This is a genomic window from Cloacibacillus evryensis DSM 19522, assembly GCF_000585335.1.
GTDB lineage: Bacteria > Synergistota > Synergistia > Synergistales > Synergistaceae > Cloacibacillus > Cloacibacillus evryensis.
Window position 1 is genome coordinate 1,012,501 of record NZ_KK073872.1, and the last position, 57,671, is coordinate 1,070,171.

Annotated in this window: 50 protein-coding genes and 2 rRNA genes (1 of these 52 running past the window's edge); 38 read left to right on the top strand and 14 right to left on the bottom strand. The window is 52.1% G+C overall.

Features of this window, described 5'->3' with window-relative positions:
• Positions 1–158 precede the first annotated feature (158 nt).
• The 5 genes from CLOEV_RS04365 (at position 159) to CLOEV_RS04385 (ending at position 7,299) form a co-directional block, all read left to right on the top strand.
• Positions 159–3,131: ribosomal RNA gene (locus CLOEV_RS04365) — 23S ribosomal RNA — on the top strand.
• 245 nt (positions 3,132–3,376) lie between these two features.
• A 5S ribosomal RNA gene (gene rrf, locus CLOEV_RS04370) occupies positions 3,377–3,492 on the top strand.
• A gap of 361 nt (positions 3,493–3,853) precedes the next feature.
• Positions 3,854–5,923, top strand: coding sequence for a TolC family protein (locus tag CLOEV_RS04375; protein ID WP_156938361.1), 2,070 nt, complete (start codon positions 3,854–3,856; stop codon positions 5,921–5,923).
• Positions 5,923–6,954 carry an HlyD family secretion protein gene (locus CLOEV_RS04380; protein WP_034442118.1) on the top strand — a complete coding sequence of 344 codons (1,032 nt, stop codon included), beginning with the start codon at positions 5,923–5,925 and terminating at the stop codon, positions 6,952–6,954. The genes CLOEV_RS04375 and CLOEV_RS04380 overlap by 1 nt, the downstream gene beginning before the upstream one ends.
• Before the next feature lie 15 nt (positions 6,955–6,969).
• A complete protein-coding gene (locus CLOEV_RS04385) occupies positions 6,970–7,299 on the top strand; it encodes a hypothetical protein (RefSeq protein WP_034442121.1) in 330 nt (109 codons plus the stop codon).
• A gap of 151 nt (positions 7,300–7,450) precedes the next feature.
• On the opposite strand, the gene CLOEV_RS04390 is transcribed toward CLOEV_RS04385, so the two are convergent.
• Positions 7,451–8,578: an ISAs1 family transposase gene (locus CLOEV_RS04390; RefSeq protein WP_034442124.1), complete on the bottom strand. Its 1,128-nt coding sequence runs from the start codon at positions 8,576–8,578 to the stop codon at positions 7,451–7,453.
• A 129-nt stretch (positions 8,579–8,707) separates the two neighbouring features.
• Between CLOEV_RS04390 and CLOEV_RS04395 the strand changes: the two genes are divergently transcribed.
• Positions 8,708–9,745 (top strand): TackOD1 domain-containing metal-binding protein, encoded by a 1,038-nt coding sequence (locus CLOEV_RS04395; protein WP_156938362.1) that lies wholly within the window; start codon positions 8,708–8,710, stop codon positions 9,743–9,745.
• 16 nt (positions 9,746–9,761) lie between these two features.
• Positions 9,762–11,093, top strand: coding sequence for a glycosyltransferase family 2 protein (locus CLOEV_RS04400; RefSeq protein ID WP_051484884.1), 1,332 nt, complete (start codon positions 9,762–9,764; stop codon positions 11,091–11,093).
• 67 nt (positions 11,094–11,160) lie between these two features.
• On the opposite strand, the gene CLOEV_RS15790 is transcribed toward CLOEV_RS04400, so the two are convergent.
• Positions 11,161–11,553 (bottom strand): helix-turn-helix domain-containing protein, encoded by a 393-nt coding sequence (locus CLOEV_RS15790; protein ID WP_008710873.1) that lies wholly within the window; start codon positions 11,551–11,553, stop codon positions 11,161–11,163.
• A gap of 576 nt (positions 11,554–12,129) precedes the next feature.
• Between CLOEV_RS15790 and CLOEV_RS04410 the strand changes: the two genes are divergently transcribed.
• From CLOEV_RS04410 to CLOEV_RS04435, 6 genes are all read left to right on the top strand, one after another.
• Complete coding sequence (locus tag CLOEV_RS04410; RefSeq protein ID WP_169732192.1) at positions 12,130–14,412, top strand: Ig-like domain-containing protein; 2,283 nt, start codon at positions 12,130–12,132, stop codon at positions 14,410–14,412.
• 211 nt (positions 14,413–14,623) lie between these two features.
• Positions 14,624–15,676, top strand: a complete 1,053-nt coding sequence (locus CLOEV_RS04415; RefSeq protein ID WP_034442130.1) for a putative 2-aminoethylphosphonate ABC transporter substrate-binding protein — start codon at positions 14,624–14,626, stop codon at positions 15,674–15,676.
• A gap of 10 nt (positions 15,677–15,686) precedes the next feature.
• The gene (locus tag CLOEV_RS04420) at positions 15,687–16,655 is read left to right on the top strand and encodes an ABC transporter ATP-binding protein (protein WP_008710878.1); all 969 of its coding nucleotides are present in this window, start codon (positions 15,687–15,689) and stop codon (positions 16,653–16,655) included.
• Positions 16,656–16,657: 2 nt separating this feature from the next.
• Positions 16,658–18,304, top strand: a complete 1,647-nt coding sequence (locus CLOEV_RS04425; RefSeq protein WP_034442133.1) for a putative 2-aminoethylphosphonate ABC transporter permease subunit — start codon at positions 16,658–16,660, stop codon at positions 18,302–18,304.
• Positions 18,304–19,098: a phosphonoacetaldehyde hydrolase gene (gene phnX / locus CLOEV_RS04430; protein WP_008710882.1), complete on the top strand. Its 795-nt coding sequence runs from the start codon at positions 18,304–18,306 to the stop codon at positions 19,096–19,098. The genes CLOEV_RS04425 and phnX overlap by 1 nt, the downstream gene beginning before the upstream one ends.
• Positions 19,091–20,221, top strand: coding sequence for a 2-aminoethylphosphonate--pyruvate transaminase (locus tag CLOEV_RS04435; protein ID WP_034442136.1), 1,131 nt, complete (start codon positions 19,091–19,093; stop codon positions 20,219–20,221). The genes phnX and CLOEV_RS04435 overlap by 8 nt, the downstream gene beginning before the upstream one ends.
• 157 nt (positions 20,222–20,378) lie before the next feature.
• On the opposite strand, the gene CLOEV_RS04440 is transcribed toward CLOEV_RS04435, so the two are convergent.
• The 6 genes from CLOEV_RS04440 to speD form a co-directional block, all read right to left on the bottom strand.
• Positions 20,379–21,395 carry a PDDEXK nuclease domain-containing protein gene (locus tag CLOEV_RS04440; protein ID WP_051484885.1) on the bottom strand — a complete coding sequence of 339 codons (1,017 nt, stop codon included), beginning with the start codon at positions 21,393–21,395 and terminating at the stop codon, positions 20,379–20,381.
• A gap of 460 nt (positions 21,396–21,855) precedes the next feature.
• Positions 21,856–22,200 carry a TIGR04076 family protein gene (locus tag CLOEV_RS04445; RefSeq protein WP_034442139.1) on the bottom strand — a complete coding sequence of 115 codons (345 nt, stop codon included), beginning with the start codon at positions 22,198–22,200 and terminating at the stop codon, positions 21,856–21,858.
• A gap of 13 nt (positions 22,201–22,213) precedes the next feature.
• The gene (speB, locus tag CLOEV_RS04450; RefSeq protein ID WP_034442142.1) at positions 22,214–23,062 is read right to left on the bottom strand and encodes an agmatinase; all 849 of its coding nucleotides are present in this window, start codon (positions 23,060–23,062) and stop codon (positions 22,214–22,216) included.
• On the bottom strand, positions 23,063–23,914 hold the full coding sequence (speE, locus tag CLOEV_RS04455; protein ID WP_008710892.1) for a polyamine aminopropyltransferase: 852 nt from the start codon (positions 23,912–23,914) through the stop codon (positions 23,063–23,065).
• A 13-nt stretch (positions 23,915–23,927) separates the two neighbouring features.
• On the bottom strand, positions 23,928–25,391 hold the full coding sequence (locus CLOEV_RS04460; protein WP_034445330.1) for an aminotransferase class I/II-fold pyridoxal phosphate-dependent enzyme: 1,464 nt from the start codon (positions 25,389–25,391) through the stop codon (positions 23,928–23,930).
• A gap of 9 nt (positions 25,392–25,400) precedes the next feature.
• Positions 25,401–26,213: an adenosylmethionine decarboxylase gene (speD, locus tag CLOEV_RS04465; RefSeq protein ID WP_008710896.1), complete on the bottom strand. Its 813-nt coding sequence runs from the start codon at positions 26,211–26,213 to the stop codon at positions 25,401–25,403.
• 336 nt (positions 26,214–26,549) lie between these two features.
• On the opposite strand from speD, the gene CLOEV_RS04470 reads away from it, so the two are divergent.
• On the top strand, positions 26,550–27,221 hold the full coding sequence (locus tag CLOEV_RS04470) for a heterodisulfide reductase-related iron-sulfur binding cluster (protein WP_034445332.1): 672 nt from the start codon (positions 26,550–26,552) through the stop codon (positions 27,219–27,221).
• A 25-nt stretch (positions 27,222–27,246) separates the two neighbouring features.
• Entirely contained in the window at positions 27,247–27,801 is a 555-nt protein-coding gene (locus CLOEV_RS04475) for a bifunctional transcriptional activator/DNA repair enzyme AdaA (protein ID WP_034442146.1), read from the top strand.
• Between the two features lie 115 nt (positions 27,802–27,916).
• On the opposite strand, the gene CLOEV_RS04480 is transcribed toward CLOEV_RS04475, so the two are convergent.
• Entirely contained in the window at positions 27,917–29,122 is a 1,206-nt protein-coding gene (locus CLOEV_RS04480; protein ID WP_008710901.1) for a DUF3798 domain-containing protein, read from the bottom strand.
• A 420-nt stretch (positions 29,123–29,542) separates the two neighbouring features.
• Between CLOEV_RS04480 and CLOEV_RS04485 the strand changes: the two genes are divergently transcribed.
• From CLOEV_RS04485 to CLOEV_RS16380, 21 genes are all read left to right on the top strand, one after another.
• The gene (locus CLOEV_RS04485; RefSeq protein ID WP_008710902.1) at positions 29,543–30,649 is read left to right on the top strand and encodes a M24 family metallopeptidase; all 1,107 of its coding nucleotides are present in this window, start codon (positions 29,543–29,545) and stop codon (positions 30,647–30,649) included.
• 98 nt (positions 30,650–30,747) lie between these two features.
• The gene (locus CLOEV_RS04490) at positions 30,748–31,938 is read left to right on the top strand and encodes a DUF3798 domain-containing protein (protein WP_008710904.1); all 1,191 of its coding nucleotides are present in this window, start codon (positions 30,748–30,750) and stop codon (positions 31,936–31,938) included.
• Between the two features lie 189 nt (positions 31,939–32,127).
• Positions 32,128–33,738, top strand: coding sequence for a sugar ABC transporter ATP-binding protein (locus CLOEV_RS04495; protein ID WP_008710906.1), 1,611 nt, complete (start codon positions 32,128–32,130; stop codon positions 33,736–33,738).
• 25 nt (positions 33,739–33,763) lie between these two features.
• Positions 33,764–34,810 carry an ABC transporter permease subunit gene (locus CLOEV_RS04500; RefSeq protein WP_008710909.1) on the top strand — a complete coding sequence of 349 codons (1,047 nt, stop codon included), beginning with the start codon at positions 33,764–33,766 and terminating at the stop codon, positions 34,808–34,810.
• Positions 34,810–35,901: an ABC transporter permease gene (locus CLOEV_RS04505; RefSeq protein ID WP_008710910.1), complete on the top strand. Its 1,092-nt coding sequence runs from the start codon at positions 34,810–34,812 to the stop codon at positions 35,899–35,901. The genes CLOEV_RS04500 and CLOEV_RS04505 overlap by 1 nt, the downstream gene beginning before the upstream one ends.
• A 2-nt stretch (positions 35,902–35,903) precedes the next feature.
• Positions 35,904–36,395 carry a DUF6672 family protein gene (locus CLOEV_RS04510; RefSeq protein WP_008710912.1) on the top strand — a complete coding sequence of 164 codons (492 nt, stop codon included), beginning with the start codon at positions 35,904–35,906 and terminating at the stop codon, positions 36,393–36,395.
• Positions 36,396–36,726: 331 nt separating this feature from the next.
• Complete coding sequence (locus CLOEV_RS04515; RefSeq protein ID WP_034442150.1) at positions 36,727–37,377, top strand: histidine phosphatase family protein; 651 nt, start codon at positions 36,727–36,729, stop codon at positions 37,375–37,377.
• 214 nt (positions 37,378–37,591) lie between these two features.
• A complete protein-coding gene (locus CLOEV_RS15795; protein WP_008710916.1) occupies positions 37,592–38,239 on the top strand; it encodes a GntR family transcriptional regulator in 648 nt (215 codons plus the stop codon).
• A gap of 202 nt (positions 38,240–38,441) precedes the next feature.
• The gene (locus tag CLOEV_RS04525) at positions 38,442–39,143 is read left to right on the top strand and encodes a DUF2848 family protein (protein ID WP_218915503.1); all 702 of its coding nucleotides are present in this window, start codon (positions 38,442–38,444) and stop codon (positions 39,141–39,143) included.
• 47 nt (positions 39,144–39,190) lie between these two features.
• Complete coding sequence (locus CLOEV_RS04530; RefSeq protein WP_034442155.1) at positions 39,191–39,592, top strand: cupin domain-containing protein; 402 nt, start codon at positions 39,191–39,193, stop codon at positions 39,590–39,592.
• Positions 39,593–39,684: 92 nt separating this feature from the next.
• On the top strand, positions 39,685–40,905 hold the full coding sequence (locus CLOEV_RS04535) for a tRNA-dihydrouridine synthase (protein ID WP_034442158.1): 1,221 nt from the start codon (positions 39,685–39,687) through the stop codon (positions 40,903–40,905).
• A 12-nt stretch (positions 40,906–40,917) separates the two neighbouring features.
• Positions 40,918–41,538 (top strand): selenium-dependent molybdenum cofactor biosynthesis protein YqeB, encoded by a 621-nt coding sequence (gene yqeB / locus CLOEV_RS04540; RefSeq protein ID WP_051484886.1) that lies wholly within the window; start codon positions 40,918–40,920, stop codon positions 41,536–41,538.
• Positions 41,539–41,737: 199 nt separating this feature from the next.
• On the top strand, positions 41,738–42,517 hold the full coding sequence (locus CLOEV_RS04545) for a carbon-nitrogen family hydrolase (protein WP_034442161.1): 780 nt from the start codon (positions 41,738–41,740) through the stop codon (positions 42,515–42,517).
• 13 nt (positions 42,518–42,530) lie between these two features.
• The gene (locus CLOEV_RS04550) at positions 42,531–43,400 is read left to right on the top strand and encodes an FAD binding domain-containing protein (RefSeq protein ID WP_034442164.1); all 870 of its coding nucleotides are present in this window, start codon (positions 42,531–42,533) and stop codon (positions 43,398–43,400) included.
• A gap of 4 nt (positions 43,401–43,404) precedes the next feature.
• The gene (locus CLOEV_RS04555; RefSeq protein ID WP_051484888.1) at positions 43,405–43,902 is read left to right on the top strand and encodes a (2Fe-2S)-binding protein; all 498 of its coding nucleotides are present in this window, start codon (positions 43,405–43,407) and stop codon (positions 43,900–43,902) included.
• A gap of 3 nt (positions 43,903–43,905) precedes the next feature.
• Entirely contained in the window at positions 43,906–46,233 is a 2,328-nt protein-coding gene (locus CLOEV_RS04560) for a xanthine dehydrogenase family protein molybdopterin-binding subunit (RefSeq protein WP_034442168.1), read from the top strand.
• A complete protein-coding gene (locus CLOEV_RS04565) occupies positions 46,211–46,690 on the top strand; it encodes a TRAP transporter small permease (protein WP_169732193.1) in 480 nt (159 codons plus the stop codon). Before CLOEV_RS04560 ends, CLOEV_RS04565 begins: the two co-directional genes overlap by 23 nt.
• A 12-nt stretch (positions 46,691–46,702) precedes the next feature.
• Positions 46,703–48,010, top strand: a complete 1,308-nt coding sequence (locus tag CLOEV_RS04570) for a TRAP transporter large permease (RefSeq protein WP_034442173.1) — start codon at positions 46,703–46,705, stop codon at positions 48,008–48,010.
• A 38-nt stretch (positions 48,011–48,048) separates the two neighbouring features.
• On the top strand, positions 48,049–49,074 hold the full coding sequence (locus CLOEV_RS04575; RefSeq protein ID WP_034442176.1) for a TRAP transporter substrate-binding protein: 1,026 nt from the start codon (positions 48,049–48,051) through the stop codon (positions 49,072–49,074).
• A 69-nt stretch (positions 49,075–49,143) separates the two neighbouring features.
• Entirely contained in the window at positions 49,144–50,370 is a 1,227-nt protein-coding gene (locus CLOEV_RS04580) for a tRNA-dihydrouridine synthase (RefSeq protein ID WP_245591105.1), read from the top strand.
• A 124-nt stretch (positions 50,371–50,494) separates the two neighbouring features.
• On the top strand, positions 50,495–51,727 hold the full coding sequence (locus tag CLOEV_RS16380; RefSeq protein ID WP_169732194.1) for an MFS transporter: 1,233 nt from the start codon (positions 50,495–50,497) through the stop codon (positions 51,725–51,727).
• Positions 51,728–52,126: 399 nt separating this feature from the next.
• Here CLOEV_RS16380 and CLOEV_RS04590 read toward each other — a convergent pair whose 3' ends face one another.
• The 5 genes from CLOEV_RS04590 to CLOEV_RS15820 all read right to left on the bottom strand — a co-directional run bounded on the left by CLOEV_RS04590 (position 52,127) and on the right by CLOEV_RS15820 (position 55,778).
• Positions 52,127–52,648 (bottom strand): DUF4276 family protein, encoded by a 522-nt coding sequence (locus CLOEV_RS04590; RefSeq protein ID WP_156938363.1) that lies wholly within the window; start codon positions 52,646–52,648, stop codon positions 52,127–52,129.
• 51 nt (positions 52,649–52,699) lie between these two features.
• On the bottom strand, positions 52,700–53,404 hold the full coding sequence (locus CLOEV_RS15805; RefSeq protein WP_084482176.1) for an AAA family ATPase: 705 nt from the start codon (positions 53,402–53,404) through the stop codon (positions 52,700–52,702).
• 441 nt (positions 53,405–53,845) lie between these two features.
• On the bottom strand, positions 53,846–54,319 hold the full coding sequence (locus CLOEV_RS04600; protein WP_245591151.1) for a site-specific integrase: 474 nt from the start codon (positions 54,317–54,319) through the stop codon (positions 53,846–53,848).
• Entirely contained in the window at positions 54,291–55,211 is a 921-nt protein-coding gene (locus CLOEV_RS15815) for a tyrosine-type recombinase/integrase (RefSeq protein ID WP_051484893.1), read from the bottom strand. The genes CLOEV_RS04600 and CLOEV_RS15815 overlap by 29 nt, the downstream gene beginning before the upstream one ends.
• The gene (locus tag CLOEV_RS15820) at positions 55,212–55,778 is read right to left on the bottom strand and encodes a helix-turn-helix transcriptional regulator (RefSeq protein ID WP_051484894.1); all 567 of its coding nucleotides are present in this window, start codon (positions 55,776–55,778) and stop codon (positions 55,212–55,214) included.
• Positions 55,779–55,964: 186 nt separating this feature from the next.
• On the opposite strand from CLOEV_RS15820, the gene CLOEV_RS04615 reads away from it, so the two are divergent.
• Together CLOEV_RS04615 and CLOEV_RS04620 are read left to right on the top strand one after the other, a co-directional pair.
• On the top strand, positions 55,965–57,065 hold the full coding sequence (locus CLOEV_RS04615) for an ISAs1 family transposase (RefSeq protein WP_034442187.1): 1,101 nt from the start codon (positions 55,965–55,967) through the stop codon (positions 57,063–57,065).
• Positions 57,066–57,085: 20 nt separating this feature from the next.
• A protein-coding gene (locus CLOEV_RS04620; RefSeq protein WP_245591106.1) for a terminase large subunit domain-containing protein crosses the window boundary here: on the top strand, positions 57,086–57,671 show its 5' portion. The gene runs 104 nt beyond the window's last position; only the first 586 of its 690 coding nucleotides appear in the window; it begins with the start codon at positions 57,086–57,088; its stop codon lies beyond the right edge, outside the window.

The following is a 57,671-nucleotide window of genomic DNA, read 5'->3' on the forward strand; positions in this document are numbered from 1 at the left end:
GGAGCAGTCGCGTAAAGCGACAGCTAAAACAACAAAGTGCCCTTTTGAGACGACCCGACAGGACCTTTTGCTTTCTCATTCTTTTTGTTCAAAAAGAACCATGACAAAAAGACCTTCAAAACCGCAAGGACAATACAAGGTCAATAAAGGATTTATGAGGTTAAGGTACAACATAGCACGAGGGGAATGCCTTGGCGCTGAATGCCGAAGAAAGACGCAGCAAGCTGCGAAAAGCCGCGGGGAGGAGCAAGCATCCCGTGATCCGCGGATCTCTGAATGGGGCAACCTTCACAGGGCAACCTGTGAGCCTATCCAATAGGCGGCAACCCGGGGAAGTGAAACATCTCAGTACCCGGAGGAAAAGAAATCGTAAGAGATACCCCAAGTAGTGGTGAGCGAAAGGGGCATAGCCCAAACCATATACATGCCAAGCCTGCAGGCGTTGTGTAAATGGGGTAGAGGGACCTGTCGCGGAGTCCTGCAGAACTCCGAAAGAGTTACAAAGCCGTTTTATAACCGAATCGAGTTGGAAAATCGAGCCATAGAGAGTGAAAGCCTCGTAAGTGAAATACAAAGGCCTCTTAGACAGACACCCAAGTAATACGGAGCACGTGAAATTCCGTACGAATCCGGGCCGACCACGGTCCAAGGCTAAACACATTCAGCGACCGATAGAGAAACAGTACCGAGAGGGAAAGGTGAAAAGCACCCCTGGCGGGGAGTGAAACAGACCTGAAACCTCGTGCTAACAAGCAGAGGGAGCATCTTCGGATGTGACCTCGTGCCTCTTGGAAAATGAGCCGTCGAGTTATAGTACGTGGACAAAGTTAAAAACTACAAGGTTTGCAGCTGCAGCGAAAGCGAGTCTGAACAGGGCGCAAGTCGCGTGCTATAGACCCGAAGCCATACGATCTATCCATGTCCAGATTGAAGACCGGGTAACACCGGTTGGAGGATCGAACCACAGCCTGTTGAAAAAGGCCTGGATGAGGTGTGGATAGGAGTGAAAAGCTAATCGAGTATGGTGATAGCTGGTTCTCCCCGAAATGCATTGAGGTGCAGCCTCAATCGACAGACTGCAGGGGGTAAAGCACTGAATAGGTAAGGGGGCAGCACTGCCTGCCGAGCTTAATCAAACTCAGAATACCTGCAGATCAAGATTGGGAGTGAGACTGCGAGTGCGAAGATCCGTAGTCGAAAGGGAAACAGCCCAGCCCGACAGCTAAGGTCCCAAAGCCCATGCTAAGTGTTACAAGGATGTGGGGATGCCCAGACAGCCAGGAGGTTGGCTCAGAAGCAGCCACCCTTGAAAGAGTGCGTAACAGCTCACTGGTCGAGCGTCCCTGCGCCAAAAATGTGGGGGGCTAAGCATGGCGCCGAAGCTTCGGATTCAATGGAGATATCTATTGACTGGTAGGGGAGCGTTCTTTATAGGACGAAGCAGTGCTGTAAGGCACTGTGGACAATAAAGAAGTGAGAATGACGGCATGAGTAGCGAAAAGTGTGCGAAAACACACTCACCGAAAACCCAAGGATTCCTGGGGAAGGTTCATCCACCCAGGGTTAGGCGGGACCTAAGGCGAGGCCGAAAGGCGTAGTCGATGGACAGCGGGTAGACAATCCCGCCCTTCGGTAGCTCGTTTGACAGAAGTGGTGACGCAGAAAGCTATGCACGCCGGGTGATGGAAATCCCGGTACAAAGTCGTAGGCTAGAAAAAAGAGGCAAATCCCTTTTCTAAAGGCCGAGAACTGACGTGGAAGAATCTGATTCGAGAAGGTGCAAATGCTCGGCTGCCGAGAAAAGCCACTATGGAGAACTATCGAACCCGTACTCAAAACCGACACAGGTGGGTTGGCTTAGAAGGCTAAGGTGAACGGGATAACCATTGTTAAGGAACTCTGCAAGTTGACTCCGTAACTTCGGGAGAAGGAGTGGCTGGAGATGTCAATACTATACGTAATAAGCATCTTTGGTTCGCAGAAACCAGGCTCAGGCGACTGTTTAACTAAAACACAGGACTCTGCTCAAGGCGCAAGCCGAAGTATAGGGTCTGACACCTGCCCGGTGCTGGAAGGTTAAAGGGAGAAGTTAGACGCAAGTCGAAGCCTTGAACTGAAGCCCCAGTAAACGGCGGCCGTAACTATAACGGTCCTAAGGTAGCGAAATTCCTTGTCGGGTAAGTTCCGACCTGCACGAAAGGTGTAACGATCTGAGCGCTGTCTCGACAGTGGACCCGGTGAAATTGTGGTACTGGTAAAGACGCCAGTTACCCGCAGTAGGACGGAAAGACCCCGTGGAGCTTTACTGTAACTTGATATTGAATTTCGGTATAGTATGTATAGGATAGGTGGGAGTCAGTGAAATAAGGACGTCAGTCTTTATGGAGACACCGTTGGAATACCACCCTTATTGTGCTGGGATTCTAACCGCAAGCATTGAAACATGATGCGGGACATTGTCAGGCGGGCAGTTTGACTGGGGCGGTCGCCTCCCAAAGAGTAACGGAGGCGCGCGAAGGTCACCTCAGTGTGAATGGAAAACACACAAAGAGCGTAAGGGTATAAGGTGGCTTAACTGTGAGACTGACAGGTCGATCAGAAACGAAAGTTGGTCCTAGTGATCCGGTGGTCCTGAGTGGAAAGGCCATCGCTCATCGGATAAAAGCTACCCCGGGGATAACAGGCTGATGCCGCCCGAGAGTTCCTATCGACGGCGGCGTTTGGCACCTCGATGTCGGCTCATCGCATCCTGGGGCTGAAGCAGGTCCCAAGGGTTGGTCTGTTCGCCCATTAAAGCGGTACGTGAGCTGGGTTCAGAACGTCGTGAGACAGTTCGGTCCCTATCCACTGTGGGCGCAAGGTATTTGAGAGGAACTGTCCCTAGTACGAGAGGACCGGGATGGACGAACCGCTAGTGAACCAGTTATTCCGCCAGGAGTAAAAGCTGGGTAGCCATGTTCGGATCGGATAACCGCTGAAGGCATCTAAGCGGGAAGCCGGCCTCAAGATGAGCATACCTCATTGCATAAGCAAGTAAGGTGTCCGGCAGACGACCGGTTAGATAGGTTGGGAGTGTAAGAGGGTAACGCCCTTTGAGCTGACCAATACTAATACACCGAGGCCTTAACCTCATAAATCCTTTATAGACCTGATTTTGACAGAACTTTGCCCCAGAAGCCGCAAAGCGCTGGTCGGGCTCGCGTCGACGCACTAGAGTGCGTCTTAACTCGCCCTCCTTACGCGCTTCACGTCTTCTGGAACAAATCTCTGCCAAAATCACAAAAGTTAGAGGGTCTACAGTCCAAAGCGTGTGATATAATATCTCGCGTGGAAAATGACAAAGCAGATGAACGCGCAAGCGTTTATTCATAAAGTTTCCGGTGATTATGGAGAGAGGGTCCCACCCAGTTCCATGCCGAACCTGGCAGTTAAGCCTCTCATCGCCGATGGTACTACGGAGGGTATCCGTGGGAGAGTAGGTCGTTGCCGGAATTAATTGAGAAAAGAGAGTTGAGACTTTTAGTCTTGGCTCTCTTTTTTTGTCTTCGCGCGCAGGAGCTGCTGGCTCTCTGCCGCCTGGTGCCGCATACAGCGGCGGCCTGCGTTAACGGTACGTTACCGGCCATAAATCGTCATTAATGCTTAGGGCGATTGTATGTAGTTATGATATACATACTTAGCTCGTTTTCTGGTTTTATATATGGGAGGGCGATATAACAATTTATGGATGGTGATCGAGATAAAGGCTTCGGTTTTTGCAGGCAAAAGGTATCCTTCTTATCGCATGTTCGCGTTTATTGTCACACTGTCTATCTTTTTTCTTGATCCAAGCGTGGTTTGGGGGTTCCCCGCGTTGGATGAGCTTGAGGGCAAAGCCGGCGACGGTCCAGAGGTGCTGGCGGCCATATCGGCGATGCGGCGCGACGCGCTTACCGAGGAACTTGAATTACAGAGGGAGGGCGTCCGTTATTTTTTCAACGCCTCCTATGGCTATAATGACGAACCGCAGTATGTCGGCAGTTCCACCAATATAAGCTATGAAAAGATCACAGTGGGAACGGGGCTTAGTTTTCCGCTTTTCGGTACGTGGAACAGGCTCAGGATAAACAGGCTCAACGCGGAGATAACGGCGATAGATTCCAAATACCGACCGCAAATGCTCGCGCTTCACAATTTGACGGCGCTGCGGAAGGCATACGCGGTCTTATGGATAGAATCTCAGAAGATAAAACTGGCAAAGCAGTTTCTCCGTTCCCGTGAGGATGTGACGAGGTATCTTGACGAGAGAAGGGACGCGTTTCTTCTTTTGGAGGCGGATAATCTTGAATTCCGTGCCGCTTATGATATGGCGAAACGTGACATAGCCGTCTCAAATCTGAGGAGGGTGCAGGCGCTTCAGGTGATCCGTCTGGCTACCGGCGTTATGTGGCCGATGCCGGAGGAGCCTCCCTTCCCGACGCTGCCGGTGTTTGAGGGTGCGAATGCCGACGTCGCCGCAAATCCGGCTTCTCTGATGAGGAGGGAGGGGCTGGAAAAGTACGCCGAACTTGTCGATGTCACGAAACGGGTAGACCGAGATAGCGCGCTGGTGCTTGGAATAACCGGAAGTAAAGAGGAACCCGGCGATTATGGCAGCGGAGTGTATCTTGGATTCAATATTTCCGAGCCGCTTAAAACGGCCGTTTCCCGCGAGGACAAGGCAAACCTCGCGGCGCGCGCCGACTATGAGCGCGCGGAGCGCGAGGAACACTTTGCCCGTATGAAGCTGGAGGGCGAGGCGGAAGAGGCTCTCTCTTACGCGGCATACGCTGCGGCGAATATCGAGGCACAGCTTTCCCGGCTGAGGGCGATATCGGAAAATGTTCGTGAGAAGCTGCTGCGTCACGCCTCAATCGCCGGCGATACCTTTGAGCAGCTGCAGAGCGGCCGTTATCAATATTATCGGGTGGCGATGGATGTGCTTGACTCGTACCTTCTTTTTATGGAAAGCGGCGCGGATATACTCTGTTACGCCTATCCGCGCGGCCGGGAGAGCGAGCCCTCCGACCGTACTTCCGTTGCCTCCGCGGAGGCGATAGGGAAGATGCTGTCGCCTCAGTGGTTTTCGGGAGCCTTCGCCGTTCCGGCTGCGGCAACGGGGCTGAACGGCGGCGTATCTGGCAGGCCGGAAAGCGTCTATATATGGGAGGCGGCTCCGTTTCTCCGCCCTGATTCGCGGCGTCTCATGCTGAACAGGCTGCGGGAGCGCGGCATCACAAAGGTGCTGATATCATTCACGGGCAAAGAGCTAAGCAGCTTTCAGGGCGGGGAGGCGCGAAATAATTTAAAAACCCTTCTTGCGGAGGGGGAGGCCATGGGGGTATCTTTTGAGCTGCTTCTGGGCGAGCCTACCTGGCTTTTTCCGGGGAACAGGGGCAAGCTGATTTCTATAATAAGGTCTATGTCCGCTTTCCCATTTGGCGGCATACACCTCGACATAGAGCCCGATTCCCTGCCGGGGGCGGCGAATATGCGCCCGAAGCTGCTTTCTCTGCTCATCGACACGATAAAGGAGTCATGCGCGGCGGCCCGCGCGCCGGTCTCTGTCTCAATACATCCGAGGTATCTTGAGGGAAAGCTGGGGGAGATTGTTGCCAAAAGGCTGCCGCCTGCCTGCATCGGCTATATAGCGCCGATGATATATTCCACGAACGCCGATAAGACGGCGTCAAGAATGTCACGCATCCTCACCGGTCATCCGCAATTTAATTTTGTGCTGGCGCAGAGCGTGGAGCGATCACTGCCAGATAATGAAAGCTATGCCTCCGCGGGGACCGGCGTTTTTTTAACCTCGATGGGCGAGCTGGGGAAAAAACTTTCTTTATACGGCAACTACCGGGGGATCGTCGTGCAGGATTGGAAAGATTATGAGGTGATGCGCTGATGAGGATATCGTTCGGCAAGATGGGCGATCCGGAGAGTAAGGACGGAATGAAGATAAATTACGCCCCGGCAAAGAGGAAGGTTTCAAAGGTAACGTGGTGGCTGATATTGGCCGCGGTGTTCACTCCGTTTCTGTGGCTGCTTGTTTCACTGGGAGCGAACTGGCTCTTTGTATCCTCTTCGGGTGTTGTGGCAATGGATTCCTATCCGGTGAGCGTCGTCGGAGGCGGAGTCGTGACGAAAATATATGTAAAGCCGGGTGAGTTTGTGCGCGCGGGCAGCCGCCTTGCGGAGGTAAAGAGAAATATTCCCGAGGCGGAGGCGGCGGAGCGGCAGCGCGTGGAGGCCGAACTTGAGGCGCTTGGCCGCGCCGGCGGTACCGCGGTTTCAAACCGTCCGTCAAGCTATCAGGACGGCATGATGGCCCATCTCGCGAATGAGGAACGCGTTATGAAGGAACTGATGGAAAAAGGAGCCGCCACCCGCGCCGAATATAATCAGGCGAAGGAGCGCCGGCTCGCCTCTCAGAGAGATATCGAGGCGCTGAAAAATCCGCCGGCACTGCCTGACGCCGGTGTCGAGACCAGAAAAATGTATCTGAAAAGGTATGCCGATATGCTTGCGGAGAAACAGAGCACGCCGCTTACGATCTACGCCCCGCGCGCGGGAAGGGTAGAGTACATATCGGTTACGCCGGGCTATGACACGGCGGGCGAACATGAGCTGATGCGGATAGCCGACCCCGGCGAGCCGTATGTTATCGCCTATGTACTTCCGGAAAACTATGACGATCGGGTACGGCCGGGAAGGGTCGTTGAGGTGCGTCTCCCCGGCAGCGGCAGGACGATAGAGGCCGTGGTATCCGAGCCTCCGCTGAATGCCAACAGCGTGCCCGGGGGTCTCTCCGACACGATACTTTCAGGGAGGCGCGGCATTGTCGTTTTTCTGAAACCGAACGAGCGTCTCCTGCCGGAGGAGAGCGTCAACGGGATGCCGGTCCGCGTCGACTGGGGAATCAGGTTCTTTCGTTAGGAGTGAATTTCAAATATGAAAAAATATCCGGTTTTGAGGCTGCTGAACGGAGGCAACGCTCCCGGCGACGGGGCGGCCCATGATTACGGTTCCGTACGCGAGTTGCTTGCCGCGGAGCATAGCCCCGCTATAATCATCATCGATTCGTCCCGGTATTTGCCGGGAGAGGGAAGAGCGTACTACGAAGATATCCTGAACCTTCGCCAGAGCCCGGTCTTTTGCTATGCTCCAATTTTTTCACACGTTCGGTATGCGGTCTTGACATTCTGGCTGACGGCGTTTCTGACGATATCGGCGCCATCGAGAGGGAAGGCGGTGCCATACTCGCTCGCGGAGAGAGGGTAAAGGCATCCTCCCTGGCCGGAAGCTACAAGCTGCGGATGCTCAGTTACATGTATGCGAGGGGCAGCGGCTACGAGCTGACCCCTTACTGTGTTCCCGGCTCGAAATGGATATATGGATATCCCGCCGCCGCTGTGATCACAGGGCAAACGCATCAACATTCTGAGATTAACTTGATCATATAATCATTATCCCATCCAGCCTTAAGGCGTTTTCCCCTAAGGCTGGTTTTGCCGGATTTGTCTTGTTTCAGTAAATTAATTGCACAATGCCTGATGATTGCCATATTTGCGGCACTGTTTTTTTGTCTGTTGCGCATCGCGTCTTCATTGAATATCACATCAAGAACCCAATGGAGACTGTTTTCGATACCCCAGTGTGAACGTACTGACCGTCCTATTTCTGCCGCGTCAGCCGGCAGACTGCTTATGTAGTATCTTCGTTCCACAGAACTCTGAGTGCCGGATTCTCTTGTGGATTCCACCATGATTATGCTCTTGAGCCCCTTCCATTTATCAAATTCCGCAATGTCTATTTTCTCATTGTTTTCTATTGCAGCGACGTTCCTTTTTTCTATACGACCGTGGCTTTTTTCAATCGTCGCATATGATGTGTGAGTTACTCCGGCGTAATCTGTTTTCTCTTCGCATTTGAAAAGATGTTCCGCCATTTCCAGCGTGCCGCCCTGATTGCCTTTCAAGGCCAGCAGGTAATTCCCTTTCATAGAGACGATCTTATCTGCTATTGCTTTCTGGCATCCCATGGCGTCTATTGTTATAGTGCAGTTTTTGATATCAAGCATATCCAGAAGGGTCGGAATTGCTGTAATTTCGTTTGACTTAGCTTCCGTTGCTGTTTGGGCTAAAACAATTCCATTATCTGAGGACCACGCACTTACCATATGCAGGCAATCGCGGTGCTCTGTATTTTTGAAGGACCTTCTGGATGTCTTGCCGTCGATGGCAATGACGCCTTTTAAACGTTCGGACAATGACCTGGCCCAGTTCGCAAAACACTCCGAAAACTGCTTCGGGTCCAAGGCTGACATTACCCTGTTCATTGTGTCGTGGGAAGGGATTCCATTTGGTAAATCAAGAAACGATTCAAAGAAATCCTGTTTGCACTTTGCAAAAAGTTCAATGTCGTTAAAGCCTTCCGCACCGCAGATGACCCCGCACAGCACAATAGTAAGAATGTCGGTCAGGTTGTGCCTGATGTGGTTCTCCGCACGATTGTCAGTGAGAATAGCGAAATGTTGGCTGATGCTTGTTTGCATGTTCATTAAAACACTCCATAAATTATTTATTGTAGTTTAGCATATTAATGATTTATTTGATTAGGGATAATACATTTTCATATGATACGTTTCGGTTTATGGTTGCTGGTGATATCGTTTTTTTGTACAAAGTTTTTGACCTTTATTGATGCGTTTGCCCTGGCTGTGATCATGGAACGCGAGCCGCAAACCGACGAAACATGTTATGATTGCCGCGACATCCGCTCATACAATCGTTTCGTCTTTGACGACAAGGAGATGGCGGCAGCGACGAAATGGATAAGAAACTTGCAGCGGCGAGGTTATACCGAGCATACGGCCATATATGACCGCATAAGGCTCTGCCCGAAATGCCAGACCGGGCATCTCAATTATGTCGATGTCTGCCCGAACTGCGGCAGTCTTAATATCGCCAAGAAGCGGATGCTGCATTGCTTCACCTGCGGCAATGTAGCTCCCGAGTCCGATTTCAGGCGTGATTTCTCGCTTGTTTGCCCTCGCTGCGATACAAAACTTCGTCATATCGGCAGCGACTACGATCATCCGCTCGAATCTTACCAGTGCGAGGATTGCGGCTCGTCGTTTGTCGAAGCGGACGTAAAGGTATCATGCCTCAATTGCGGGTCGCAGTCGCTTCCCGGCGAACTCACGATAAATAATTTCTATGGATACAGGCTCGGCGAACGTGGGGAAGAGGCGGTGCGCACCGGCATCATATCCGAAGATTTCACGCTCTTCGGAGGGACCAACGTCGTGAGCATACAGACATTCTGCAGCGTTGTCAAATGGCTTTCAAGTTTTCGCGGGCGCTATCCCGACGCCGGGTTCTCCCTGCTGCGGGTAAAACTTATCGGCCTTTCGGAGGCGGAAGACGTGATCGGGGCAGCCGAACTTAGAAAGCTGATAGCTGAGCTTGACACAAGGATAAGGGCCTCCGTGCGCGAGACGGATATCACGACGCTTGACGAAGACGGAACGTTCTGGCTGATATTGCCGCGCACGTCGCTTGATGGGGGAACGGCCCTCGCGAAGAGGCTGGAGGAAATGTCGTCCCTCTTTGGCGAACAGGCAGCCGGCAAGCTGAGGCTGTCCGCGAAATGTTTCATGGTATCCGACGCCGTCGCCAAGGTGCCGCCTCAAGAGCTGCTTAAAAAACTCGCGAAAGAGGATTAAGGAAGGCCGCCTTTAAATGTACGAGTACCTTCTGGCGTTTCTGAAGCCCATAATCGAGCCGTTTATGAGCGGCGACGCCTGGCCGCTCATAATGCGCTTCATGCCCTTTATCATCTTCTATGAGCTGCCATACGCTCTGCTCATATACGCGGGCGTGATGAAATATATCTGGGAACGCGGCGGAGAGGGGCCCAGGCGCCCCTATTTTCCTCCGGTATCATGCGTTATAACCTGCTACAGCGAAGGGCGCGGCGTGCAGGGGACCATCCGTTCCCTTACCGAGCAGGTATATCCCGGAAGAATACAGATGATAGCGATGATCGACGGAGCGGCGCGGAATAAGGATACCTATGAATCGGCCCTTGAGATGAGGGGCTATGTGCGGAGTTTTGCGGCGAGAAGCCTGGAAGTCGTTCCGAAATGGCAGAGGGGAGGAAGGGTGTCAAACATCAACACCGGCCTTAATTATGTAAACGGGGAGATACTGTTCATCCTGGACGGAGATACCTCATTTGATAACGACATGGTCGAACGCGCCGTGCGTCATTTTGAAGATCCGTCCGTAGCCGCCGTATCCGGCTGCCTGCGCGTCCGCAACGCCGACAGCTCGCTTGTCGCTTCACTGCAGGCGGTGGAATACTTCATTTCGATACAGACGGCAAAGACCGGGCTCAGCGAATTCAACCTCGTCAATAACGTCTCCGGGGCTTTCGGTATATTCCGGCGTTCGGTCGTCGAGCTGGTGCGCGGGTGGGACGCCGGTACCGCGGAAGATCTCGACATGACGCTGCGCATAAAGCAATACTTCGGCCGCTACGGCGGAAAGTTCAGGATAGTCTTCGACCCCGAGGCTATGGGCCATACCGACGTGCCCGACACCCTGCTTGGGTACTTCAGGCAAAGGATAAGATGGGACGGCGACCTGCCCTTCATCTATTTCAAAAAACACTGGCGCGCATTCAGCGCGCGCCTTCTCGGCTGGCCGAACTTTATCATGGCTGTCCTTAACGGGCTCTATTCCCAGATAGTCCTGCCCTTCATCATCTTCACGTATACCCTCTGGCTCTTCTGGGAATATCCGCTCAGCTATGTACTGAGCCTTCTCTTTGTCGTATATCTTTTCTACTTCCTGCTGCTCACTGCGATGTACGTGACCTCGCTCATCTTCATTTCCGAACGGAAAAAAGATGATCTGTCGAGGCTTCCCCTGCTGCCGCTGTTTCCGCTCTTCATCTTTTCGTCACGCATCAACAGCCTCGTCGCCACGATATATGAGCTTGTATTTAAATCGCATAAAGATTCGTCGATGGCTCCCTGGTGGGTGACGAGAAAAAGCAAGTTTGATTAAAAAATCCTTACATTGCCGAAGGACCGGCTGTTTTTTCCACGCGGCGGCGTGAAAAAATAACTTTCCGTTATATTCTGTCTTTCATAAAATCCGAAAGCTTCTTCAAATCGCGGACATACGATAGCACCTTTATCTTTTCTTCCATCGGCAGTTCAGCGACGACCGCGAAAATCTCCCGCGTTATGCCGTTTGCCGCGGCGATCTCACCGTTGTCGCCCGTGTATTTGAGGAATGGGCATTCTATCTGGTTTTCTTTTTCTGCGTCTTTTTTATCATCTTCACCCATCAGCGAAACTAAAGAGACCTCCAGCGCGGCGGCAATCTTCTCTAACGTTTTTAAAGACGGACGTTTTTTCCCGTTTTCGATCTCGGATATGTAACTTACGGAGAGATCCACCTTTTCAGCGAGGTTTTCCTGCGTCAATCTCCGGGCTATCCGATACTTCTGAATTTTCCACATTAGACGAGCCCCTTTCTCTTACCAATTTACTTAGAAAAGAGCTAAATTACTATCAGTTATAATCGAAATAAATTTAACTATTAGCGAAAATATTAGAATGTAATTGACTTTTAGCGAATATGCATCTACTATAAATCAAAATAAAATAGATGTAATCCATAAAAGACGAAGGCACATCGACATAATTTTTTGATACAGAGGCATTGTCGTCTCAATCAGTAAAGGCTTTTTGTATTTTGTGTCCGCAATATATAAAAAATAACGGCTCGCAGCGTGGGGGGCACATTATAAAACGGAACAAACCGGCTGTAAGCACGCCATACCTGGAGGTGACAGATACTGTGAAACAGAGAGTATTATACGCTACGTTTTTTATTTCGCTCTCCATATCAGTTGCCCTGTTGTTTTTCCTTGTCAGGAGCATGAGCGAACTGTGGCTGACGTGGTGAACGAAGTACCGCGATCATAATACTATCTCAACAAAGGGGGGAAAGATAAAAGAATATTCTTGATTACGCGAACTTCATAACTGTGGATGAGGGGCAACAGCGGAACGAAGAAAGGAGAAGGATGATAGTGGGTAAACTGAGAAAGTACGGAATAATTTTTCTTGTGTTGTTGATGGTGCTGGCCGCCGCGCCGATGGCGATGGCGGCAACAGCGACAGAAATCGGTCAGGTTAATATTGGAGAGCTGTTTAATGAGGCGGGGGATTACATCCTGTCCGAAGATATCGTTTTGAGCGGCGACACGAAGGCAATAGAGCTTTCTAAGGATATAGAGGTCACGTTGGACCTGAATGGACATACTATATCCGCTGATACAAGCAAATACAGAGAACTTGAAAGTAATGCATTGAAGTATCCTGGAAGTATCATTTACGCGACATCAGGAGACATTACTATCAAAGATGGCGTTGGCGGAGGGAAAATATGTGATACCAGCGCGGCAGAATATAGTAAACATAACGATGGCGTGATACGCGTCGAAAAAGGAACTCATCTGACCATCGAAAAAGCGATAATAGAGGTCAAAGAAGGTATTGGGATCACAACCTATGATGACGGTACCAGAGTGACGTTTAAAGACGGCGAAATAAAAGTCGAATATGGCTTCGGTATAGGCACGAATGGGCTAAATATTACCGAACCTGGTTCCGGCATTTACGTGGAGGGCGGAACGATTACTGTAGCTAGCGCCGATTCTGCGGCAATTTATCACCCTAGCAGCGGAACTTTAAGTATATCTGGCGGCACGCTGTCGGCTGCGGACGGCATTCAGGTAAAAGCGGGAAGAGTGATAATTACAGGCGGAACCATCACGGCAACGGGGAAACATAATGTCCCGCTAGACAGTAAGTTCTCAGGCGGCGGAACAAACGAACTTGGCAATGCACTGTCCTTGATATCCCATGCGAGTTATAAAGGCCAGTCCATGGATGTTGCGATCTCCGGTTCGGCGATGCTGATAGCTGAACAGGATGACGCTATTGGTGTTTATGTGAACAGCGGAGACGTGAGCCACGTAAATTCGTTTGTAATTACCGGCGGCACCTACAGCAGCGACCCGTCCGCCTATGTCGAGTCTCCTTATGTAGTCAAGCAGGTCGAAGGTAAATATGTCGTCGCCCTCGCCAGCGTCGCCGTCACTCCGACAGCCGCCGAACTCGTACTCGGCCTTACGCCGACGGCAAAGTTGACGGCATCCAGCGACATCGAAGAGGCTTTTACATGGGCATCTAAGAACAACGACGTCGTGACTGTCGACAGCTCCGGCAACATCACCGCCGTCGGCGCGGGCACTGCGGACGTAACAGCGACCGGCGATTCCAGCAAATCTGTCGGTACATGTGTGGTCACAGTGCGCGCAGCGACTCCCGTAAGCGTGACTCCGTCCAAGATGGAACTTAACATCGGCGCGACCGGCAAGGCGACCGCCAAGTATGACGCGAAAGACAGCATAACTTGGGAAAGCAGCGACACAGCCGTCGCCACCGTCAAGGACGGCACGGTAACTGCCGTTAAAGCCGGCATCGCCGTCATCACCGCCAATGGGTCAAAAACCTCGGCCGCCTGCACGGTGACCGTCACCGACCCGGCGGCGCCCGATCCCGTCACGCCTACGCCGGCCCCCGTCGACGCGGGGACTGTAGATAAAGAAAACAACCCCGTCAATAAAGAAGAAGGCAAACCGGAGAACGTAGAGGCGGCGACGCCGGCCATTACGGAAGCTACCGAGGAAGGTAAAGCCGCCGTAGTTAGCGCGACAAAGATCGAGGAAAAGAACCTCGTCGCCACCGCCGACGGCAAACTCACGATCAGCCCCGTGCTTGCCAAGAGCGCGCTTGAAGAAGTGATATCCGCCGACGCGACAGTCGCGCCGAAGAACGTGGTCCTGCTTCCGATCGTACAGGCTGCGGTAACGGCAAATAACGTGGCCGCCCTCGCCTTCACGATGACCGGCGAACAGTTGGGCGCTGAGGAAAACACAGTCGCGGGAGACGTCAAGGTGATCAAGGTCCTGGCAGACGGCAAGGGCGGACAGTTCAGCTATGCCTCCGCGGCGGCAGACTACGCGGACAAGACTTTCACGCTCAAAGACGCTGACGGCAAGAGCCTCGCCCTGACGGATAAGGTCGCGAAGGCTTCGACCTATACGCTGGTAGTATTCGTAGCCGACAACGGCGACTTCGACCTCGACGCGACGGCCGGCAGCGTGATCGACCCCGTGGCGGTAGCCACCAACGCGGCGACAGAGCCGAAATCCGGCGGTTCAAGCAGCGGATGCAACGGCGGCTTCGGCGCGCTGGCATTGCTTGCGCTCGCGGTGCTTCCCTTTATCCGCCGCGAAAAGAGATAGTACGATTCGCGAAAAAGTCAACACGGCGTTAATGACAGTCCGATAACATAAATCAGTAAGGCCGCCGCCGGAGAGAAACCCCTCCTGCGGCGGCCTTGTCTTCCCCTTTACATATTTTTGCGTCGGCGTTACTTTCGCGTAACTTCGGCGAAAAACATCCGTAACTTTGTGGTGGTTAAATTGAGTCAACACATTGAGAGGATGATTTTTGATGATGAATTTGTCGGATCAGATCGGAAAGGCCTGGAAGTTCGCGCTGCTGCTCATCGCCGTCACGGCGGTATTCACGGCGGTCGCGGCGCACGCGGCTGGTAAGGAGCTCGTCGTCTATACGGCGCTGGAGAACGAGCAGATCAATAAGTATCTCGCTACCTTTAAGGAAGAAAATCCCGATATCGACGTAAAAATAGTCCGTGACTCTACGGGCATCATCACAGCGAAGCTGCTCGCCGAAGGAGCGAGGACGCCGGCCGACGTCGTTTGGGGCACGGCGGCCTCCAGCCTTCTCGTGCTTGAAAAGAAGGGACTTATCGAGCCCTACGCTCCCAAGGGGCTGGCCCGTGTCGAAAAGATGCTGAAGGACACGGCGAATCCGCCCGCGTGGGTCGGCATCGACGCTTGGGAGTGCGCGATCGTCGTGAATACCGCGGAGGCTAAAGCCCAGGGACTGCCGGCGATAAAGTCATATAAGGACCTGCTGCGCCCCGAATTCAAGGGCAAGATCGTCATGAGCAATCCCAATTCATCGGGAACCGGTTTTCTCGCCGTCTCCGGAATCCTTCAGCTGATGGGCGAGAAGGCGGGCTTCGACTACCTTGACAAGCTCCATGAGAATATCGCGCTCTACACTCACTCCGGCTCCGCGCCCGCGAAGAAGGCCGCCTCTGGCGAGTTTCCCGTCGGAATCTCCTACGGTTACGCCGGCGTGAACCAGAAGAAGAAGGGCGCGCCGGTGGAGATAGTCTTCCCCGTTGAGGGCAGCGGCTGGGACGTCGAGGCGAACGCCCTGATCAAAAAGAAGAATATCAAGCCGGAGGCGAAGAAGTTCCTCGACTGGGCCATCTCCGACAAGGCGATCAACGCGCTGAAGGATGACTACGCGATCACGGCGGTGAAGGTGAGCGGCGCTATCCCCGAGGGGTATTCAAAGAGCCCGCTGTCGCAGCTCGTGAAGAAGAACGACCTGCGCTGGGCCGCCCAGAACCGCGACCGTCTGCTTAAGGAATGGGCCTCGCGTTACGAGGGCAAGACGGAAGCGAAGTAGGAGCGTAACGATGACCACTCTCCGCGCGCGGAATATTACAAAGAGATTTAAGGGCACGACGGCTCTCGATAAAGTAAGCTTTGAGATCCGCGACGGAGAGTTCGTCTGCATATTAGGTCCTTCGGGCTGCGGCAAGAGCACGCTTCTGCGCGCGCTCGCCGGGCTGGAGGCCATAGACGGGGGAACGATAGAGATCGGGGGCCGCGACGTCACCTGCGAGCCCCCCTCTGAAAGAAATTTTGGGATAGTTTTTCAGTCTTACGCTCTCTTTCCGAATCTCAACGTCGAGGAGAATATCGCCTATGGCCTCTGGAATAAGGGGCTTGCGAAGGATGAGATCGCGGCGCGCGTCGCCGGGATCATCGAAATGACGGGATTGGGCGGCCACAATAAAAAATATCCGCAGCAGCTCTCGGGCGGCCAGCAGCAGCGGGCGGCCATCTGCCGGGCGCTGGTACTTAACCCGGAGTTCCTGCTTCTCGACGAGCCGCTTTCGGCGCTCGACGCGAAGGTGCGCCTGCGGCTGCGCCGGGAGATACGCCGTATACAGCAGCGTTTCGCGATCACCACGATCATGGTGACGCACGATCAGGAGGAGGCCCTTTCGATGGCGGACCGTATCATCGTCATGAACGAGGGGCGCATCGAGCAGATGGATACGCCGCAGGCGCTTTATGACGCGCCCGTCAACGGCTTCGTCGCCGATTTCGTCGGCACGGCTAACTTTGTCGGCGCGGGGAGGGCGATCCGCCCGGAGAGCCTCTGTCTCAGCAAGTCGCTGTCGGACAGCGCGGTCCAGGCCGAGGTCTGTGACGTGGAGTACCGCGGCGCCTTTTACCGCCTCGAGGTCGATACGCACGTGGGACACCTGATGATAGACATCCCCTCGCAGCAGAGTGACGCCAGAGTCCTGCGGCTCGGCAGCCGCCTCTATATCGATATCCCGCAGGATAAGGTCATCATGCTCAAGAGCGCCTGACGATGAAAAAGATCAAAAACGCCAACCGCTTGGAAAGCGTGCTTCTCATAATAAGTTTGTGCCTGCTTTTCACAGCCGTCGCCGCGCCGATGGCTGTTCTTTTTGCGAAGGCCTTTACCGATTTTGACGGGGCCTATATCGGCCTTGCCAATTTTCGCGAATATTTTGCTTCGCCGCACCTCGTCGGCGCGCTCTGGAACTCTCTGGCGATCTCCGCCGTCGTTTCGCTGATATCGCTGCTGCTGGCCTTTATCTACGCCTACGCGCTGACGCGCGCGGAGGTGCCGGCGAAGGGGTTTTTCAAGTTCATCGCGCTGCTGCCGCTCTGCGCGCCGACCATGATGTTCGGCATCGCGCTGATCTACCTGATCGGGAATAAGGGCGTGATCACGATGCTGGGGCTGAAGCTGCCGCTCTACGGGCCGCTTGGGATCATCGTCTCCGAGGTAGTCTACACATTCCCGCAAGCCTTTCTGATCCTCTATATCACGCTTTCCTATACCGATAACCGCCTTTACGAAGCGGCGCGCGCGATGGGGACCGCCCCGCTGCGCATTTTGCGGACGGTCACGCTGCCGGGAGCGAAGTTCGGCCTTGTCAGCGCCTTTCTCGTCGCCTTCACCCTCTGTTTCTCAGACTTCGGCGCGCCGAAGGTGGTCGGCGGCAATTACAGCGTGCTGGCCACCGACATCTATAAACAGGTGATCGGGCAGCAGAATTTCGGCATGGGCTCGGTCGTCGGGCTGCTGCTGATGATACCGGCGGTGGTGATGTTCGTCACGGAGCGCCTCACCGCGAGCGACAACGGCGTGACGGTGAGCTCGCGCAGCATGGCCTACCGCGTGATCCCTCATCGCGGGAGGGACGCGGCGCTCACGCTCTTCTGCGCCCTCGCCGCGGGCTTCATCATAACGCTCTTCGCCGCGGTGCTTGCCGCCTCGCTGATCAAGGCCTGGCCCTATAATATGGTTCCGACCTTCGAGCATTTCACGGTGGACAGTCCCGCCACGGGAGGGCTGAGCTCCTTCTTCAACAGCCTCGTTACCGCGCTGCTGACGGCGTTCTGCGGCACGGCCTTCGTCTTTATGAACGCCTGGCTGGTGGAGAAGAGCGCGGCGAACCGGCTGCTTCGGCAGGCCGAAAACCTCTTTTCACTGATACCGCTCGCGCTGCCGGGGCTTTCGATCGGGCTCGCCTTCATCTTCTTTTTCAATATGGAGGGCAACCCGCTGAATTTCATCTACGGCACGGCGGCGGTGCTGGTGCTGGCCAACGTCGTCCATTTCTATTCCGTGCCCTACGTGACCGCCTCCTCGGCGCTGAAAAAACTTGACCGCGAGATCGAGGCTGTCGCCGCCTCGATGGCGGTGCCCTCTTACAGGACGCTCTTTAAGGTGACTATGCCGATGTGCCGCGCCGCGATCTTCGAGACGGCGCTGTATTTCTTTGTCAACGCGATGGTGACGATATCTGCGGTCGTCTTTCTCTATCCGCCGGATTTTAAACTGGCCTCCGTGGCTATCGTGAACATGGAGGACGCCGGGGACATCGCGCCCGCCGCGGCGCTCTCGGTGCTTGTGATCTTTGTGAACGTGGCGGCGAAACTACTCTACGAATATACCTTTGTGATGAAAAGGAGCGGCAAATAATGAACAACGGCAAAAAAATCAAATGTGTGATCCTCGACTGGGCCGGCACTACGGTGGATTTTGGCTCGATGGCCCCGCTGCGGGTCTTCTCCGATATCTTTGCACAGCGCGGGCTTCGCCTTGAAACCGACGAGCTGCGCGCGCCGATGGGGATGCCTAAGCTGGAGCATATCCGCGAGCTGCTCAGGATGGAGCGTCCAGCGAGGCTATTCAGGGAAAAGTATGGGCGTATGCCGATAGACGACGACGCGCTGGGGATGTACGCCGCCTTTGAGCCGGCGCTTTTGAAGATACTCCATGATTTTGCGGAGCCGCTAGAGGGCGTCTGCGGCGCGGTGCGCGAGCTCCGTGAAACGGGGGTAAAGATCGGTTCGACCACCGGCTATACGAGGAAGATGATGGATATTATCGCGCCGCTCGCGAAGGCGGCCGGCTATGCCCCCGACTGTATCGTGACGCCCGACGAGGCCGTTGAGGGGCGCCCAGCGCCGTGGATGATCTTCAAAAATATGGAACGGCTCGGCGTTTATCCGCCCTCTTCGGTGGTAAAGGCTGGGGATACGGCGGCGGATATCCGCGAGGGCAAAAACGCCGGCGTGATCAGCGTCGGCATCCTGCGCGGCAGCAATGAGCTTGGCCTTACGCGGTCAGAGTTTGAATCGCTGCCGGCTAAGGAGGTAGATGAGAGGCGGCAGGCCGCGCGCGAGCGTTTTTATCTCGCGGGGGCCGACTATGTGCTGGAGAGCATTCGGGAGCTGCCGGCCTTTGTAAGGGAGATGGACAAAGATGACTGAAAACAAATATCTGCTGCTGACGCCGGGACCGCTGACGACGACCGCCGCCGTGAAAGCGGCGATGCTGCGCGACTGGTGTACGTGGGACAGGGACTACAACGATTTAGTGGAAAAGCTGCGCGGCGACCTTGTCGAAATGGCGCTGCGCGACCGCGCGAAGCGCGCCGGTTATACCGCGGTGCTGATGCAGGGCAGCGGCACATTTGCCGTGGAATCGGTGATCGGCAGCGTCATCCCGCAGGGGGGCAAGCTCGCCGTGCTCTCGAACGGGGCATATGGCAGGCGGATCGCCGAGATCGCGGGAATATTGAAGGTACCGGCCGTCGAGCTCCGCTTTGACGAGTGCGAACGCCCCGACGCGGAGACGCTTGCCGTGATGCTGGACGACGACCCCGCGGTGACCCATGTCGCCGTCGTTCATTGCGAGACGACTACCGGTATCCTGAACGACATCGAGAGTGTCGCCCGGGCCGCGAAGAGCCGCGGCAAAAAGCTCATCGTCGACGCGATGAGCAGCTTCGGCGGTATTCCGCTATTCATGGACGTGCTTGAGATAGATTTTCTCATAAGCAGCGCCAACAAATGTATAGAGGGGGTCCCCGGATTCGCCTTTGTTCTCGCGAATCGCGCCGCTTTGTCCGAATGCGCCGGACTGGCGCGCTCGCTGTCGCTTGACCTTTACGGACAGTGGAAGACGATGGAGGAGCACGGCGGCAAATGGCGCTTCACCTCTCCGACCCACGTCGTCTGCGCATTCGCCGAGGCGCTGCGCGAACTTAAGGCGGAGGGCGGCGCTGCCGCGCGCAACAGGCGCTATGCCGCCAACAGGGATATGCTTGTCCGCGGGATGGAGGGCCTCGGCTTTAAGGCGCTGCTCCCCGCGGAGCTGCGTTCGCCGGTGATCACCTCTTTCCTCTATCCAGACGGGATCGGCTTTGACTTTGCGGAGTTCTATGAATCTCTCAAGCGTGATGGCTATGTGATCTATCCGGGAAAACTCTCCGAACGCGACACCTTCCGCATCGGGAACATCGGCGACATCAGAGAAAAACAGATAACCGGGCTTCTGGCCGCCGTGGAAAGGTATGTCAAGCGATCGGAAGCCCGGCCTCTATGCGCCTGATCGATCCGGCAAGGATAAGGTCTGGCCGCTGACTTGAAAATTTTGTGATCGGCCCCTCGGATTAGAGCCGCCGTATTTGGTGATGACGGCGGCGCAGACGATCCGCCCGTCCGGCCCGTTGCGGGCCGCCTTCGACATCAGCCATAATGATGCACGGTTAGGAGTCGTCCTCGCCGGTTTCCACATCGGCGAGTTCTTTCAGTTCCCGCAGTTTCTCGGTTAAAATATTCTTATTCGGCAGATGCAGCTGATAATCAGCCACGAGCGTGGGCGACAGGCTTCTGCTCAAAGCGTACTCTACGACCATATCGTCTTTTCCGGCGCATAGGATTAAGCCGACGCTGGGATTTTCGCTCGGCTTCTTGACGTCGCGGTCGAGAGCTTCAAGGTAGAATTCCAACTGTCCGAGATGCTCCGGCTTGAAGTCCGTTACCTTAAGTTCAATCGCTACAAGGCAAGATAGTTCACGATTGTAGAAAAGGAGATCAATATGGAAGTCTTTGTTGCCGACCTGAACAAGATATTCTTCGCCGACAAACGTGAAATCCTTGCCAAACTCTAAGATGAAGTCGCGAATGTTCGCCACAATGGATTTTCGAAGCTCTTTTTCTTTGTGGTTCTCCGGCACGTTAAGGAATTCCAAGACATAGCTGTCACGTAGTGCTGTGAGGCCAGTGTTTTTGGCAAGAAAAAGTTTATTTCGCTCATCTGAAAACAAAGTGCGTTCAAAGAGCATACTGTCAATCTGCCGCTCCAGTTCTCGCTTGGTATAATTGTTCCGGCCGCAGAGAAGCAGATAGAACTCCCGCGCTTCATCGGTCTTTGCCCGTGACATTATTATCAGGTTCTGCGTCCAGCTGATTTCTCGCGCCAATGGTGCGAGTTTTTCGCTGCCACTGTACGTTTCGTAAAATTGGCGCATGCGCCAGATGTTCGATGCAGAAAAGCCCTTGATGTCCGGACGTTCTGATTCCATGAATCGGGCGAAGTCTGTGACAATGGATTTGCCCCAGCCGCCGTTTTTAACCTTGTTGCTGACATAGGCGCCGATCTCCCAGTACATAGAAATTAACTCTCGGTTCACGGCTCGAAAGGCGTTCTCACGGGAGCGTTCAATGATGGATATAATCTCACCATACGCGGCATGGTTGTTATGTATTAGTTGACTGCTCATGGTTCCGTTACAGCCCCTCTTTTTTTCGCAAGCGAAGTCTCGTGTGAATTCTCGCACTGCTGATGCGAGTTTTTGAAAACAGACATCTCGGCACACATCACTTGTATTGCATGATTTTATTGCGAGTAGGGCCTACGGATAAAAATCGGACCAAGCTAAGCTGCATAAATAGGTGTAGGCTCCGATAGTCTTTCGGGCTAAGATAACCCAAAGTGCTCTTGATTCACTTTTTTATTATACCACCTAATATAATCATCGATGTACTTGATGAACTTTCCAGTCAGGGCAAACGCATCAAGAAAGTCAGGTAAATGGTAAACTGCGATTTAGCGCATTTCCATCGCTCCGGCCTCCGAGCCGGGGCCGAGTGGCGTTGGTTTTTGCTTTACAATTGATGTTGGAACAAACCTGAAGCCACTGGATGCCGGGTCAAGCCCGGCATGACAAGATAAACCTCCGTTTACCTTACCGGTTCGTAATCTATCCGCGAGTCTTCGTCGGTGGCTTCAAGTTTGAAGATGACGGGGCGCAGGCCGTCGTTGCAGCTGCAGATCGCGACGCCGGGTTTTCTGATCCAGTCGCCGTAATAGAACAGGCCGTTTCCGGAGCCGTGCGCGAGCGCGAAAACGTATTGGTATATCGCCTTCCACGCCTCGTCGCAGAAGCCCTCCGGCTTCGCGTAGTCGGCGTGGAACGTCTGTCCCTCGCGCAGCATCGGGCAGGGGCCGAGTCCTTCCGCGCCATACTCTTCGGCGAGCTCTTTGTCCAAAGTGGTCTTTAAGACGGTGATTTTTACCTTTTTCATAACTTGTCCGCTCCTATCCGCAGTAAGCTAACAGCATCTCGCGCAGCGTCTTGCAGGCCAGCGCGGTCGAAGCGCCAGAGTTGTCGTAGTGCGGCGAAAGCTCGCAGAGGTCGAAGGCTTTGACGTTCAGGCCGCGCAGGGCCAGCAGCGCTTTCAGCAGCTCTGCGAAGCGCAGGCCGCCTGCCTCGGGCGTGCCGGTGCCGGGAAACTCCGCTGGGTCTGTGACGTCGAGGTCTAGCGTGATATAGACCGGCGCTTCGCCGATCTCTTTTACGGCCGCGCCAACGGTCTCGGCGCGGAATTTTTCCATCGTCGTGCGCCCCGCGCTCCACCGCATCTCTTCGCGGCTGCCGGAGCGGATGCCGAACTGGAATATCCTGCCGTCACCGAGGATGTCGTGGCAGCGGCGGATCACCGAGGCGTGCGATAGGCTTTCTCCCATGTAATCACTGCGGAGGTCGGCATGAGCGTCAAAGTGGATAAGGCGCAGGCCGGGATATTTTTTTGCCGCCGCGCGCACCGCGCCGAGCGTAACGAGATGTTCGCCTCCCAGCAGCACCGGCGTTTTGCCGTCGGCGAGTATCTCCGCGGCGGCGGCCTCTATCGCCTCTATCGCCGCGGCGGCGTTGCCGAAGGGCAGGTCGAGGTCTCCCGCGTCAAATACGCCGAGATCCTCAAGATCTCTGTCCTGATAGGGGCTGTAGGTCTCGATCCCGAAGGATTCGGAGCGCATCGCGGCGGGGCCGAAGCGCGTGCCCGGACGGAAGGAGGTCGTCGAGTCGAAGGGCGCGCCGAAGAGGACGGCGCGCGCCTCCGCGTAGGGCGAGGAACAGCCGATGAATCCCTGAATGTTCGTTTCCATCTAGTCTTTCAGCTCAAGCGCCTGTTTCACGTAGTTGGGCAGCATGAAGGCGCCGACGTGCAAGTCGGTGTTGTAGTATCTCGTCTCCAGGCCGAGGCCGTTCCAGGCGGCGGCGTCAAGGTCTTTGATCGGGTCGAATTTCTTTGAGGCGAACCCGAAGAGCCAGTGTCCGGAAGGGTATGTCGGAATATGGGCCTGATAGACGCGGCAGACGGGGAAGAAATCCTCTATCCTCTGGTGCGCGCGCTTCATTGAGGCGCGGTAGGAGTCGTAATAGGGATTCTCATGCTGGTTGACGAGGATGCCGTCATCCGTCAGCGCCTTGAAGCAGTTGCCGTAGAATTCCTTTGTGAAGAGTCCTTCGCCGGGGCCGAAGGGGTCTGTCGAATCGACGATGATAAGGTCGTATTTTTCGCTGGCGGTGCGCACGAATTTGAGGCCGTCCTCAAAATAGAGCGTGACGCGCGGGTCGCCAAGCTTGCGGGATGTGAAGGGCAGCAGCTCGCGGCAGACCTTCACGACCATTTCGTCGATATCCACCATGTCTATCTTTTCGATGGTTTTGTAGCGCGTCAGCTCGCGCACCGTGCCGCCGTCGCCGCCGCCGATGACGAGGACGCGCCTGACGTCCGGGTTTGTCGCCATCGGGACGTGTACGATCATGTCGTGGTAGATAAATTCGTCCTTCTCGGTGAGCATCATCAGGCCGTCAAGGGTGAAGAAACGCCCGAACTCCTCCGAATCAAAGACGTCTATCTGCTGAAAGGGGCTCTTGCCGCCGAAGAGCTGCTTTTTTACCTTTATTGAAAAACGCACCGTCGGCGTATGTTCTTCCGTGTACCATAGCTCCATGATTATCTTCCTCCTATTTTACGATGTATAGATCGTTTAACTCCATATCCTGCGGCCCCATGACGAGGCTGCCTTTTTTCTTCGCGTAAAGGATGTAGTCGAGCGCCTCCCGCGTTACCTCCTCGCCTGGCGCCAGTATCGGGATGCCGGGCGGATAGCACATGACGAACTCCGCGGATATCTTTCCCACCGCCTCCCGAATCGGCAGCGGCCTGCTTGGCGCGTAAAAGGCCTCCTGCGGCGTCATGCGCACCACAGGAGGGATATATTCGTGATCGAGCAGATGAAGCCCCTCGCGCCCCCGCAGGCGTTTTATTTCCGAGAGCGAGGCGACGAGGCGCTCTATCGCGTAATGGTTGTCGCCGACGGAGATGATCGCGAGCATATTGCCCATGTCTCCGAACTCTATCTGTATCCCGTAGTCGTCGCGCAGCAGATCATAGACCTCCACGCCCGCGAGGCCGATCTTCAGCGTATTGACGGAGAGCTTCGTCGTGTCGAAGCCGCAGATGTACTTGCCGTCGATTATCTCGCGTGAGAAGGCGTAATAGCCGCCGATTTTGTTTATCTCGCCGCGCGCGTATTCGGCGAGCGAGACGACGCGGGAGAAGGTCTCCTTTCCCTCGGTCGCGAGCGCCTTGCGCGCAATGTCGAGCGAACTCATGAGAAGATAGGAGGCGCTGGTCGTCTGCGTGAGGTTGATCACCGTGCGCACGTAATCGGGACGCACACGCCCTCGTTTCATGAGCAGCAGCGAACTCTGCGTCAGCGAGCCGCCTGTCTTGTGCATGCTGACCGCCGCCATGTCGGCTCCCGCCTCCATCGCCGTCAGCGGCATATCTGAGGCGAAGTAGAAGTGCGTGCCGTGGGCCTCGTCGACGAGCGCCGCCATTCCCGCGCGGTGCGCCGCTTCGGTTATGCGCCCGAGGTCGGCGCAGATGCCGTAATAGGTGGGGTTGTTGACGAAGACGGCCTTTGCCTCGGGATGAGCGGCGATCGCCGCTTCGACGTCATCCGCGCACATACCGAGCGAAATGCCGAGTTCGGGATGGATGCCGGGGTCCACATATATCGGCGCGATGCCGCAGAGGATCAGCGCGTTGATCGCCGACTTATGGACGTTTCGCGGAATGATTATCGAATCGCCGCGTTTGCAGACGCTCATGATCATCGCCTGTACGGCGGCGGTGGTGCCGCCGATTATCAGAAAGGCGTCGTCCGCCCCGAAGGCGTCGGCGGCCAGCGCCTCCGCCTCTTTGATGACGGAGGTCGGGTGGCTTAGGTTGTCGAGCGGCTTCATTGAATTTACGTCGACGGAGAGGCAGGCCTTGCCGAGAAATTCCGTCAGCTCCGGCGTTCCCCGGCCCTGTTTGTGTCCGGGAACGTCAAAGGGGACGACGCGGCTCTTGCGGTACTCGGCGAGCGCCTCCAGCAAAGGAGCCCTCTCCTGCGCCAGTTTGTATGTTCTCTCTTTCATCGCGGCCACTTAATACATATTCATCCCGTAGTAGATCTCGAGCATCTCTTTCGTGATACGGTCGGTTATCGAGAGACGCTCCTCGGGAGGCAGTTCGCGTGGATCGATGTTGAAGAGGTAGTCGGCGAGCCGTATCTCCTTCAGCATCATCTTCGTATGGAATATGTTCGACTGATAGACGTTGACGTCTATCGCGTCATAGCGGCGCAGCGTAGCTTCGTCGATGTAGTTCTGGATGGAATTTATCTCATGGTCCTTGTAATACTTCTTCCCGTCGATGTCGCGCGTGAAGCCGCGGATGCGGTAATCCAGCGCGATGATGTCGGAGTCGAACTGGCCGATGAGGTAGTTGAGCGCGTTCAGCGGCGATATCTTTCCGCAGGTGGAGACGTCGATATCGACTCTGAATGAGCTTATATCATTGTTTGGATGAAATTCGGGGTAGGTATGCACGGTCACGTGGCTCTTGTCGAGATGGGCGACGACGGTCTCGCGTTCCTCGTTGATCTTTTCCGCCCAACGGCCCATATTGCATGATTCGTCGATCTGCGCCGGCGGCACCGATTCCTCGGAGATGAGGATGGTGACGCTCGCTCCCTGCGGGTCGTAATCCTGCTTGGAGATGTTCAGCACGCAGGCGCCGATGATATCCGTGACGCCGCATAATATCTTAGTAAGCCGTTCCGAATTATACTGCTCGTCGATATAAGCGATATAATCCTGCTTTTCCCGGTCTGTCTTTGCAAAACAGATGTCGTAAATGTTGAAACTCAACGTCTTTGTCAGGTTGTTGAATCCATAGAGCTGGATCTTGTCTTTCAACCCTATCCCCACGTCCCTTCTCAAGCCCGAGGCTTTATATTTTTCTTGCGCCGAAATTTTGCGCGGTTAAAGGGAAACTATACATATAAAGCGCCGCGTTGTCAAAGGTTTATGCAAACGATTGCTTAATGATTTCGCACAAAAAAATGTCCGCGGAGCAAGGGGGGCGGCGTCTGTCCTGCGATGCGGAAAGGGCCGGAGGGCCGCGGGTGAAATGGCAGAATTGAATAGCCGTTTTTGAGAAGAATTCAAAGAAATGATATGCTATTCTTGCGTTGAGGCGTAGATCATGCCCTCTAAATGACGAAACATGTGAATAAAATCGAGGTGGAAATTATGTCTTTGAAAGATGCGGCAAATTTATACTTTAATCCCGGCTGCGCGTTGAGCATCTATCGGCCGGAAAACGTAAAAACAATATTTGATTATCTGCTTAAAAACTTCCCTGAAATAGAGATGCACGATATCTGCTGCCGCCATGATCCCAAGCTGCCGGGCGGTTCGGTGATTATCAATGTGTGCGCCGGATGCGGCAAACGATTCGGTTCCCTTTATGACGGCGTCTCAACGATTTCGCTGTGGGAAGTCATCCGGGAGCTGGATAATTTTCCGTTCCCGGATTATAAGGGGATGGAAGTCAGCATTCACGATCCCTGCCCCGTGCGAAACGAGCCTGGCGTACACGAGGCGGTCAGAGCCATTTTGAAAAAAATGAAGATTAGAATCGTCGAAGCGGAAAATATCGGCACGAACTCAGTTTGCTGCGGGGATAGTTTATACCCGAGCTGTGATAAGGAGAAAATCTTGGCTGCGATGAAAAGGCGAGCTGACAGTATGCCTTGTGAAAACGTTGCGGTTTATTGCGTCTCCTGCGTCAAGGCCATGCACATAGGCGGGAAGGTCCCGCGCCATTTGGTCGATCTTCTTCTGGGAAAAGCGACCGACCCGCAGGAATGTGATATTGAGCGCTGGCATAATAAGCTGGACGCGTATATTCAAACGCATTAACCGACATGGAGAAAGGGGCCGGCAAATGACTGAGGATGAGATGTATGAAGCTGTGATAACGAACGACGCCAATTATGACGGGTCGTTTTTCTATGGCGTGAAATCCACAGGCATATTTTGCCGGCCCTCCTGTCAATCCAAGAAACCGCTGCGGGAAAATGTATGTTTTTTTCATAGCGCCGGCGAAGCAATGAAAGAAGGTTTCCGCCCGTGCAAGCGATGCAGGAGCGACCTTCTGTCTTACAGACCGATGGAGAAGATCGCCGGGCTGGTGAAGAAACATCTTGACGAGCTATACGAGCGTCAGACCTCATGGAACGGCGAACTGCGTGAGATAGGACTTTCCGAGCGGCGGGTGGTGCAGATATTCAAAGATGTTTATGGGATGACCCCGAAGGCATATATGGATATTCTCAAATTGCGGGAGGCGAAGCGGCTTTTATCCGAGACAGATAAAAAGGTGATTGATATCGCAGCGTCTGTAGGTTTTGGCGGGCTGTCCGCCTTTAATCGTTTTTTCAAAGAACAGGCAGGATGCAGCCCCGCCGCATATCGAAAAATGTATAAGAAGCAGGCATAACACCGCCGAGGGGCGGCATTTCCATTTAGGAACATGAGACAAAAAGCGGCATGGCCCTAAAGCCATGCCGCAGATGTAACCTGGTATTACTGCTTTTTTGCGAGCGTTGCCCGGCCTATTTGCCGCTGAACTTGATCTTCTGGTACTTTTCAGGGACTTTGACGTCGGTGGCTTTCATGTAGCCCTTGCCGAGGATGTAGGTATCCTGGTAGATGAGCATCATGTTCTTCTTCGTGACGCCGGTTCCGAGGTCAGTGTAGTTCTGACCGTTCCATTTCGCGCCGGGGGTGAACTCCGCGTAGCAGGCGAGGAGGTCTTTCTTGCTGTTAAGCTTCGCCTTGCCATCGACTATACGCTTGCCGAATTCGGCAAGGGCGGCGCTGTTCGTGTAACCGTAGGAGTAGGCCCATGTACCCATGCGGCCCTTTGCGCCTGAATCTGATACCGTCTTTTCAACCTTCTTGAGGATGACGGGCCAGTTGCCGGCTTCCTTCGTGAGGTCGATGCCGAACGCTCCGGGGTAGCCCATCAGCGGCGAGGGGAGGTCAGCTTCGATGAAGTATCCGCCGTATTTGGCGAGCTGTTTGAGAAGAGGCTCGGTGTGGGCGTCGTTGGTGCAGAAGAAGGCTGTGTTCTTGCCATACTTCTTGACCCATGCCGGCGTCTTTTCAAGGATGAACTGCTGGGCTCCGGCCACGCCTACGTCGCTCGTGGGGTCGGGGGCCGTTTCAAATACAAATTTGATGCCGAGGTCTTTGCAGGCTTGCTCCATGATCGCGCGGCGGCGTCCGAGCGTCTCGTAGCTCATGTGGCGCGGGAAGGAGATGTGTACGAAGGTCTTGCATCCGAGCTTCTTCGCGGTATCGATGATGAGGTATCCGCGTGAGACGAAGTCGGCGTTGATCGCCATGTCGGCGACTGAGGTGATGACGTTCGGGTCTTCGTGGGCCTCGCCGGCGAAGCAGAGGATGTCCTTCCTCTTCTCCTTGACGCGGCGGAAAGCTTCAGCGGTTCCCGGGATCGCCTGGTTGACGACGATGACCTTCATCTTGGGGTCGTCGGCGAGTCCGGCAATCTGGGAGATCGTCGTCTCCATCTCCGACATGAAGTTGTCGGGATAGGTGAGATGCTGGATCATGCCGCCCTTGGCCACATCTCCGTATTTCTTGATCATCAGCTCTGCTCCGCGGAGGTCGTCTTCACTCTGTGATACTGTCCCGGTCACTATTCCGATATGGAACGGCGCCTCGGCTGCCATAGCGGCGGTGCTTACAAAGAGCGCAAGCAACGCAGCAAACAATAAAAGCATAGCTTTTTTCATAAGGATTCCTCCTAAATTTTTTTGCCGCATCTCGAAACTGTATACTTATTTTTTACGTAAACAATCTCAGGGAGGCGCGCATCTGCCATAGCAGACAGCCGGATTATAGTCTACCTTTATTTGGGCTGTCAATAAAAAAAGCGCCTTATATATCAGTTGCATTTAATATATAATTAATTAAAATAGTAAATTCTTAAGCTGCGTGACCAGAATTTTCAGTGCTTGACATATTCTGTCCGTGGTTTAATATAGAGAAGCTAAATTAATAAATGCCGTTGCGGGGGGCGGGGTGTGACGTTTTTTAGCAGTTCAATATATCAGTATTTTGTGCAGATAAAATAAGTAAAAATTACATTCATAAATTCATAAAATTGAATATAAGGCCGCTGAAAAATATCCTTACAGGAGGCAGTTGTCCATATGATAAAGAAAAAAAGAGTCGAACGTCTGGCGCAGACATTGAAGGATAGGGGGATCGATGCGCTTTATATCGGTCCTTCCACGGATCTGGAATATGTCGGAGGGCTTGACACCCAGCCGGATGAGCGCGTACGCGGCCTGATGGTCGCTAAAGACGCGCGCTGTTTTGCGATGACACCCCTGCTTTATAAAGAAGAGATCGTCAAGGCTTTCGAAGATGTTCCCTTTTACGCCGAGTGGAACGACCATGAGGGCTTCACGGGAGCTTTTCGCCGCGGCTGTGAGCACCTGGGCATCGTCGGCGGCAGGATAGCTTTTAACGACGGCGTGCGCGCGGTGGACATGCTTGCCGTACGCGACGCGATGCCGATGGAGATGGTGAACGGAGCTGACCTGCTCGCCGGACAACGTTCCCGGAAGGATGAGGAAGAGCTTGAGGTGCTGCGCGAATCGTCGCGCATAGTCGACAAAGTGGTAGCGAAACTCCAGAAGTTCATCCGTCCCGGCATCAAAGAACGCGACGTGGCGAAGAAGATCCCCGAGTTCTTTGAGGAAGAGGGCGTCACCCAGATGTCCTTCAACCCGATCGTCGCAAGCGGCCCCAACGGCTCGATGCCGCACTATTCGGGGGGAGAGCGCGTCATCGGTGAGAACGACATCGTCATCCTCGACCTTGGCGGAAGGTATAAGAGCTACTGTTCCGACACGACCCGCACGCTTTTTACCGGCACGCCTACGGAAGAGATGAAAAAGGTATACGAGATCGTGAAGAGGTCGCAGGCAGCCGGCGAGGCCGCCGTGAGGCCCGGCGCGACGGGCCAGGACGTCGACCGCGCGGCGCGCCAGGTCATTATCGACGCGGGGTACGGCGAATTTTTCTTCAACCGCGTGGGACACGGAGTAGGCCTGGCAGTCCATGAGAGCCCTTATATGATAGAGGGCAACGACGTTCCGCTCGCGCCCGGCAATGTATTCAGCGTCGAACCGGGGATATACCTTCCCGGCAAGTTCGGCGTCAGGATCGAAAACCTGGTCGCGGTGCGTCCCGACGGCAGCGGCGAGGCGCTGAACCACTTTACCAGAGAGCTGACGATCTGCGGAGACTGATTTGCTGAAAGACACGGAAGCGGATTTTTATGATCCTCCTTCCGTGTTTTCCATATAAGTACCAAATACGCACTGAATTTAAGGAGGAATGATTCAACATGAGAAGAGCAACAGTCTTTCTTTTTGCGCTGATCGCCGCGTCATTTATGGCGACGGCGGCCTTTGCCGCGCCGGCCTTTCACATCGGAGTCGCGACGCTGACCGTTTCCCAGGCCGAAGACACCTACCGCGGCGCCGAACGCCTGATCAAGGAATACGGCGACGTGGCTAACGGCGGCATGATCAAGCATGTCACGATGCCTGACAACTTCATGTCGGAGATGGAGACGACGATCTCCCAGATAGTCGGACTCGCCGACGACCCCAAGATGAAGGTCATCGTAGTCGACGACGCGATCCCCGGAACGACGGAGGCCTTCCGCCGCGTCAAGGAGAAGAGGAAGGACATCCTCTGCTTCGCCGGAGAACCGCAGGAGGACCCGAACGTGATCACGAGCACCGCGGACTTCGCGGTCGGCGTGGACAACATCATGCGCGGCTACCTCATCATCAACACCGCAAAGAAGCTTGGAGCTAAGACCTTCGTGCACATCTCCTTCCCGCGCCACATGAGCTACGAGCTGCTTTCACGCCGCCGCGCGATCATGGAGCAGGCCTGCAAGGATCTCGGCATGAAGTTTGCCTTTGAGACGGCCCCCGACCCCACGAGCGACGTAGGCGTGGCCGGAGCGCAGCAGTTCATCCTTGAAAAGGTCCCGGCGTGGGTACAGAAGTACGGCAAGGATTCGGCTTTCTTCTGCACCAACGACGCGCAGACGGAGCCGCTCCTCAAGCAGGTCGCCAAATACGGCGCGATCTTTGTCGAGCCAGACCTTCCCTCGCCGCTGATGGGCTATCCCGGAGCGTTCGGCATCGACCTCAAGAAAGAGGCCGGAAACTGGCCCGCGATCATGAAGAAGGTTGAAAAGACGGTCGTGGCTTCCGGAGGCAAGGGACGCATGGGAACATGGCCCTATTCCTACGGATGGAGCACGGTCTGCGCCCTCGCCGAATACGGTAAGCGCATAACCGAAGGCAGCGCGAAGCTTTACAACCTTAAAGACCTCTGGAAGTGCTATGACAAATACACTCCCGGCGCGGAATGGAACGGCGCGCCTTACTATGATATGGCGAAACAGATGAAGATAAAGAAATTTGTTCTCGTCTACGAGGATACCTATGTATTCGGACGCGGTTACATGGGCGTGACCAAGGAAAAGGTTCCCGAGAAATACATCAAACTTAAGTAACACGCAGTGTAATGTCACGTAAAGTTTTTCCGGCGCGAAGCGCCGGAAAAACTTTTGTGGTACAACGGCATACTCCCGACGGCAGTTTTTTCTTGAATTTTTACGTAAAAAACACTAAGATGCATTGCGTGTCGTCCATTAAAGTGAGGCGGCGGCGATATATTTGGGAAAATATAAGAGGTGAAATATATGTCCATGGAAATTCCCCTTTTGAAGATGGAGAACATCGGCAAAGAATATTTTGGCAACCGAGTTCTTCAGGATGTAACGTTTTCACTGCGGCCCGGAGAGATAATGGGGCTGGTAGGAGAAAATGGCGCTGGAAAATCGACCTTGATGAATATCCTCTTCGGGATGCCGGTCATTCAGGAGACGGGTGGGTATGAGGGGAAAATTATGATCGACGGGCAGGAGGTCCGTTTCAAGGACCCTCTTGACGCGCTTGAAGCCGGCATCGGAATGGTCCATCAGGAATTTTCCCTGATCCCGGGCTTTACGGCCACGGAAAATATACTTTTGAACAGGGAATCGGTAAAGTACAACGCGCTGGTCGAGGTATTCGGAGAGAGACTGATGACGCTCGACAGGCCGGAGATGAGGGAGAGGGCCGAAAAGGCGATAAAAACGCTCGGCGTGGAACTCAGCCCGGAGACGCTGATCAGCGAGATGCCGGTCGGCCACAAGCAGTTTACCGAAATAGCGCGCGAGATCGACAGAAGCAAAACGAGGCTTCTCGTCCTTGACGAGCCGACGGCGGTCCTTGCCGAAAGCGAGGCGACCGTCCTCATCTCGGCTCTCAAAACACTTTCCAAACAGGGTATCGCGATAATATTCATATCGCATCGGCTTCAGGAGATCATCGACCTCTGCGACAAGCTCATCGTCCTTCGTGACGGGCGCGTCATACAGGAGGCCTGCACGAAGGAGACCAACGTCCGCCAGATCGCCGCCTGGATGGTAGACAGAAAGGGCGATAAGGCCGGCGAGGAGAAGGCTGAGAAAAAGGAGAAAACGATCGGCGACGTCATACTGCGTACGGAACATCTCTGGGTCGACATGCCGGGAGAGACGGTGCGCGACGTTTCGATAGAGGTCCGTCAGGGCGAGATTCTCGGTTTCGGCGGTTTGGCCGGACAGGGGAAGGTCGGCATTTCAAACGGCATCATGGGACTTTACGCCGCGGGCGGCAAGGTCTTCCTGCGCGGAAAAGAGATAAAACTCAACGACCCCGACGCCTCTCTGAAAGAGGGGATGGCCTTCGTCTCTGAAGACCGCAGAGGCGTAGGGCTTCTGCTTGAAGAGGGGATAGATTGGAATATAACCTTCACCGCGATGCAGGTGCAGGAGAAGTTTATTAGAAAGCTGGCCGGAGGCCTTGTCAAATGGCGCGACGACAAGGCGATCGAGGAGTGCACGAGGGAATATATAAAATCCCTTGAGATACGCTGCACCGGCCCCGCCCAGCGCGCGATAGAGCTTTCAGGGGGAAACCAGCAGAAGGTCTGTCTCGCGAAGGCCTTCGCGGTGAGCCCGGAGATACTTTTTGTCTCCGAGCCGACGCGCGGCATCGACGTAGGCGCGAAAAAGCTCGTTCTCGATACGCTGCGCCGCGTCAACGAAGAGGACGGAACGACGATCATCATGACCTCCTCCGAGCTGGAGGAGCTCCGTTCCATCTGTGACCGCATAGTGATAATAAACGAAGGCAGGGTCTCCGGCATCCTGCCGGCGTCGGCGCCGGCAGAAGAGTTCGGACTGCTGATGCTTGGCCACGTCGAAGAACCAGCCGCCGTAAATTGATAAAGGGAACGCAGGTGAGCAAAAAATGAAGAATAAATTACAGGAATTTATTGAGAACGCAGGATGGCCGCGAGTAATAATCGCCCTCTTCCTGTGCGCGCTCTTCGTCGCCGCGCCGTTTGTCGGCGTGCGGATCGACGCCTCGCTCTCCGACACGCTCGTTCGTGTCGGAATGAACGGCATACTCGTCCTCGCGATGGTCCCGATGGTACAGTCGGGATGCGGGCTGAACTTCGGACTGCCGCTCGGCATCATCGCCGGCCTCCTCGGAGCCGTCACCTCGATACAGATCGGCATAAGGGGCAGCGTCGGTTTCCTCCTCGCCGCGGCGATCGCCATTCCGATAGCCGTCGTACTCGGCTGGCTGTACGGACAGCTGCTGAACCGCGTCAAGGGAGACGAAATGATGATCGCCACCTACGTTGGATTCTCATCCGTCGCCCTCATGTGCATCGCCTGGCTGCTGCTCCCATATACGAGCCCGACGATGATCTGGGGCTACGGCGGTTCTGGGCTCCGCACGACGATAAGCGTCGAGGGCTATTGGCTAAACGCGCTGAGCAAGTATGTGAATATCCAGATAGGCGAATTTTTCTATGTGCCGGTGGGGATGTTCCTCTTCTTCGCCTTCGTGGCCTTCCTCGTATGGGCCTTCTTCCGGACGAAGATCGGAACGGCGGTCACCGCCGTCGGTTCCAATCCTGAATTCGCGCGTGCATCCGGCATCGACGTAGACCGTATGCGCACGATCTCCGTCATCCTTTCGACGGTGCTTGGAGCGGTCGGCATACTGGTTTACGAACAGAGCTTCGGATTCATCCAGCTTTACATGGGGCCGTTCTATATGGCTTTCCCCGCCGTCGCCGCGATCCTGCTTGGCGGCGCCTCCGTCAATAAGGCCACGATGGTCAACGTCGTCGTCGGGACCTTCCTGTTCCAAGGAATACTGACAATGACGCCTTCGGTAATCAACAGCGTCATGCAGACGGACATGTCTGAGGTCATCCGCATCATCGTCAGTAACGGCATGATCCTCTATGCCCTTACGCGGAAAGTGACGGTGAAACGCTAATGGCTAAAAGAAATCGTGAATTGAAAAGTATGCTGGCCGACTACGCGGTCCCGATCGTCTTTATCGGGCTCTCCGCGATAGCCATCCCGCTTTCAGGCTTTTCCGCCACATATCTGATACAGGAGATGTTCACGCGCCTGGCGAGAAACTCCTTCCTCGTCCTCTCCCTTCTCATCCCGATACTTGCCGGCATGGGACTCAACTTCGGCATGGTCCTCGGCGCGATGGCGGGGCAGATTGGGCTCATATTCGTCACTGACTGGGCCGTCGTTGGCTGGGAGGGAATGCTGCTGGCCTCGATCGTGGGCATGCCGATCGCGATCCTGCTCGGATATATATGCGGCGCCGTCCTCAACCGCGCCAAAGGCCGCGAAATGGTGACGTCGTATATCCTTGGGTTTTTCATCAATGGCGTCTATCAGCTGATCGTGCTCTACGGGATGGGCAACATCCTGCCGATATCGAACCCGCAGCTGGTGCTTTCGCGCGGATATGGCATACGCAACGCGATAAACCTCACGGGCGTCCGCCATGTTCTCGACAACCTCATCCCGTTTAAGATCGGCACGATCGACGTACCGGTGGCGACCTTCATCCTGATCGGCATCTTCTGCCTCTTCATCGTCTGGTTCCGCCGCACGAAGCTCGGGCAGGACATGCGCGCGCTCGGGCAGGATATGGCGGTCGCCGAATCGGCAGGTATCCCCGTGGAACGCACGAGGATCATCGCGATCGTGATCTCCACGGTGCTGGCCTGCTTCGGACAGATAATATTCCTGCAGAACATCGGCACGATGAACACCTACAACAGCCACGACCAGGCGGGAATGTTCGCCATCGCCGCGATCCTCATAGGCGGAGCATCCGTCAGCCGCGCGACGATCACCAACGTCTTTGTCGGCGTCGTGCTCTTCCACCTGATGTTCGTCGTCTCCCCGATGGCCGGCAAGGAGCTTATCGGGCAGGCGCAGCTTGGGGAATACTTCCGCGTCTTCGTCTCCTACGGCATCATCGCCCTGGCCCTCGTGCTTCACGCCTGGAGGCGCCAGAGGGATAAGATCGAGGCCAGAAGGAGCCTGAGAGGAGAATAGCCATGACGCACAATATAAATAAAAAGAGGCTGATCATACGTCTCGCGCTCGTCGCGCTTCTGGTTCTCCTATGCTTTGTCCTCTACTATGTCGGCAAAGAGCACGAGGTGCTTATCGACAATAAGACGGCCGCCATCGACGGACACGAGTATCAGGAGATAGCCTATATGAACGTGGTCGTTGACGGCGACGAGGATAAGGCGATGGAGTTCTACGCGGGCGACCGTGACGTCGTAAAGCTTAAGGGACCGAGCCACAGGATCAAGATAACGGTCATCAACGAGGACACCGAAGAGGTCATCAAAACGGTAGAACGCGACCTCAGCCTGGGAGCGGTGTCGAGTGTGATGTACTCCCTGCCAGCCATAGTTGACGGTGCTCCGACAGTCGAGCTCCCGCTGCCTCATACGGAGGCGCAGGAGGAGAGCGGCGGCGGGGATGCGCCGCAGCAGGAGGAAGTACCCACGGGCGAGGCTCCGGCCCTCTCCGACTAAAAACTATAGTTTCATAAGCCCTGTAAATAAAAATCGAGACCGCCGGCATATCAGCAGGCGGTCTCGATTTTTTCCGGATGGACCTAAGCGGCGGATACTTTCGTGTTGCTGTTCCTCCAGCGCCGCGCCGGGTATTCCTGTCGATATCTGTAAAATAATAAATACCATTGTAATGATATACTTTAATAAGATATCATCATACCGCCGCGCACAACAGGCAGAACAGGTGACGGGCGGCGGCAGTTCCGAAAAACTTTGGAGGCGGAAACCGTTATGATAAGAACCGGGACGGCATCCAAACCTGCGGGGATGAACAGGGAGGGATGATGCGATGTCAGCAAAGACGACGATATATTTCATAAGACACGGCGAATGCGCGGGAAACAGGGAGCGGCGCATCCGGGGCTGCGTCGATTTCCCCCTCAACGAAAACGGCATAAAGCAGGCGCGGGCGCTGGCTGAGCGTATGAAGGAGCTCGGGATCGGACGTATCGTCACGAGCCAGCTGTCGCGCGCGGTGATGACCGCCGAAATCCTCGGCCTGCGCCTGGGACTGTCGCCGGTCGTAAAAGATGGATTCCGCAACATTTGCTTCGGATCGTGGGAAAATCGCCTGCAAAGCGAGATCATTGAGGAGTTTCCGGAAATGTGGAAGACCTGGCTTACAGCCCCCGAGTCGCTCCGCGTCGACGGCGCGGAAAACATCGAAGAGGTGCGCCGGCGCTCGCTGCGCGAACTGGAACGTACCGTCGCGGAGTATGCGGGAGAAACTATCGCCCTGGTATCGCACAGGGCGCTGCTGAAGCCGATGCTTGCCGGGGCTCTGGGAATAGAGCGTCCCTGCTTCTGGCGGCTGCATCTTGATAACGCGGCCTACGGGATTCTAACGCACGACCAAGCCAAGGGCTTCTGCCTTTGCGGCCTCAACTATACGGAACATTTAAAGAAATTAGAAATAGTTGATGATTTTGACAGCATGTGACATCGGCGCCCAGCAAACAAAAGCCGGAAGAAGGTACGCGATATCTGCGGCTTTCGCAGTACAGGAACGAGGATAATAATAGACTTGTATATAATGGTATAAATAATACAAAGAATGTATTTATAATGATCTTTTTGGAGAAAATCAAAGATAATGATAAAAATGTATGCCAATATGACGGAAGTATGCTATCCTAACGCATGAGGTGAAATGAATGGAAGAAAAGTCATTATCTGCGCAGGTATATGAAAAGATCAAAGCAGGGATAATTTCCCTGAAATATCCTCCCGGCTCCGTACTTAAAGAGCGCGAACTGTCCGAGAGCCTTGGCGTGAGCCGCACGCCTGTGCGGGAGGCGATACAGCGGCTGTCGCAGGAATCCTGGCTCGTTCCCGGAGAGGGAAAACGGATGCAGGTACGTCCCGTCACCATCGCCGACGTCCACGAGATCATACAGATACGCAACCTTGTCGAATACGCCGCTTTGGATGACCTGTTGAAAAACGGAGAGCCGAGAGTGGCCGCCGGACAATTGGACTCAATCCTGAATGAGATGAAGTCGGCTACCGAAGTATATACGCTCACTACCCTTGACCTTAAATTCCATTACCTTGTGGTCGAAAGCATGAAAAATGAGCGGCTGCTGAGATTCTGGAGCACCGTTCAGGACGAGGTGCTGCGGATGGGGCTGCTGATGCTCAAGAGAAAAGATCGCTGGGGCGAGGTCATAAGCGAACATGAGCGCCTGGTGGAGATGCTGTGGAACAAAGACGCGGAAAAAACGCGCCTTGCGATGAAGGAACATTTGGAAAACAGTTATGCCGCTTTGATAAGAGATCCTGCCGGATGCTTAAAAAACTGAAAATGGATCGAATAATCTGCGTATAAATTTGAAGAAGAGAACCTATGAAGTTAGGCTCTCTTTTTTTGTCCAAAAGTCAATGTATCCTCTTGACAAAATTGCATTCAAAATAGATAATTTGTATGCCAAATAGATAAACACATCCATTATTAAGAAATGCATATTTGTTGCAGGCATCTTTTGCATGAGAGGAGCCGGTATTGTGAAGTTTAAGGTATTAGAAAAAAACGGAGAAGAAAGGGTAATCGATTTTATCCCGAAACATATCATCAACGCAGGCTATACGGGGCGTGACCAGGCCGCCGTGCAGGCCCACATCGACGAGCTGAAGGAGGAGGGGATACCCGCGCCCGATAAGACTCCGGTATATTTTCCCAAATTTACCGATAAGCTCACGCAGTCAGAGGAATTTGAGGTGCTTGATGAGACGGACCATTCGGGAGAGGCGGAATTTGCCCTTTTCTTTGACAAAAGCGAAATATATGTAGGCGTCGGCAGCGACCACACCGACCGCAAGCTTGAGACGATAGACATACCTAAAGCCAAACAGATATATCCAAACACGATCAGCAAAGAACTCTGGAAGCTGAGTGACGTGATAGACCACTGGGACGACATCATCATCCGCAGCTGGATCAAAGCGGACGGAGAGAAAAAGCTCTTCCAGGAGGCAAAACTGACGGCCATGCTGGACGCGGCGGATCTTGCGGAGAGAGCGAAAAAGCTTCTCTGTGACCCTAAGGACACGGAGGGGCTCGTTGTCTATTCAGGAACCGTCGCCTCCCTCTTTAAGGCCGATTACAGCCCCTATTTTGAGACGGAGCTCGAGGACCCGATCCTTGGGCGCAGGCTGGGCAACGTATACGAGATGACCTGCAAGTCATCATGGTATAAAGGCAACTGATTAAAATTTTATCTTTATATAAAATTCACAAGGAGGCGTTTTTTGTTATGGCAAAGCAGGAATATGAAATTCGCGATGTGGATCTTCGCGGCGAATGGCGGCTTGTGGAGGGCGGCTACAACGGAACGATGGAAAAGGTCCTCTCTTATGACCCCGAGACGGGAAATTACACGAGGCTTCTGAAGTTCCCTCCCCAAACGGAGATGCCAGAGGTCCTGTCGCATGACTTCTGCGAAGAGATCTATGTCGTGGACGGCTATCTGACCGATACGAACAAAAACCTCACGATGGCCAAGGGCTACTACGGCTCGCGCCTTCCCGGCATGAAGCACGGCCCCTACAGCATTCCCCTCGGCTGCATGACGATGGAGTTCCGTTATCAGGACCCCAATAAGCCGGTCGACCCCGAATGCTCACTGCTGAAAAATAAACTCGGCGCACCCAGATAAAACAGACGAGTTTATCCCTATGAGGCGTTTATCTGACGCGTAAACGCCTCATTCTTCAAAATATTTACCATGCACTTATGGAGGGAAAATAAATGAAACCGAATCTTACCGTAGAATATTGCGGTGTTAAATTTAAAAACCCGATGGTGATCGCCTCCGCTTCGCCAAGCAAGAACGGCGAATATATGCGCCGCTGCGCGGAATCCGGGGCCGGCGGCGTCATTGCCAAGACCTACAGCCCGGAGCCTCTTGCCCAGAAGTATGTATCGCCGCGCTTTACCGTACTTCATAAAAAGGGCTGGCCCAATAATTATTCGAACTACTCCTGCGAATTCCTCGCCACTTACAACACAGAGGAATGGATGAACGAGATGGCGATCGCGAAGAAAGAGTGCGACGAGCGTAACTGTACGCTGGTGGGCAGTATCTCCGGAAACTCAAAGGAAAGCTGGATCGAGCTGGCGAAACGCATGGAAGACCTCGGCCTGCCGATGCTCGAGCTCAACTTTGGCTGCCCGCATCCCAAAGACCTCGGCTACAAGAGCGGCCAGGAGCTCGGCAACTCGCCGGAGGCGGCGGCAGAGGTCACACGCATCGTCTGTGACGCCGTTAAAATCCCCGTCTTCGTAAAACTCACCAGCGAAGCCGTCAGCATCGTCGACGTCGCGGGACGCTGCAAAGAAGCGGGCGCGGCCGGCTTTACGGTGGTAAACCGCTTCTCCGCGCTCGACGTGGACATTGAGACGGGCCGCCCGCTGCTGCACGGCGGTTACGCCGGCGTCGGCGGTCCCTGGATGCGACCGATAACGCTGAAGTGGATCGCGAAGATAGCTGCCGCCACGGGGATGCCGATCTCGGCGACCAATGGCATATTCAGCTGGGAAGATGTGATCAAGTGCATCATGTGCGGCGCGACGACGGTACAGACATGCACGGCGATCATGTATGGCCCGAAGCAGTTTGCCGAAGTCGGGAACTTCCTTGCGGGAGTAGAAAAGTACCTTGCAGACCATAATATCGACGACATCAACAAGCTCCGCGGCATCACGCTGCCGCAGATAATCACCTGGGATAAGGTCGACCGCGAGCATACGGCGATCAGCAAGGTCTGCCAGGATAAGTGCGTCGGCTGCGGGCTTTGCCCGAGCTGGTGCTTCTATGACGCGATAAAGATAGTCGACGTCGAGGGCAAGAAAAAGTCATACATCGCCCCTGATAAGTGTGACGGCTGCGGCCTCTGCGCCGCCCTCTGCCCGAAGGACGCAATAAAGATGGAGGGCGAAGTCCCCGTCTATCTGGGCGATTTCAACTAAGAGCATATAAAAATGTTAAGGGACGGCAGATTGGCCATCGTCCGCGGCGGAGGAGACCTCGCGACGGGGATAATCTACAGGCTGTGGCGATGCGGTTTTCGCGTTCTTTCGCTCGAAACGCACGCGCCGCTTGTGGTGCGGCGCACAGTATCGGCCGCATCTGCCGTCTTCGATGGAAGTTGTGTCATCGACGGAATGCCGGTGAGAAAGATATCTTCCGCGGAAGAGGTTTTTTTGAGCGGAGACGTTTCCGTACTGGTAGACCCGGAGGGAGATTCGATAAAGGCGCTGCGTCCGAATTTGCTGGTAGACGCCATCATGGCGAAGCGAAATACCGGGACGGCTATAAATATGGCTCCGCTGGTTATAGGTATAGGCCCGGGATTTACGGCCAAGGTCGATGTTCATTATGTTGTGGAGACAAAACGCGGACATTACCTCGGCCGTTTGATTTCAGATGGCGGAGCCATCCCCAATACCGGTATTCCGGGGATGGAGATGGGGTATACGACTGAAAGATTGTTAAAAGCTCCGTCCAATGGATTTGTCGAACCTATTGCTCAGATAGGGGACCATGTTATGGCAGGAGACACTGTGCGACAGTCGGAGGTAAAGATGTCGTCGCGCAGATAAACGGTATGCTGCGCGGGTTGATACATCCGGCTGTATATGTAACTGAAGGACTGAAAATAGGCGACGTCGATCCGCGCGACATAAGGGAACATTGCTTTTCGATCACAGATAAAGCTCTGGCGGTAGGCGGAGGGGTACTAGAGGCTGTTTTGCATGATATGAATTATAAATTGTTCTACCAAAAAGGAGGTTTTTCCATATGAAAATATCTTCTATTCAGTTAGAAATAAAGAATTCCCGCAGTAAAAAAGAGACAATAAATTATGTGTTGGAACTTATGGATAAATGCGCCGGAGATGATCTTATTGTCCTTCCAGAGCTCTGGAACATAGGCTTCTTCAGCTATGATGAGTATAAGGCTACCAGCGAGAGTCTTGAGGGGGAAACGGCCACAACGATATCACATAAGGCCAAAGAGCTTCGCGCCTATGTTTATTCAGGCAGCTTTGTTGAGGCCAGGAACGGCAAATACTACAACACAAGCATACTTTTCGACCGTGAGGGCCGTAACGTTTTGGAGTACAGGAAGATGCACCTTTTCTCATATAAATGCAGGGAGCCTGAGATTCTTACCCCAGGAGAAGAGATGTCCGTAGTTTCCACGGAATTCGGACGTGTCGGTCTCGCGACATGCTATGATCTGCGCTTTCCCGAACTGTTCAGAAAGATGGTTATCGAACAAGGTGCAGAATTTTTCCTCGTTACGTCGGCTTGGCCATTTCCGAGGGTTGAGGCGTGGAACGCGCTTAATCAGGTCAGAGCGTTGGAGAATACCTGCTATCTGATTTCATGCAACGCGGCAGGCGTGGATCATGGAATACGCCTTGCAGGACACAGCCAGATCGTTGACCCCTGGGGGTATGTGATCGCTTCTTCCGGCTACGAAGAGACGATTGTGAGAGCTGAGATATCATCCGGCAGCGTATATAGAATCAGAAAAGAATTCCCTGTCCTTGAAGATCGCCGCCTGACGGTATAAGGGGATATTTCAGATGCGTAATTTTTCGTATGTAAAAATAAAAGATACGGATGAACTGCTCCAGCGTTTGAATGAAAGAAATGGGCGAATCTGGGCCGGAGGTACAGACTTCATGCTGAAGCTCAAGCACAATATGACGCGTCCCGGAATAGTTTTCGATATCTCATGTGTGAAAGAGCTATGTAATATTAGTTCTGATGGTGACTATATGCGCATAGGCTCCTGCGTGAAGCTTGCTGAGATAGTGAATAGCAAGCTTATAAAAGACTGGGCGCCGCTGCTGGTGATGTTTGCGGGAAATATAGGCTCTATGGAGGTTCGTAACGTCGGAACAATCGGCGGCAATATATGTGCCTCGCGAGCAAATTGCGGCGTATGTTTTCTTCCGGGATGCCGCGCTATGACAGGAGACCGTTCAACGCGCCCCTGCCGCAATGCGGCATATGCGGATATGCTGTTGCCTTTAAAGGCATACGGAGCGTCTGTCGTGATCAAAAGCAACGCAGGAGAACGCCATGTTTTAATAAAAGATTTTTTCAAAGGAGATGGCGGAATAGACCTTAACGTCAATGAAGTGCTGACCGAAGTGCTGTTGCAAGGAATGTGCAAAGGGCATTTTGGCATGGCTGAACTTCGCCAACCGTTAAAGATGGGGTTTCCATATATATCTGTGATAGCTAGGCGCCGCAGCGATAGTTATGACCTGACAATCGGCGGTTCTACAAAGAAAATATATTCCTTTCAGAATGTTTGTCGGAATAATATAAATTCTCTTTGCGGTGAAATTGAATTTGTCGGTACGCTTAAACTCTCGGAAGGATATCGCAAGAAAGCTCTTCCGTCTGTAATGCAAGAAGCTATTGACAGGGCGGGACAGGAATAAACTCATGACAACTATTAGAATCAATGAAAAAGTATACAGCGCTGAGGTCAACTCCTGCATGTCTCTGCTCGATTTTATAAGGAATGTCGCGCACCTTACAGGGACTAAAAAAGGCTGCGACAATGGTGACTGTGGTTCATGCACCGTCCTTTTGGACGGTAAAGCTGTTTTGTCATGTATGATGCTGGCGCATCAGGCCGAAGGACATTCCGTAACAACGATAGAGGGGCTTGCAGAAGCAGATGATCTGCATCCGGTGCAAAAGGCTTTCGTTGAAGCTGGGGCAATTCAATGCGGGTACTGCACACCTGGTATGGTTATGGCTGCCGTGGGGTTTCTTTCTGAGAACAGCGATCCCACTTCGGAAGAAATACGCCACGCTATGGTTGGACATCTTTGTCGCTGCAGCGGTTACGAGAACATCGTGAAGGCCGTTGGTTTTGCTGCAAAGCATTTGGCGGATATTGCTGTACGGACAAAATTTGATCAAGGAGGGGAATAGGCAGTGTATTCTGTTATAGGTAAATCACACCCTTTGATTGATGCCGTAGACAAAGTTACAGGCAGACAAATTTTTGGAAGCGACTACAGTGTTGAGGGAATGCTCTTTGGTTCCGTCTTGCGCAGCCCATTCCCGCATGCATACATAAGAGGCATTGATGCCTCCAATGCTAAAGCCGTTAAAGGTGTCAGGGCCGTCGTTACAGGAAAAGATATAGAAATGCCGTACTATTCTGTTGCTGGCGTATCTAAACTTGACGAACAAATACTGGCATTTGATAAGGTTCGCTATGTTGGGGATGAAGTGGCGGTCGTTGCCGCGGACACGTTGGACGCGGCGCAGGAAGCTGCCTCGCGCATAAAAGTTGATTATGAAGAAATGCCGGCGGTGTTTGACACGGAGGAGGCAATGCGGGCTGACGCCCCTATTATTCATGAGCGCTTTGGATCTAATATCGCCAATGTGATGAATGTAAGTCACGGTGATATAGAAATGGCTCTGGGTGAGGCGGCATTGGTCGTAACGGGAGAATTCACTTCCGGCAGGATACACCATGGCTACCTTGAACCCAACGCTGGAGTGGCTTCATGGATTGGGGATAAGATAACCTTCTGGCTGCCTACACAGTCGCCGGTGCTTGCAAGAATGACATACGCGAAGGCGCTTGGAGTAAGGCGCGATCAGGTCAAGGTGGTACAATTACCATTAGGCGGCGGTTTTGGCGGAAAACTTGAATACAAGCTTCACCCTCTTTGCGCATTGCTTTCAAAATTCAGCGGACGTCCGGTGAAAATGGTTAATACGCGCCAAGAGGAGATGACGGCCTCTCTGCCCCGAGTACCGATAAAGCTCCGCATGCAGCTGGCTCTGTCAGCTGAAGGTAAATTCCTTGGCAAAAAAGTGCGCCTTGTTTGTGATAACGGCGCTTATATGAACTATGGCATTGGGATACAACTCAGTGCGACGACACGCAACGATAATTTATACCGCATCGAAAATATTAAGACCGAAAGTTATTTGGTCTACACTAATTCAATGCCAACGGGTGCTTTTCGTGGCTTTGGCTGTCCTCAAAGCCATTTTGCGCAGGAAACGTTGATAGATGAGGCTGCCGTAAAACTCGGTATTGACCCGGCAGGACTTCGTTTGATGAATGCAAGTCAAAAAGATGACATTACGCCGCATAATTGGTGGTTTGGAAGCTGCGGTTTTTCCGACTGTATAAAACAGAGCGTGGAAGCGGCGAAATGGTCTGAAAAGAAGAAAGAATATCAGCTTACTCACAACGATAAATGGAGCAAAGGTATTGGTATTGCCTCATGCCTCCACGTATCTGGCAATAGGACTTTTTTGCCCTTCTTTGATGGATCTTCAGCATTAGTACGCATTAATGAAGAAGGTCGCGTAACCATATTTCCAGGAGAAGTTGATATGGGACAGGGGTGCAAAACTGTCTTTGCGATGATTGCGGCAGAAGAGCTGGGGATACCGGTAGATTGGGTATCTGTCGCGGACATGGATACGGAAACTTGCCCGCATGGAATGGGGACTTTTGGCGACAGAGTCACCACTCTGGGAGGTAATGCGGTGAAGAACGCCGCTATCGACGCAAGGAGGATATTGTTTGAATCGGCGGCTAAGCATCTCCATTCTCAACTGGATCAACTGAGCGTTAAAGAGGGTGTGATTTACAGTTCAAACGGCGAGTTGATAAATTTTGCCGAAGCGTCAGAATTGGCATCCTACGAACAGGCTGGAGCTACCATAATAGGGCATGGCAGTTTTCAGCCGCCCAACGTCAGTATGGTTGACCCCATAACAAAAGTTGGAAACGTTTCCTGCGCCTATCCGTTTGTTACACAGATCGTTGAGCTTGCCGTCAATCGTGAGACTGGCGAAATAAAATTGTTGAATGTGGTCTCTTCACATGATCTGGGGCGGGCGATAAATCCAATGATGGCGGAAGGGCAAGTCCACGGCGCGGTGGCGATGGGATTAGGTTTTGCCCTGTATGAATCTATGATTGAGAAGAATGGAACTGTGGCCAATCAGAGCTTTAAGCACGGCAGTATGCCAAGAATGACCGACATGCCCCCGCTTATTTCACTGTTGATTGAATCGGATGATCCCAATGGCCCTTACGGAGCAAAAGGGCTTGGCGAACCTGCGCTGACATCGATTGCTCCCGCAGTTGCGAATGCTATTTATGACGCTGTCGGCGTCCGCATACGCAGTTTGCCAATTACACCGGAAAAAATGCTGGCAGCGATTCAAGAAAAAATTGATTCAGAAAGGGATGATGATCGTTATGAAGAAATCAATGTTATGTAAGTTTGTTGACAGATTTGAAGAAGCAACATGTTTAATTGCGCTTTCAATGTCGGTTGTGGTTCTCTTTGTCAATGTTGTGTTGCGGTATTGTTTTAGGACTGGTTTTGCTTGGAGCGATGAAGCGGTCAGGTATCTTATCATTTACGTTACCATGATAGGCCTTGGCATGGGAATTCGCAACAACGCCACAATATCTGTCGATCTGCTTCTTCAGATGTCATCAGAGTCATCAAAACGGATATTGCATATCGTCATATTTGCAATTCAAATAATATTTGGTATGGTGATGACTTTTGCTTCCTCGAAGTTGCTGCTTATGAGCTGGAAGATGAATGAACATACTCTTGCCATGGATATTCCGATCATAATTCCATATTCTCCCCTGCTGATCGGGTCGCTGTTGGTGATATATCGTTCCGTTCAAGAGCTCATCTGTGTCTTGAAAAATGAAAAGTAGGAGGATGATACTATGTTAGCATGCCTCATAACAATATTGCTTGCGGCGATGGCGTTAGGCGTACCGATTTTTATTTCCATGTCGCTTTCGACAATTACTGCAATGCTTGCTTTTGGTAACTACGATATAGTCATTGCAATGCAGAGACTCTTTGACGGTATGGATAAATTTTCTCTCATGTCAATGCCATTCTATATTCTTGCCGCAGATATCATGATCGTAGGCGGTCTTTCAAAAAGGATATTGGATTTTGCGGATGTGTTTATTGGGGGATTTCACGGAAGCCTCGCGCTGACGACGGAAGCGAGCAGCATGTTTTTTGGAGCTCTTTCAGGTTCCAGCCCAGCGACTGTTTCCGCTATAGGCACGATGATGTATCCCCAATTGGTGAAAAGCGGGTATGGTCCGAAGTTTTCGACTGGTCTGATTACATCAGCAGGATCGGTTGCAATTCTTATTCCGCCAAGCATTACATTTATCGTTTACGGAGCGGTTACTGGCGTTTCAATCGGAGCTTTGTTTATGGCTGGTTTTGGCGCGGGGCTTGTCTACGGCGCCGGAGTATTACTCTATAGCTATTGGTACGCAAGGAAAAATAACATTCCACTCTCAAAATCTGCTACTTGGGATGAAAAGTGGAAGGCAACGAAGGATGCGTCGTGGGCTTTAGGTGTTCCCATAATCATTATGGGTGGGATAATGAGCGGCATGTTCACACCGACAGAAGCGGCCGGAGTTTCTGTTGTGTATGCGGCTTTTGTAACGTCCGTTATATACAAAGAGCTGACTTTTAAAGGGTTGATCAAAGCTTTGCTGCGCTCAAGCGTTACAATATCGCAGCTTATGATCCTCTTGGGAGCGGCGGCGCTTTTTGGCTGGGCGTTTACAGTTACGTACGTTCCTCAAATGTTTATGGCTCATTTAGTGGAAGTAGTTAATTCTCCGTACGTATTTTTGCTCATATTAAACATAGTGTTTTTAATTTTGGGCATGTTCATTGATGGCAGCGCGGCAATTACTATAATGGCGCCGCTATTTTACAGACCCGCGCTGTCAATGGGAATAGATCCCGTCCATTTAGGTGCTGTAGCCGTATCGAATTTTGCGATAGGTATGTTCACTCCACCGTTTGGCCTGAACTTGTTTGTTTCTAAAACTATATCAGATTTAAAAATGTCTGGGATATATAGTGCTGTTCTACCGTTTATAATCATTAATATAATAACCCTTTTGTTAATAACATATATTCCTGACATAAGTCTGCTTATACCTAAATTGACCGGTTACGTTGGCAGCCAGAGCGTGCTTGGAACGATGTAGGCAAGTATCACAAATAAAACATAGAGAGGAAGATTGTAATGAGAAAGTGTTTTGCGGGAATTATGGCGGCGGTTGCGTTGGCTGGAGTGTTTTTTGCGGGGCAGGCCTCGGCGGATATCAAGATTAAAACAATCAAATATGCAATGACTGTTCCTATGGATGATGTCGGAGGCGTGGGGTTAAAAGTTTTTATTGAACAGATTGATAAGCTTTCGGGAGGTAAGATAAAGGTCCAGACATTTACCGGAGCACAGCTTGGTAGCGTAAAGGCACACTTCGACGCGGCGCAGTCCGGCGGAATGGATATTGTCTATGCCGCAGCTTCCGCTGTCAGCGGAATCGTCCCTGAAATCAATATCACCGACCTTCCATTTTTCCTTCCAGGTAATTACAAGGATAACTGGAAAGTGTTGGATGCCTCTGTATCAAAGGCGATCGGTAAATACTTGAATGAGAGGATGGGGCTGCATTTCCTGGGATTTTCATCGTACGGGTTTAAACAGTTCCATACGACAAATAAGGTCATCCATAATGTTAACGATATGAGTGGTATGAAAATGCGCATACTCCCTTCAAAACTTCTGGTAGCGGAAATGAAGGCCTGGGGTGCCGTTCCTACGCCGATAGATTTCAGTGAGGTCTATACCGCTCTGCAACAGGGGGTTGCCGACGGAGGGGAGAACACCGCCCATGGAACTGAGAGAGTCAAATGGTATGAGGTACAGAAGGGCTTTACTGTAACTTACCATTGTAACTTCCTTGGGCTTCAGGTTGCCAACGAAAAATGGTGGAAGTCGTTGACGGACGAAGAAAAAGAAATCGTCTCTAAGGCAGCGGCTGCGAATATAAAAGCTCAGAGAGATTACCTTGTCGCAGATGAAGAGGCGTGTATCGAGAGACTTGGAAAAAAGGGCCTGAAAATCTATCGACTTAATGACTCGGAGAGAAAGGAATTTATAGACAAATCACGCTCTGTTTGGGATTTGTATAAAGCTCAGGGAGAGACGAGCAAACAGCTTTTTGATGCCGCACAGAAAGATATAAAATCTCTAGCGGGTAAATAAAAGTCATTCGTTATAGTAAAAACAAATTTTTGGGAAATAAAATAAGCCTTAATGGCAAAAGGAGAATGTATGAACATGAAACCAAATATGCAAGTTGAATATTGCGGCGTAAACTTTAAAAACCCCCTTATCGTTGCCTCCGCGACTCCGACGAAGAACGCCGAGTATATGCGGAAATGCTGCGAAGCCGGCGCCGGCGGCTTGATCAGCAAAACTATCAGCCCTGAACCGCTTGCGCAGCAATACAGCAACCCGCGCTTTACGATACTTCACAAGTCTGGGTGGCCAAATATCTATTCAAATTATTCAGCTGAGTTCCTCTGCACTTACAACACTGAAGAATGGTGGCCCCAGATGGTTGAGGCTAAAAAAGTATGCGACGAATACAATACGACGTTGGTAGGCAGCATATCCGGGGTTTCCATCCCGAACTGGCAGGAGCTCGCCAAAAAGATGGAAGATATCGGTGTGCCGATGATAGAACTGAATTTTGGCTGTCCGCACCCCAAGGATCTTGGATATAAGAGCGGCCAGGTACTTGGCAATTCGCCTGATGCTGCCGCGGAAGTTGTAAATGCCGTTGTAAACGCAGTTAAAATCCCAGTGTTTACGAAACTTACGGGAGAAGCTGTCAATATTGTTGAGTCCGCCGGTAAGGTCAAAGCGGCAGGAGCGAGCGGCGTTACAGTAATCAACAGATATTCGTCATTGGATATCGATATAAAAACAGGGCGGCCTATCCTCCATTCTGCGTATGCTGGGGTTGGCGGTCCGTGGATGAGGCCGATCATGCTTAAATGGGTCGCGAAGATCGCTAAGGAACACAATATACCGATCTCAGCGACGAACGGAATTTATACATGGGAGGACTTTGCCAAAGCAATGATGGTTGGCGCAACGACTGTTCAGGTCTGCACCGCGATAATATACGGCGGCAAAAAATTCGGCGTCATTAAGGATATCCTAGATGGTTTTGAAAATTATCTTATCGAAAACAACATTTCCGCCGCAAAGGATATCATTGGCAAAACCCTTCCGCAGATCGTCACATGGGACAAGGTTAACCGTGATATTAGGCCATGCAGTTCCGTCGATCCCGAGAAGTGTAACGGATGCGGACTCTGCCCGAACTGGTGTTTTAAGGACGCAATAACCATGACCGGAGAAGGCGAAGATGCAAAAGCCGTCATTGATAGCAATAAATGCGAAGGATGCGGACTTTGCCCGTCGCTCTGCCCAGAGGATGCTGTCTCTATCAAAGCAGACACACCCATATTCTTGGGTGACTTTAATTAAGCTATCCACCTTTCCCTTATAGTATAGCTTAGAACATGCCTTGCAAGGCGTGTTCTAAGCTATTAAATGGATAGGCTACTCTTTCTGTGTCGTTGAGTGAATGCGTGAGAAAGGAATAGCGTATATGCGAAAAACAAATAGCGATGCTATCAATTATTTTATCTATTGCTTATTGGCCTTCTCATATTTTCTCGCATGTTTTTTACGGACGTCCAGTGGCGTTATCTTGCCCCATGTAGCAGCTTCGATAGTTTTGACACCGTCTGCAATCGGGCTTGTTTCTGGAATGTTTTTTTATGGGTATACGGTAACTCAACCCTTTTGCGGAAAAATGTGCGATGAAAAGGGACCGTTGTTTATTGAAAGTTGTGGATTAGCAATATTTGCCTTTGGATTATTTTTGTTTGCAATCGCGCGATCGACGACATCACTCTGTTTTGCTAGGTTTTTGATTGGAATAGGGGCTGGCCCTACGTTTTGTGGGATAATGGTTTTTCAGGCAAAAGCATTTTCCCCGAGTATTTTTTCAAAATTAATGGGATATACAATAATGCTTGGTCACTTTGGCGGGGTTGTTTCAATTACGCCATTAGGAGTTGCCGTTGATAAATATGGATACCGCGCTATACACAGCACACTTGCCGTTCTTGTGCTGTTAATTGCATGTTCCCTCTATTACTTGCGCAGGAATTTTACGATTAGTTGCGCAAAGGCAGAAAAAGCAAGCGGAGTATTATCGGGGTTTATGATAATTTGCAGATTTTCTCAGCTGAGATCGATTTTGTTTCTCTGGAGCCTGGGGATGCTTTTACAGATGAACCTTATAGGGCTGTGGGGCGTTACTTGGATTGCAAAGTCAGGTAATATCGCTGTAAGCTCAGCAAGGTTCTATATGTCCATGGCGGGCTCGGGCGTTCTGGTTGGAGCGTTTCTTTGCGGTCGCTATGGGAACGACCTAGTGAAGTCGCCGAAATACATCAGGTGGATATGCCTTCTTTTGATTTCAATATTGTTGTCTCTGACTATGTGTATAGATTTTTGCCTGGCTTGGCCGCTACTATTGTCGTTATCCTTATGCCTTGGCGTTATCCTTGGTATGACGAACGTGCTCTGTAATATTTATCTCTACAAGATCGTGGGGCCAGATTTAGTAGGAACAGTTACCGGCGCCAACAATGTGATCCTCTTTTTGGCTGTGTTATTCAGCCAATGGTTCTCCGGGGTATTTATTCAGGAATATGATAATTTAATAGATATAACTTACGTATCATCTTACGCGGCGTTCTTTCTTATTATTTCAATGCTGGGTGTGTTTGCGTTGCATATGTTATGTAAAACATCGTTTAATAATGAATAATAAAATCATACCATAGGAACTGAACAGTAACAAGCCCTAAAGAAAAGAGGCATGATATCGCGATGAAGGCGGAAAACCATAAGAAAGAGGTCTGTCCGTGCGGGAGATAGGTTGAAAACATCTCGCAGGCATCGTTGGTTTTTATGACGTATCCGGGGCATACAAAAGGATACACACAAGTTGCTGAACCGCCATGTACAGAACTATACGTAGAGCAATAGTGTGATGTGGGCAGCCTTTCAATTAATGGGAGGCCTCCTACTCGATCGGGCTTTACAAGCGGAGAAAAAACAAAACCTATAGGCCCCGAGATGCCAGTTGACAGCCATATATTTATAGGCGGGAACATCATGGGCTCAACAAGCCCCAGTAATGTCTCGCCAGCAAGGCGAGATGGTATTATACGTTATCTGTATTTTCCAAACGCCGCACGCCGTTGATGAAAGTATTGAAGCTTGCCGAGCTATTGGCTGACAGATCCATGTGGCAGGCTATGCGCTTGGCTCCTGATATTTGTTGATGTTCGGGGATCAGCCGCCGCAATAGTTCTTTTGGATTGCGAATGTTGTCGGGATAGCGGTATTTGTTTTTATTCGCAAGCGGCGATAAATTTTTACCATACGCCGCGGAAACGGCTTTTAAATCGCCGAAATACCAAGCTTCCAGTTCCTGGCAAGCGATTCTGATCAGCACCTTTCGGTTGTATGGTTTGCATATCTTAGCAAGCTCCTGTTTGAGAAGGCGGCAGTCTTTGTTGTCCTTATCGTGAACGATGACGAAACGCATGTCATCACCGCGCCAGCTCTTTAACTTGTTTTCCACGGATATTCTTAAGTCTCCGCAGCCTTGATGCGGGATCGTGATAAAGCTTGTGTCTTCAGATAATATTTGTGGGAGGATAATGTCAAGCGTCTGTTTCATTGATTCCTCCTCGAGCAAAAAGACGATCCTCCTCGAGCAAAAAGACGATCCTCATCTAGTTTGTTTTTCCTCTGTGGTCAGAGAACCCTTGCGCCAGGCCGCATTGTTCGCGAGCAATCCCTGATTCCAAAGGTATACCAGTTTGTCTCCGCCTTCGTAGAGTTCTTTTACCTGCTCGTCTTCCGAAGTTTTGTATACTTTTGTAAAGCCGTCCTGCTTGACCATATAGTAGAGTTCGTCGATGTCGATTGCGTTCAGAAAATCCGGCGAGTGCGACGAGATGAAAACCTGGCCCCCCGCGTTTGAGTAAAGCCTGAATTCCTCCGCCAGTTCTTTTAATAGCTGTGGATAGAGTTGATTTTCCGGCTCTTTGACGCAGAGAAGGGCATGCGGCTCCGGGTCGCTCAGCAGCACCAGGTAGGTAAACATCTTTATGGTCCCGTCTGATACAAAGCGTGAGGAGAAGGGATTTTTTAATTTACCGTCCTGGAAACGCAGAACGATATATCCGTCGGAAGTTTCCTCGGCCTCGATGCCGGTGACGCCGGGTACGCGCTGTTTCATTTTCGCGAGTATCTCATCAAATTTTTCTCTGTGGTTTTCATAAAGGTATTTTGCGACCAAGGCGAGGTTGTCTCCTGTTTTGGATAACCTCTCGCTGTACCCCGCGTCTTTTCTGTCACGCGCGTCTTCGATATGGAAATCGGAGACGTACCAATCTTCTATCAGCCGGCGCGGGTGGAGACGGCGGTAAATTCTTTAAACTGCCCCAACCCTTTGATTGCCAGGATGTCCGGGGAATCAAGTTTTTGTTTTGAACGTTCCGCGATTTTTACGTCCGGATAGCTTTTTAATTCCCCTGCCGCGGCTGTTCCCTCACCTACGGCGAACTCCAGCACTTTCCAGGGGGCGCCAGTCTGCCCTCTTCTAAAACGCAGAATTTCTTTTTTGACGACGAGAAGTTTTTTCTCCCCCAGGCCGATACTCAATTCGTATGTGATGAGAGGCTCTTTATCAGACTAACATAGTAATATAGTATCCCTTAGAATGTTCGAGAAAAGCCTATTATATCAAGGTATTCCGCAACTTATGATTTAGTATCATCGAGCATAAATAAGCGACTTTTAGTAGGTTTAAGCGACAAACAAGCGACAAAATATAGCCGCTCACAGGCGGTTATCCTTTGTCGCTTTTGCTTTATTCTTCTTGTTTGAACAGCGCCATTTCCACGGCTTGCATTGCTTTAACTTCACTTGCGGCGAAAACGTGGCTGTATGTGTCGAGCGTGGTTTTTGTTGTGCTATGCCCTAACCTGTCCGCTATGACCCTTACCGTTACGTCGGAATTTATCAGTAAACTTGCGTGAGTATGGCGCAGGCTATGCAGGTGTATGTCTGGAAGTCCGGCGGCTTTTACAATGTCCTTTAACTTGCGGTTTAAGTTTATGCCGTTCAGATAGTCCCCGTGCAGGTTTGTAAAGATTATGTCGTCGGGATTTTTCCATAATTCCCGAAGCGAAGCCCGGTATTCCTTTTGACGCTCCCTATGTTCGGCTAACAATTTCAGTATATACGCCGGAAGTACAATTCGCCTTGTGCTGTCGGCGGTTTTTGTTGTCTGCCGTACAAACTGCCCGTTCATTCTAACAAGCGTATGTTGTACAAATAACACGCCCGTTTTGCCGTCCAAGTCGTCCCAATGTAACGCAGTTAATTCCCCCGCACGAATACCCCGTAGCTAAAAACAGGTTAATAATGACTTCAAGCTGAAAGTCGCTTTGTTCGTGGCAAGCTGTCAAAAGGGCTTTTGCCTGTTCTTCATCGAGGAAAGCGGCGGGCGCAGTATCCACTTTTGGCGGCGTTACCAACTTGCAGGGGTTACGGCGCATTATCTCTTTTCGGCAAGCTGCCGTAAATATCGCGGAAAGGTTTAGTTTTATCTTATTCACTGACGCACCTGTCATTCCTTTATTCTCTGTCACATCGTCAAAAACCTTTTCAAGCGTCATGCCGAGGGCGGCGGCTATCTTTTCGGCGGTTTTCTGCCTGCAAGTTTCGCCGCGAAGAATTCTATAAAATGTACCGCGTTCAAGCCCCTTGTCCTTTAGAAATTTCTCTTTGCCGTAGTCGTCAAACAGCGTATTGTCCCGCAATCGGAACGAGCGTTCAAGATTGCCGCTTGTCTGCAATTCGCGGAAAAGGCTGTCGAGCATTTGCGGGGTTATGTCTTTCAGCTTGACCCGCCCTATGCGCGGTATGACATGGTTATATATCCCCTGCATATAGCCTTTAAGAATATTCGGCTTTAAGGTATTCGGGGCGATTGTTTCATAATACCATTGCGCCAATTCTGAAAGCGTCCTATTTTCATCAAGGGCGACAAAACCCCGTATCTTATCTTCCCACTTGACGGCGAATTCTTTTGCGAGTTTTTCCGCTTTCCCGTTTGTCACGCCGTCCGGCGGGCGAAAGGTAGTAGTTTTTTTTTGCTGCTTGCCCGTATCGTCATAACCCATATAGGCGGTTATGGTGAATGTTTCGCCGCGTTTTCGTATGCTTGCCATTTACTCATTCCCCCTCATCTGTTCATAGATAGCCCGCAAATTACGAGCAAAGAATTCAAGTAAAAAACCCTGCATATATTGCGCCGCTTTCCATTCGCAGAATTCTTTCATGTCGTCGGGGGCTTGCTCCTTTTGTCCGTACCAATTCGCCGCCTGTTCCATGGACAAATAGAAATCCTTGTCCCCGAGCAATGTATCAAGCGCGGCGAGCATATAGGGGCTATCTTCAAAATACCCCTCTTTGACTAACTTCATATTCTGGACGGTATTTTCCGAAAGCCCGAGCAATTCACGCACGGGCTTATTTTCTATACGCCGACCTGTCATAAGGAAATCACAGGTAACGCCGAAAAAGTCCGCAATCCTTAAAAGCTGCTCACAATTCGGCAGGCTTTCCCCCGTGCAATAATAAGAAACCGTTTGAGGGCGAACACCTAAATAGTCCGCAAGGGCTTTTTGCGTCGTCTTTTCGCCCGTGTCCGGGTGCGCGTCCATAAAGGCGCGTAATGACGTTGCGAATAGAGCGTTGTACTTATCAATCGGCGGCGTATCGTTTGTTTTCGACATAGGCTTTTCCTCCCAAAATGTCGCTTTACTTGAACATTGCTAAGAAGCGCAAACTAAACTTGATTTATACGCTATCGTTTGCTATAATCTATTATAGACAAACAAAACGCATTAGTCAATGAAAATCGGGTCTTTGACCAGGGCAACAGCATTTACTTTTTACATAGTTAGCGAAAAACTATAGAGATGGAAATAAAAACATTAAAAGAAGAAATCCAGAATATCACGGAACCAAGACGAACAAGCCATGGCAGCATACGCCACAAGCTTGAAGATATCATAATCATCGGGTTATGCGCGACAATATGCGGAGGCGAAGACTATGCCGATATGGAGGAATTGGGTATAGAACGCGAAGAATGGCTGCGTAATTTTCTTGAGCTTCCAAACGGGATCCCCGACAGCGAGACATCCCGTCGTGTCTTTGAACGCTTGAATCCAACAGAACTGTCAAAGAGCCTTTCAAATTGGCTTGATATTGAACGTGAAAAGCGCGCGGTAATAGCCGTTGACGGGAAAACCATACGCGGCAGCGGCAATGCCGGACATATGGCGTATCATGTGGTGAGTGCATTTGTCGCTGAAAATCAAATCACACTTGGTGAAATAACCGTCCCTGAAAAAACAAACGAAATAACTGCGGTACCTGAGCTTCTTGAATTGATAGACGTAAACGGGGCGATCGTGACGGCGGACGCCATGAGCTGCCAGAAGAAAATAGTCGAGAAGATAAGCGACAAAAGAGCTGACTACGTGATAGGGCTGAAAGAAAATCAGCGTGCCCTGCATGATGACGTCGTCCTGTATTTTAAAACATTTGGCAAGGAGTCTGAAGTGATAAAAACGATCGATAAGGGGCATGGCAGGATAGAGAGCCGCGAATATAAGCTGTTTACGGATATATCATGGCTTGAACAGCGCAAAGAGTGGAAAAACCTCATGTCAGTCGGAGCGGTAAAATCAATAGTGTATGAAAAAGAAGAGGAACGGGAATTTACGAGGTACTTTATTACATCTTTGACAGACATAGGCGAGTTTGCCAATGCGGTAAGAAAGCACTGGTCGATAGAAAACCAACTGCACTGGTGTTTAGACGTAATATTCCGCGAGGACGCGTCAAGAGCGAGAAAAGACAAATCCCCGCTCAACATGAACGTATTGCGCAAGCAAGCGCTTGCTCTGTTGAACCAAGCGAAATATGGTCGTTTGAGCAAGAAAAAGATGATGTTCAAGGCTGCTCTTAACCCGGAGGTCTTGCTTGACATCTTATTTGCTGCTAAAAAGTAAATGCTGTTGCCCTGGGCTTTGTGGACGCTGAAACGGGCTTACGGCAATACCGGGAAAGTTTCTTCCTTGTGGGGCGTAAAAACGGCAAATCAACCCTGCTTGCGGGGCTTGCTCTGTATATGCTCACTTCCGACGGCGAGGGCGGCGCGGAGGTTTACAGCACAGCGACCAAATACGCGCAGGCGCGGTTATTGTTTGACGAAGCCCATAACATGATTAAGCAGTCGCCGGAACTGTCGAAGCATTTCAAGAAACGTAAAACCGACCTATATTATTCGCCGTCTATGTCCAAATTCCAGCCGCTGGCGCGGAACTCTGACACGTTGGACGGCTTGAACTGTTCTTTTTGCATTATGGACGAACTGCACGGCGTGAGGGACAGAAACCTATACGAGGTTATGCGCCAATCCCAAGCCGCCCGCCGTCAACCCTTGCTTGTGATGATAACGACCGCCGGAACAGTCCGCGAGTGCATTTTTGACGATATGTATAACCATGCGGCACAAGTCGCCGACGGGGTAATAAAAGACGCTCATTTCCTGCCTATCCTTTATGAACTGGACGACCGCGCGGAATGGACGAACCCGAAAGCATGGGTTAAGGCGA

What these genes read in the sequence shown, in the direction of transcription:
- CLOEV_RS04480 (WP_008710901.1), bottom strand. Translation starts at nt 29,122, where the DNA reads ATGAAAAAAGCTATGCTTTTATTGTTTGCTGCGTTGCTTGCGCTCTTT.
- CLOEV_RS04445 (WP_034442139.1), bottom strand. Translation starts at nt 22,200, where the DNA reads ATGAAAAAGGTAAAAATCACCGTCTTAAAGACCACTTTGGACAAAGAG.
- CLOEV_RS04420 (WP_008710878.1), top strand. Translation starts at nt 15,687, where the DNA reads ATGACCACTCTCCGCGCGCGGAATATTACAAAGAGATTTAAGGGCACG.
- CLOEV_RS04580 (WP_245591105.1), top strand. Translation starts at nt 49,144, where the DNA reads ATGAACATGAAACCAAATATGCAAGTTGAATATTGCGGCGTAAACTTT.
- CLOEV_RS04415 (WP_034442130.1), top strand. Translation starts at nt 14,624, where the DNA reads ATGATGAATTTGTCGGATCAGATCGGAAAGGCCTGGAAGTTCGCGCTG.
- CLOEV_RS04485 (WP_008710902.1), top strand. Translation starts at nt 29,543, where the DNA reads ATGATAAAGAAAAAAAGAGTCGAACGTCTGGCGCAGACATTGAAGGAT.
- CLOEV_RS04555 (WP_051484888.1), top strand. Translation starts at nt 43,405, where the DNA reads ATGACAACTATTAGAATCAATGAAAAAGTATACAGCGCTGAGGTCAAC.
- CLOEV_RS04500 (WP_008710909.1), top strand. Translation starts at nt 33,764, where the DNA reads ATGAAGAATAAATTACAGGAATTTATTGAGAACGCAGGATGGCCGCGA.
- CLOEV_RS04380 (WP_034442118.1), top strand. Translation starts at nt 5,923, where the DNA reads ATGAGGATATCGTTCGGCAAGATGGGCGATCCGGAGAGTAAGGACGGA.
- CLOEV_RS15815 (WP_051484893.1), bottom strand. Translation starts at nt 55,211, where the DNA reads ATGGCAAGCATACGAAAACGCGGCGAAACATTCACCATAACCGCCTAT.
- CLOEV_RS04385 (WP_034442121.1), top strand. Translation starts at nt 6,970, where the DNA reads ATGAAAAAATATCCGGTTTTGAGGCTGCTGAACGGAGGCAACGCTCCC.
- CLOEV_RS04545 (WP_034442161.1), top strand. Translation starts at nt 41,738, where the DNA reads ATGAAAATATCTTCTATTCAGTTAGAAATAAAGAATTCCCGCAGTAAA.
- CLOEV_RS04435 (WP_034442136.1), top strand. Translation starts at nt 19,091, where the DNA reads ATGACTGAAAACAAATATCTGCTGCTGACGCCGGGACCGCTGACGACG.
- CLOEV_RS04390 (WP_034442124.1), bottom strand. Translation starts at nt 8,578, where the DNA reads ATGAACATGCAAACAAGCATCAGCCAACATTTCGCTATTCTCACTGAC.
- CLOEV_RS16380 (WP_169732194.1), top strand. Translation starts at nt 50,495, where the DNA reads ATGCGAAAAACAAATAGCGATGCTATCAATTATTTTATCTATTGCTTA.
- CLOEV_RS04475 (WP_034442146.1), top strand. Translation starts at nt 27,247, where the DNA reads ATGACTGAGGATGAGATGTATGAAGCTGTGATAACGAACGACGCCAAT.
- CLOEV_RS15790 (WP_008710873.1), bottom strand. Translation starts at nt 11,553, where the DNA reads ATGTGGAAAATTCAGAAGTATCGGATAGCCCGGAGATTGACGCAGGAA.
- CLOEV_RS04510 (WP_008710912.1), top strand. Translation starts at nt 35,904, where the DNA reads ATGACGCACAATATAAATAAAAAGAGGCTGATCATACGTCTCGCGCTC.
- CLOEV_RS04570 (WP_034442173.1), top strand. Translation starts at nt 46,703, where the DNA reads ATGTTAGCATGCCTCATAACAATATTGCTTGCGGCGATGGCGTTAGGC.
- CLOEV_RS04530 (WP_034442155.1), top strand. Translation starts at nt 39,191, where the DNA reads ATGGCAAAGCAGGAATATGAAATTCGCGATGTGGATCTTCGCGGCGAA.
- CLOEV_RS04495 (WP_008710906.1), top strand. Translation starts at nt 32,128, where the DNA reads ATGTCCATGGAAATTCCCCTTTTGAAGATGGAGAACATCGGCAAAGAA.
- CLOEV_RS04505 (WP_008710910.1), top strand. Translation starts at nt 34,810, where the DNA reads ATGGCTAAAAGAAATCGTGAATTGAAAAGTATGCTGGCCGACTACGCG.
- yqeB (WP_051484886.1), top strand. Translation starts at nt 40,918, where the DNA reads ATGTTAAGGGACGGCAGATTGGCCATCGTCCGCGGCGGAGGAGACCTC.
- phnX (WP_008710882.1), top strand. Translation starts at nt 18,304, where the DNA reads ATGAACAACGGCAAAAAAATCAAATGTGTGATCCTCGACTGGGCCGGC.
- CLOEV_RS04615 (WP_034442187.1), top strand. Translation starts at nt 55,965, where the DNA reads ATGGAAATAAAAACATTAAAAGAAGAAATCCAGAATATCACGGAACCA.
- speB (WP_034442142.1), bottom strand. Translation starts at nt 23,062, where the DNA reads ATGGAAACGAACATTCAGGGATTCATCGGCTGTTCCTCGCCCTACGCG.
- CLOEV_RS04575 (WP_034442176.1), top strand. Translation starts at nt 48,049, where the DNA reads ATGAGAAAGTGTTTTGCGGGAATTATGGCGGCGGTTGCGTTGGCTGGA.
- CLOEV_RS15795 (WP_008710916.1), top strand. Translation starts at nt 37,592, where the DNA reads ATGGAAGAAAAGTCATTATCTGCGCAGGTATATGAAAAGATCAAAGCA.
- CLOEV_RS15820 (WP_051484894.1), bottom strand. Translation starts at nt 55,778, where the DNA reads ATGTCGAAAACAAACGATACGCCGCCGATTGATAAGTACAACGCTCTA.
- CLOEV_RS04460 (WP_034445330.1), bottom strand. Translation starts at nt 25,391, where the DNA reads ATGAAAGAGAGAACATACAAACTGGCGCAGGAGAGGGCTCCTTTGCTG.
- speE (WP_008710892.1), bottom strand. Translation starts at nt 23,914, where the DNA reads ATGGAGCTATGGTACACGGAAGAACATACGCCGACGGTGCGTTTTTCA.
- CLOEV_RS04550 (WP_034442164.1), top strand. Translation starts at nt 42,531, where the DNA reads ATGCGTAATTTTTCGTATGTAAAAATAAAAGATACGGATGAACTGCTC.
- CLOEV_RS04400 (WP_051484884.1), top strand. Translation starts at nt 9,762, where the DNA reads ATGTACGAGTACCTTCTGGCGTTTCTGAAGCCCATAATCGAGCCGTTT.
- CLOEV_RS04425 (WP_034442133.1), top strand. Translation starts at nt 16,658, where the DNA reads ATGAAAAAGATCAAAAACGCCAACCGCTTGGAAAGCGTGCTTCTCATA.
- CLOEV_RS04440 (WP_051484885.1), bottom strand. Translation starts at nt 21,395, where the DNA reads ATGAGCAGTCAACTAATACATAACAACCATGCCGCGTATGGTGAGATT.
- CLOEV_RS04470 (WP_034445332.1), top strand. Translation starts at nt 26,550, where the DNA reads ATGTCTTTGAAAGATGCGGCAAATTTATACTTTAATCCCGGCTGCGCG.
- CLOEV_RS04565 (WP_169732193.1), top strand. Translation starts at nt 46,211, where the DNA reads ATGAAGAAATCAATGTTATGTAAGTTTGTTGACAGATTTGAAGAAGCA.
- CLOEV_RS04590 (WP_156938363.1), bottom strand. Translation starts at nt 52,648, where the DNA reads ATGAAACAGACGCTTGACATTATCCTCCCACAAATATTATCTGAAGAC.
- CLOEV_RS04515 (WP_034442150.1), top strand. Translation starts at nt 36,727, where the DNA reads ATGTCAGCAAAGACGACGATATATTTCATAAGACACGGCGAATGCGCG.
- CLOEV_RS04490 (WP_008710904.1), top strand. Translation starts at nt 30,748, where the DNA reads ATGAGAAGAGCAACAGTCTTTCTTTTTGCGCTGATCGCCGCGTCATTT.
- CLOEV_RS04535 (WP_034442158.1), top strand. Translation starts at nt 39,685, where the DNA reads ATGAAACCGAATCTTACCGTAGAATATTGCGGTGTTAAATTTAAAAAC.